At 53.1% G+C, this 57,671-nt stretch carries 50 protein-coding genes and 1 tRNA gene (2 of these 51 running past the window's edge); 24 read left to right on the top strand and 27 right to left on the bottom strand.

Annotated elements, in window-relative coordinates:
• A protein-coding gene (locus tag J4377_RS13760; RefSeq protein ID WP_253485983.1) for a site-specific integrase crosses the window boundary here: on the top strand, window positions 1-216 show its final stretch. 816 nt of this gene lie to the left of the window's left edge; the window shows 216 of its 1,032 coding nt (coding positions 817-1,032); its start codon lies beyond the left edge, outside the window; its stop codon occupies window positions 214-216.
• Window positions 217-232: 16 nt separating this feature from the next.
• Here the strand turns inward: J4377_RS13760 and J4377_RS13765 are convergent.
• Window positions 233-309 (bottom strand) — tRNA-Ile (locus J4377_RS13765).
• 142 nt (window positions 310-451) lie between these two features.
• On the opposite strand from J4377_RS13765, the gene J4377_RS13770 reads away from it, so the two are divergent.
• A complete protein-coding gene (locus J4377_RS13770) occupies window positions 452-1,027 on the top strand; it encodes a hypothetical protein (RefSeq protein WP_232471388.1) in 576 nt (191 codons plus the stop codon).
• Between the two features lie 17 nt (window positions 1,028-1,044).
• Here J4377_RS13770 and J4377_RS13775 read toward each other — a convergent pair whose 3' ends face one another.
• The 6 genes from J4377_RS13775 to J4377_RS13795 all read right to left on the bottom strand — a co-directional run bounded on the left by J4377_RS13775 (window position 1,045) and on the right by J4377_RS13795 (window position 7,000).
• Window positions 1,045-2,880 (bottom strand): ABC transporter ATP-binding protein, encoded by a 1,836-nt coding sequence (locus J4377_RS13775; RefSeq protein ID WP_253485984.1) that lies wholly within the window; start codon window positions 2,878-2,880, stop codon window positions 1,045-1,047.
• A gap of 72 nt (window positions 2,881-2,952) precedes the next feature.
• Complete coding sequence (locus tag J4377_RS13780) at window positions 2,953-3,714, bottom strand: ABC transporter ATP-binding protein (protein ID WP_084183754.1); 762 nt, start codon at window positions 3,712-3,714, stop codon at window positions 2,953-2,955.
• Complete coding sequence (locus J4377_RS18910) at window positions 3,686-3,811, bottom strand: pentapeptide repeat-containing protein (protein ID WP_141239983.1); 126 nt, start codon at window positions 3,809-3,811, stop codon at window positions 3,686-3,688. Before J4377_RS18910 ends, J4377_RS13780 begins: the two co-directional genes overlap by 29 nt.
• A gap of 7 nt (window positions 3,812-3,818) precedes the next feature.
• Complete coding sequence (locus tag J4377_RS13785) at window positions 3,819-4,961, bottom strand: iron chelate uptake ABC transporter family permease subunit (RefSeq protein WP_253485985.1); 1,143 nt, start codon at window positions 4,959-4,961, stop codon at window positions 3,819-3,821.
• Between the two features lie 60 nt (window positions 4,962-5,021).
• On the bottom strand, window positions 5,022-5,990 hold the full coding sequence (locus J4377_RS13790; protein ID WP_038486194.1) for an iron ABC transporter permease: 969 nt from the start codon (window positions 5,988-5,990) through the stop codon (window positions 5,022-5,024).
• A gap of 68 nt (window positions 5,991-6,058) precedes the next feature.
• Window positions 6,059-7,000 carry an iron-siderophore ABC transporter substrate-binding protein gene (locus J4377_RS13795; protein WP_253485986.1) on the bottom strand — a complete coding sequence of 314 codons (942 nt, stop codon included), beginning with the start codon at window positions 6,998-7,000 and terminating at the stop codon, window positions 6,059-6,061.
• Window positions 7,001-7,280: 280 nt separating this feature from the next.
• On the opposite strand from J4377_RS13795, the gene J4377_RS13800 reads away from it, so the two are divergent.
• From J4377_RS13800 to J4377_RS13810, 3 genes are all read left to right on the top strand, one after another.
• Entirely contained in the window at window positions 7,281-9,413 is a 2,133-nt protein-coding gene (locus tag J4377_RS13800) for a TonB-dependent receptor domain-containing protein (protein WP_253485987.1), read from the top strand.
• Between the two features lie 122 nt (window positions 9,414-9,535).
• A complete protein-coding gene (locus J4377_RS13805) occupies window positions 9,536-10,621 on the top strand; it encodes an efflux RND transporter periplasmic adaptor subunit (protein WP_253485988.1) in 1,086 nt (361 codons plus the stop codon).
• On the top strand, window positions 10,621-13,776 hold the full coding sequence (locus tag J4377_RS13810; RefSeq protein WP_253485989.1) for an efflux RND transporter permease subunit: 3,156 nt from the start codon (window positions 10,621-10,623) through the stop codon (window positions 13,774-13,776). Before J4377_RS13805 ends, J4377_RS13810 begins: the two co-directional genes overlap by 1 nt.
• An 81-nt stretch (window positions 13,777-13,857) precedes the next feature.
• Here J4377_RS13810 and J4377_RS13815 read toward each other — a convergent pair whose 3' ends face one another.
• Window positions 13,858-15,816 carry a ligand-gated channel protein gene (locus J4377_RS13815; protein ID WP_253485990.1) on the bottom strand — a complete coding sequence of 653 codons (1,959 nt, stop codon included), beginning with the start codon at window positions 15,814-15,816 and terminating at the stop codon, window positions 13,858-13,860.
• Window positions 15,817-16,006: 190 nt separating this feature from the next.
• On the opposite strand from J4377_RS13815, the gene J4377_RS13820 reads away from it, so the two are divergent.
• The 5 genes from J4377_RS13820 to J4377_RS13840 all read left to right on the top strand — a co-directional run bounded on the left by J4377_RS13820 (window position 16,007) and on the right by J4377_RS13840 (window position 22,178).
• Entirely contained in the window at window positions 16,007-16,930 is a 924-nt protein-coding gene (locus J4377_RS13820) for a LysR family transcriptional regulator (RefSeq protein ID WP_038477529.1), read from the top strand.
• 69 nt (window positions 16,931-16,999) lie between these two features.
• Window positions 17,000-17,875 (top strand): AEC family transporter, encoded by an 876-nt coding sequence (locus J4377_RS13825; RefSeq protein WP_038477532.1) that lies wholly within the window; start codon window positions 17,000-17,002, stop codon window positions 17,873-17,875.
• A 128-nt stretch (window positions 17,876-18,003) separates the two neighbouring features.
• On the top strand, window positions 18,004-19,191 hold the full coding sequence (locus J4377_RS13830; protein ID WP_370687188.1) for a PQQ-dependent sugar dehydrogenase: 1,188 nt from the start codon (window positions 18,004-18,006) through the stop codon (window positions 19,189-19,191).
• Between the two features lie 129 nt (window positions 19,192-19,320).
• The gene (locus J4377_RS13835) at window positions 19,321-20,766 is read left to right on the top strand and encodes a HAMP domain-containing sensor histidine kinase (RefSeq protein ID WP_253485991.1); all 1,446 of its coding nucleotides are present in this window, start codon (window positions 19,321-19,323) and stop codon (window positions 20,764-20,766) included.
• Between the two features lie 11 nt (window positions 20,767-20,777).
• Window positions 20,778-22,178: a sigma-54 dependent transcriptional regulator gene (locus J4377_RS13840; RefSeq protein WP_038477537.1), complete on the top strand. Its 1,401-nt coding sequence runs from the start codon at window positions 20,778-20,780 to the stop codon at window positions 22,176-22,178.
• 236 nt (window positions 22,179-22,414) lie between these two features.
• On the opposite strand, the gene J4377_RS13845 is transcribed toward J4377_RS13840, so the two are convergent.
• Window positions 22,415-22,861, bottom strand: a complete 447-nt coding sequence (locus J4377_RS13845) for a lipoprotein (RefSeq protein ID WP_120386459.1) — start codon at window positions 22,859-22,861, stop codon at window positions 22,415-22,417.
• A gap of 376 nt (window positions 22,862-23,237) precedes the next feature.
• Between J4377_RS13845 and J4377_RS13850 the strand changes: the two genes are divergently transcribed.
• The 5 genes from J4377_RS13850 (at window position 23,238) to J4377_RS13870 (ending at window position 28,649) form a co-directional block, all read left to right on the top strand.
• Window positions 23,238-24,440: a glycine betaine/L-proline ABC transporter ATP-binding protein gene (locus tag J4377_RS13850; RefSeq protein WP_038477543.1), complete on the top strand. Its 1,203-nt coding sequence runs from the start codon at window positions 23,238-23,240 to the stop codon at window positions 24,438-24,440.
• Entirely contained in the window at window positions 24,440-25,276 is an 837-nt protein-coding gene (locus J4377_RS13855; RefSeq protein WP_038477546.1) for a proline/glycine betaine ABC transporter permease, read from the top strand. The genes J4377_RS13850 and J4377_RS13855 overlap by 1 nt, the downstream gene beginning before the upstream one ends.
• Before the next feature lie 193 nt (window positions 25,277-25,469).
• The gene (locus tag J4377_RS13860) at window positions 25,470-26,342 is read left to right on the top strand and encodes a glycine betaine ABC transporter substrate-binding protein (RefSeq protein ID WP_038477549.1); all 873 of its coding nucleotides are present in this window, start codon (window positions 25,470-25,472) and stop codon (window positions 26,340-26,342) included.
• Window positions 26,343-26,503: 161 nt separating this feature from the next.
• The gene (locus tag J4377_RS13865; RefSeq protein WP_038477552.1) at window positions 26,504-26,926 is read left to right on the top strand and encodes a universal stress protein; all 423 of its coding nucleotides are present in this window, start codon (window positions 26,504-26,506) and stop codon (window positions 26,924-26,926) included.
• Window positions 26,927-27,008: 82 nt separating this feature from the next.
• Window positions 27,009-28,649 carry a BCCT family transporter gene (locus J4377_RS13870; RefSeq protein ID WP_038477555.1) on the top strand — a complete coding sequence of 547 codons (1,641 nt, stop codon included), beginning with the start codon at window positions 27,009-27,011 and terminating at the stop codon, window positions 28,647-28,649.
• Between the two features lie 95 nt (window positions 28,650-28,744).
• Here the strand turns inward: J4377_RS13870 and J4377_RS13875 are convergent, their stop codons facing one another.
• The 3 genes from J4377_RS13875 to J4377_RS13885 all read right to left on the bottom strand — a co-directional run bounded on the left by J4377_RS13875 (window position 28,745) and on the right by J4377_RS13885 (window position 31,996).
• Window positions 28,745-29,470 carry a 3'-5' exonuclease gene (locus J4377_RS13875; RefSeq protein ID WP_038477558.1) on the bottom strand — a complete coding sequence of 242 codons (726 nt, stop codon included), beginning with the start codon at window positions 29,468-29,470 and terminating at the stop codon, window positions 28,745-28,747.
• Window position 29,471: 1 nt separating this feature from the next.
• Window positions 29,472-31,382: a DUF294 nucleotidyltransferase-like domain-containing protein gene (locus tag J4377_RS13880; RefSeq protein ID WP_038477561.1), complete on the bottom strand. Its 1,911-nt coding sequence runs from the start codon at window positions 31,380-31,382 to the stop codon at window positions 29,472-29,474.
• Between the two features lie 224 nt (window positions 31,383-31,606).
• A complete protein-coding gene (locus J4377_RS13885) occupies window positions 31,607-31,996 on the bottom strand; it encodes a DUF4168 domain-containing protein (protein WP_120386457.1) in 390 nt (129 codons plus the stop codon).
• A 145-nt stretch (window positions 31,997-32,141) separates the two neighbouring features.
• Between J4377_RS13885 and J4377_RS13890 the strand changes: the two genes are divergently transcribed.
• Window positions 32,142-33,077, top strand: a complete 936-nt coding sequence (locus tag J4377_RS13890; protein WP_038477567.1) for a DMT family transporter — start codon at window positions 32,142-32,144, stop codon at window positions 33,075-33,077.
• A gap of 4 nt (window positions 33,078-33,081) precedes the next feature.
• Here the strand turns inward: J4377_RS13890 and mtgA are convergent, their stop codons facing one another.
• The 3 genes from mtgA to J4377_RS13905 form a co-directional block, all read right to left on the bottom strand.
• Window positions 33,082-33,798, bottom strand: coding sequence for a monofunctional biosynthetic peptidoglycan transglycosylase (mtgA, locus tag J4377_RS13895; RefSeq protein WP_253485992.1), 717 nt, complete (start codon window positions 33,796-33,798; stop codon window positions 33,082-33,084).
• Window positions 33,799-33,808: 10 nt separating this feature from the next.
• On the bottom strand, window positions 33,809-34,663 hold the full coding sequence (fghA, locus tag J4377_RS13900; protein ID WP_253485993.1) for an S-formylglutathione hydrolase: 855 nt from the start codon (window positions 34,661-34,663) through the stop codon (window positions 33,809-33,811).
• Between the two features lie 75 nt (window positions 34,664-34,738).
• Complete coding sequence (locus tag J4377_RS13905) at window positions 34,739-35,848, bottom strand: S-(hydroxymethyl)glutathione dehydrogenase/class III alcohol dehydrogenase (RefSeq protein WP_038477575.1); 1,110 nt, start codon at window positions 35,846-35,848, stop codon at window positions 34,739-34,741.
• Window positions 35,849-36,022: 174 nt separating this feature from the next.
• On the opposite strand from J4377_RS13905, the gene J4377_RS13910 reads away from it, so the two are divergent.
• On the top strand, window positions 36,023-36,919 hold the full coding sequence (locus J4377_RS13910; protein ID WP_038477578.1) for a LysR family transcriptional regulator: 897 nt from the start codon (window positions 36,023-36,025) through the stop codon (window positions 36,917-36,919).
• Here J4377_RS13910 and J4377_RS13915 read toward each other — a convergent pair.
• Entirely contained in the window at window positions 36,916-38,283 is a 1,368-nt protein-coding gene (locus J4377_RS13915; protein ID WP_253485994.1) for an L-serine ammonia-lyase, read from the bottom strand. The genes J4377_RS13910 and J4377_RS13915 overlap by 4 nt on opposite strands.
• A gap of 196 nt (window positions 38,284-38,479) precedes the next feature.
• Here J4377_RS13915 and J4377_RS13920 point away from each other — a divergent pair, with 196 nt between their 5' ends.
• Window positions 38,480-39,130, top strand: a complete 651-nt coding sequence (locus J4377_RS13920) for a hypothetical protein (protein WP_038477584.1) — start codon at window positions 38,480-38,482, stop codon at window positions 39,128-39,130.
• A gap of 184 nt (window positions 39,131-39,314) precedes the next feature.
• Window positions 39,315-40,886: an AbgT family transporter gene (locus J4377_RS13925; RefSeq protein WP_120386453.1), complete on the top strand. Its 1,572-nt coding sequence runs from the start codon at window positions 39,315-39,317 to the stop codon at window positions 40,884-40,886.
• 150 nt (window positions 40,887-41,036) lie between these two features.
• On the opposite strand, the gene rpoD is transcribed toward J4377_RS13925, so the two are convergent.
• The 3 genes from rpoD to rpsU form a co-directional block, all read right to left on the bottom strand.
• A complete protein-coding gene (rpoD, locus tag J4377_RS13930; RefSeq protein ID WP_038477590.1) occupies window positions 41,037-42,893 on the bottom strand; it encodes an RNA polymerase sigma factor RpoD in 1,857 nt (618 codons plus the stop codon).
• Window positions 42,894-43,163: 270 nt separating this feature from the next.
• Window positions 43,164-45,068, bottom strand: a complete 1,905-nt coding sequence (gene dnaG, locus J4377_RS13935; protein WP_120386452.1) for a DNA primase — start codon at window positions 45,066-45,068, stop codon at window positions 43,164-43,166.
• A gap of 176 nt (window positions 45,069-45,244) precedes the next feature.
• The gene (rpsU, locus tag J4377_RS13940) at window positions 45,245-45,460 is read right to left on the bottom strand and encodes a 30S ribosomal protein S21 (protein WP_007113641.1); all 216 of its coding nucleotides are present in this window, start codon (window positions 45,458-45,460) and stop codon (window positions 45,245-45,247) included.
• 220 nt (window positions 45,461-45,680) lie between these two features.
• Between rpsU and tsaD the strand changes: the two genes are divergently transcribed.
• Entirely contained in the window at window positions 45,681-46,730 is a 1,050-nt protein-coding gene (tsaD, locus tag J4377_RS13945) for a tRNA (adenosine(37)-N6)-threonylcarbamoyltransferase complex transferase subunit TsaD (protein WP_120386451.1), read from the top strand.
• A gap of 22 nt (window positions 46,731-46,752) precedes the next feature.
• Here tsaD and plsY read toward each other — a convergent pair whose 3' ends face one another.
• Window positions 46,753-47,334: a glycerol-3-phosphate 1-O-acyltransferase PlsY gene (plsY, locus tag J4377_RS13950; RefSeq protein ID WP_232482795.1), complete on the bottom strand. Its 582-nt coding sequence runs from the start codon at window positions 47,332-47,334 to the stop codon at window positions 46,753-46,755.
• Window positions 47,335-47,427: 93 nt separating this feature from the next.
• On the opposite strand from plsY, the gene folB reads away from it, so the two are divergent.
• Both folB and folK read left to right on the top strand, forming a co-directional pair.
• The gene (gene folB, locus J4377_RS13955; RefSeq protein ID WP_095603986.1) at window positions 47,428-47,784 is read left to right on the top strand and encodes a dihydroneopterin aldolase; all 357 of its coding nucleotides are present in this window, start codon (window positions 47,428-47,430) and stop codon (window positions 47,782-47,784) included.
• A complete protein-coding gene (gene folK / locus J4377_RS13960) occupies window positions 47,781-48,326 on the top strand; it encodes a 2-amino-4-hydroxy-6-hydroxymethyldihydropteridine diphosphokinase (protein ID WP_253485995.1) in 546 nt (181 codons plus the stop codon). Before folB ends, folK begins: the two co-directional genes overlap by 4 nt.
• A 20-nt stretch (window positions 48,327-48,346) precedes the next feature.
• Here folK and J4377_RS13965 read toward each other — a convergent pair whose 3' ends face one another.
• From J4377_RS13965 to J4377_RS13995, 7 genes are read right to left on the bottom strand one after another with little or no spacing between them, the layout of a single operon-like run.
• Window positions 48,347-49,492 (bottom strand): polynucleotide adenylyltransferase, encoded by a 1,146-nt coding sequence (locus tag J4377_RS13965; protein ID WP_253485996.1) that lies wholly within the window; start codon window positions 49,490-49,492, stop codon window positions 48,347-48,349.
• A 46-nt stretch (window positions 49,493-49,538) separates the two neighbouring features.
• On the bottom strand, window positions 49,539-50,354 hold the full coding sequence (locus J4377_RS13970; protein WP_253485997.1) for a symmetrical bis(5'-nucleosyl)-tetraphosphatase: 816 nt from the start codon (window positions 50,352-50,354) through the stop codon (window positions 49,539-49,541).
• 22 nt (window positions 50,355-50,376) lie between these two features.
• Complete coding sequence (gene apaG / locus J4377_RS13975; protein ID WP_253485998.1) at window positions 50,377-50,754, bottom strand: Co2+/Mg2+ efflux protein ApaG; 378 nt, start codon at window positions 50,752-50,754, stop codon at window positions 50,377-50,379.
• Entirely contained in the window at window positions 50,751-51,581 is an 831-nt protein-coding gene (rsmA, locus tag J4377_RS13980; RefSeq protein ID WP_253485999.1) for a 16S rRNA (adenine(1518)-N(6)/adenine(1519)-N(6))-dimethyltransferase RsmA, read from the bottom strand. Before rsmA ends, apaG begins: the two co-directional genes overlap by 4 nt.
• Before the next feature lie 26 nt (window positions 51,582-51,607).
• Window positions 51,608-52,657, bottom strand: coding sequence for a 4-hydroxythreonine-4-phosphate dehydrogenase PdxA (gene pdxA / locus J4377_RS13985; protein WP_253486000.1), 1,050 nt, complete (start codon window positions 52,655-52,657; stop codon window positions 51,608-51,610).
• Between the two features lie 12 nt (window positions 52,658-52,669).
• On the bottom strand, window positions 52,670-53,707 hold the full coding sequence (locus tag J4377_RS13990) for a peptidylprolyl isomerase (RefSeq protein ID WP_038477622.1): 1,038 nt from the start codon (window positions 53,705-53,707) through the stop codon (window positions 52,670-52,672).
• A 39-nt stretch (window positions 53,708-53,746) separates the two neighbouring features.
• On the bottom strand, window positions 53,747-56,194 hold the full coding sequence (locus J4377_RS13995; protein ID WP_198348953.1) for an LPS-assembly protein LptD: 2,448 nt from the start codon (window positions 56,192-56,194) through the stop codon (window positions 53,747-53,749).
• Between the two features lie 70 nt (window positions 56,195-56,264).
• On the opposite strand from J4377_RS13995, the gene J4377_RS14000 reads away from it, so the two are divergent.
• Both J4377_RS14000 and murU read left to right on the top strand, forming a co-directional pair.
• Complete coding sequence (locus J4377_RS14000; protein ID WP_253486001.1) at window positions 56,265-57,275, top strand: aminoglycoside phosphotransferase family protein; 1,011 nt, start codon at window positions 56,265-56,267, stop codon at window positions 57,273-57,275.
• Window positions 57,272-57,671 carry the 5' portion of an N-acetylmuramate alpha-1-phosphate uridylyltransferase MurU gene (murU, locus tag J4377_RS14005; RefSeq protein ID WP_253486002.1) on the top strand. The gene runs 278 nt beyond the window's last position, so the window shows 400 of its 678 coding nt (coding positions 1-400); the start codon lies at window positions 57,272-57,274; its stop codon lies beyond the right edge, outside the window. The genes J4377_RS14000 and murU overlap by 4 nt, the downstream gene beginning before the upstream one ends.

A 57,671-nucleotide genomic window follows, 5' to 3' on the forward strand; every position in this document is an offset into this window, starting at 1 on the left:
TTACGCCACACCTATGCGTCACTGTTAGCCAATGCTGGGGAGACGATGACAACCGTGCAGGCATTGCTAGGACATAGCAGCCTGGTGGTCACTAGCCGATACGCGCATTTTTTTGACGGCAAATTGGATGGCATACAAGATAAGCTGCCGCGAATATGCGACCAAAACGCGACCAAGGAGGCAACAAGCAAGGGATTGAAACTGGTAAAGCACTGACAGGAAAGGGAAAAGATGGTGGGCCCAGTAGGACTTGAACCTACGACCAAGGGATTATGAGTCCCCTGCTCTAACCAACTGAGCTATAGGCCCGTGAAGCGTGCATATAATAGCGAATGTGTTCGGGCGAGGCTACCCCTTACGGTGCTATCTTGTGGTGATAGCAGCAATTTTTTAGGGGCACTTATTGAAAAGCGTGGGGTCTGGTAGTGAGTTCCTAATGCGGAGACGTGCTGTGAAAGCTTTGATTGCTCTTATCCCGCTATTGTTGGCGGTGCCGGTTCATGCGGATTGGCAGCTAGATCCTGGTCAGTCGCAGGTGCAGGCGTCTATTACTCAATTAGATGGCAATGCCCCGCAAACCCATCACCATCAGGTGAATAATTTGCAGGGTGATATCTCTGCCGATGGCACCCTGCGCCTGCCGTTGCGTTTGAGCCAAACGGATTTGCTGACTCGCTTTGGTGATTTGCCGCCTTGGGTGGGCTTGCTGGCCAATACCACGCTAGTCACACTGGTCGCGCAAATGCCGCCAGAGCGGTTAGATGGCTTGGATATTGGTGAATCCATGGTAGAAACGCTTACCTTTCGGGTACAAACCGACCTGATTAATCAGGAAGAGTCGGTGCCGCTGCGCTTTACCCGCGAAGGACTGAACGAGGTGCGCGTTACCCATGCTGAACCGATGGCGATGGATGGCCGCGCGCTGATGGCCAACAGCACGGTGCGAACCGTGCTGTCGTTGCTGGGCTATCAGGAGATTGACGAGCATGTACCGGTCACCTTGAATGCCCTGCTGGTGAACCGCTAACGCGCCGTAAGGCGCGTTCAGTGGCTGAGTGTTTCCACATCGCCTGCCTGGGCGGCGCCAGTTTGTACTCGCCACTGGGCAGCATAGTGGCCATCAGCCACCAACAAGCTTGAGTGGTTACCGCGTTCAGCAACGCGTCCTTTTTCGATCACCACGATTTCATCGGCATGCACAATGGTCGAAAGCCGGTGGGCAATCATAATCACCGTGCGGCCATGGGCGATGCGCTTTAGTGAACGCTGAATGGCAGCTTCAGTTTCGTTATCCACCGCGCTAGTGGCTTCATCCAGCACCAGAATCGGCGGATCTTTAAGCAGCGCCCTGGCCAGCGAAAGCCGCTGACGTTGGCCGCCAGAGAGTAATACTCCTCGCTCGCCAACCGGGGTTTCCAACCCTTGGGGCAGCGTTTCAATAAAACTCCAGGCTTCGGCGGTTTTCGCGGCGTCAATAATCGCGGCCTCCGAGGCATCGGGTTTGCCGTAAGCAATATTGTCGCGAATGCTGCCTTCAAACAGGTACACATCCTGACTCACCAACCCTATCGCTTGGCGCAGCGAGTGCATGCTGACCTCTGTGATCGGCTGACCGTCGACCAGTACGCGGCCGCTGGCTGGGTCGTAAAAACGCAGCAGCAATTTGATCAGGGTCGATTTACCGGAACCGGTAGCGCCTACCAGCGCCAGGGTGTTGCCTGCAGGCACGTGGAGATCAACGCCACTCACCCCCACTTGGCTAGAGGCATAGTGGAAGCTCACTGCTTCGAACCGCACCTCGCCTTTCACGGGCGCAGCGAGAGGCGTCGTACTTTCATCTTTGACCGTAATCGGCACTTCCAGCAGGTCGAGAATCCGCTTGGTGCTGGCCATCGCGCGCTCGAACAGGTCGATCACTTGGGCAAGGCCAGTGAGCGGCCACAGCAAGCGCTGGGTAAGGAAAACCAGGACGCCATAAGCACCTACATTCAGACTGCCGTTCAGCGCCATCATGCCGCCGACGGTAAAGGTGGCGAGAAAGCCCGCCAGAATTGCCATACGGATGACGGGTATAAACGCGGAGCTGACCTTTATCGCCCGGCGGTTGGCTTCCAAATAGGCTTCGCTGGCATCACGGAGGCGCTCGGCTTCCCGTGCTTCACTGGTAAAGCTTTTGATGGTGGCAATGCCACTTAGGTTGTTGGAAAGGCGGCTGGCAAGATCACCCACCTTTTCACGCACATCGCTATACAGCGGCCCGGCTTTGCGTTGGAAGAAGAAGGCGCCCCAGATAATCAGCGGAATCGGCGTGAACGCCAGTAGCGCAATCAACGGTGACAGTACAAAGAACACGGCGCCTACCGCTATTACCGTCACACCAACTTGAATCAGCGCGTTGGCTCCGCCGTCCAGGAAGCGCTCCAGCTGGTTCACGTCGTCATTCATGGTGGCGACGAGCTGGCCGGAGCTTTTAGATTCGAAAAACGCCATATCCAAGCGCTGGGCGTGCTCGTAGGTGTCCTGGCGCATATCCGCCTGTAGCCGCTGGGCAAGGTTGCGCCAGAGAATTTGGAACAGGTACTCGAACAGCGACTCCCCTGCCCAGATAAAGAACGTCAGCACCGCCAAAATGGTGATTTGTTGATGAGGCGTTTCAAACCCCAGCCGCGCGACAAAGCTGTTTTCCTGATTCACCACCACATCAATCGCCACACCGATCAGAATTTCCGGAGCGATATCAAATAGTTTATTAATAATGGAACAGGCGGTGGCCGCGGCAATCCGCCGCCGATAACCTTTGGCATAGCGCAGCAGTCGCACGAGCGCTTGAAAGCTTTGGTTTGAAGACGTCGCTTGAGCGCGAGGTGGTGAAGAAGCCACATCGGTTCCTTTTGGAAGTTATAGAGAGAATGTAGAGAACGAGAACTATGGGCTGAAGTTACTGAGTGGCACTTATGCTGGCTGAGCCACGCGACGCACGTTAGCCAGCAAGGGGCTGCCGGTATCCGGATCAAGCAGCAGCGTACAGTCTACCTGGTAAAGCTCGCGCACTAGCTCGGGCGTCACCACCTCAGCGGGCGCTCCCTGAGCAATAATCTGGCCATCGCGCATCGCAATCAGGTTGTCTGAATAACGACAAGCACTGGCGAGGTCATGCAATACCATCACCACCGTGCGGCCATGGCAAGCCAAGTGGCGCACTAACTCAAACACTTCAATCTGATGGCCTAAGTCTAGCGCAGAGGTGGGTTCATCTAAAAGCAGAAGCGGCGTTTGCTGAGCAATGGTCATAGCGATCCAGGCACGCTGGCGTTGGCCGCCGGAAAGCGCTTCTAACGGCCGGTCGGCGAGGTCTTCCAAACCAGCAGCGTCGAGCGCGTACTGCACCACGCGCTGGTCTTCCGCCGACCATTGACGTAACCAGCCTTGGTGGGGCTGGCGGCCAAAGCGAATCAATTCAGTGACGGTTAAGCCTTCTGGAGCCACCGCTTCTTGGGGCAGCAACGCTAACTGAGTGGCTAACTGACGCGCCGGCAGGCGTTGAATATCCTGGCTATCCAGCAGTACCGCGCCGCTATCTGGTTTGTGCAAACGAGCAAGGCCGGAAAGTAGCGTTGACTTACCGCAGCCGTTAGGGCCAACAATGGCGGTGACCTGCCCGCTTGGCAGGCTAATGTCCAGGTTTTCAATCACTCGGCGCTGGCCGTAGCTCATGCACAACGCATCGGTGGCCAGCGTTGGTGAAACAGGCGTTGCTGATACTTGTCCTGGTGAAACTTGCTCTGGTGAAACAAGTTCTGGTGAAAGAGATGAGTTGTTCATGGGCGGCTCCGTTGTGGGCGCATTAATATCCATAGCAGCCAGGGCCCGCCAACCACCGCGGTGACAATGCCAACGGGAATTTCAATCGGCGCCAAGAGGGTGCGCCCGGCAAGGTCGGCCAACAGCATCACTAAAGCACCGGCTAAGGTGGCGGCCAGAATCGGCACATGTCGAGCACTGGAGAGTGAGCGGGCAATCTCTGGGCCAATCAGTGCAACCATGCCCACAGGCCCCGCCACAGCAACCGCAAAGGCGGTAAGCACAACGGAAAGCATCAGGATCTGTAGCCTGCGGGCTTTAACACGAAGTCCTAGGCCGCTGGCGGTGGCATCTTTAAAGCGCAGCAGCGTCAGTGAACGCGCCAGCGCCAAGGCGGCAATAATCCCCAATGCCAAGCCAATTCCCAACAGTTGTACTGCGCCGCCGGGGCGGGCATTGAGTGATCCTACTGTCCATGGGTAGGCGGCATTGGCGGTGTCAATCGCTACCCGCGCCAGCATTAATTGAGTGACAGCACCAAACACCGCTCCCACGCCAATACCCGCGACAATAAACCGATAACCCTGAGTGCCACTGCCTGCCGCGAGGCCAAAGGTCAGCACGGCGGCGGTCGTTGCCCCAGCCAGAGCCATCGCGGGCGGCGCAATAGACACGCTCATGCCTACAATAGAGGCCACCGCAAACGCCGTTGCGCCATTATCAATACCGATAATGCCGGGCGTGGCTAAGCGATTGCGTGCCAGGGTTTGCATCAAAATACCTGAAAGTGCGAACGCCGCTCCGGTAAAACAAGCAGCGGCCAAACGAGGCAAACGCAGCTCCTGAACCATAAAGGCCGTCATCATGTCGCCCTTACCTAATACGGCAGGAATAACCGCACTGGGCGCCAGCGGAACGCTACCTAAGCTTAGATAGAGCAGGCAAGATGCCAGCAACGCAATCAACAAACCAATATTGACGGCTAGCGCGCGCTTTTCGAGCAGGAAACTATAGCCCCAACGGGGTAGCGCGATATGCCAGTAGCCTTCCGGCGCTGGCACGCTATCGGCATGCTCTGCGGCATGGATTGGAACATTGTTTAAAACATGGCTGGGAGTGACAACATCCGTTAAAGGCGGATGATTCGCCATTACTTTCATATCAACACATCACCAAGATGACACCAAGACGCCCGGGCGGCAGGGTGTTAAAAAAAAGCGTTACAGCATGGGTAACCGTTTAGCACGCACCACTGCAATCAATACCGGCGCGCCACATAGCGCGGTGAGTACACCCAAGGGCAGCTCGGAAGGTGCCACGGCAACACGCGAGATAATATCCGCTATGAGCACAATCAATGGGCCTATCGGCAGGCAAAACCACAGCGTGCGGCGAATATCGGGCCCGGCAAACGCACGCGCTACAAATGGCACCACCAGCCCTACAAAGGCGATCGGCCCGGCAATCGCAGTTGCCGCACCAACCAGCAGTGCCACGCAACCTACGGCTACCCAGCGGATCAGTGTGGGGTGATGCCCCAAGCCACTCGCCGCTCGCTCGCCTAACGCCAGCGCTGCCAGTGGCCGCGCCATGATAACCACCGCGATGGCAGCAACTAGTAAGCTCGGCAGCACCGCCACAAGATCATCCAGCCGTCTTCCCGCCAGGCTGCCTACCACCCAAAAACGAATCTCATCCGCGGCGCGCTGGTCGTACAGCAGCATTAATGAGGTGAGCGAGCCTAACAGTCCAGAAAATGCCGCCCCCGCCAACACTAAACGCACGGGGTCATTTCCCACTCCGCGAAAACGCGCCACGCTGAGGACACACACACAGCCGATCAGTGCTCCTAACTGGGCAACCGAAATGCGTAGCGTGGCAGCGCTAGCTCCTAGCACCAGTGCCAGTGCTACCGCAAAGGCCGCTCCTGCGCTTACCCCCAGCAGTCCCGGCTCGGCGAGCGGGTTACGGGAAATGGCTTGTAGCAGTGCCCCGGCAACGCCCAATGCAATTCCCACCACAATGCCAATTAAGGTACGCGGAGCGCGGAGCTCCCAGACGATAAACTGCGCTTCGCTGTCGCTGGCGCCCTGCAGCAATCCCAGCACTCGGCGTGGCCCAACCTCACCTGCCCCAATCAGTAAACTAACGACGCTCACCGCCACAAGAGCGGTGAGCAGAATAAGCATCCATGTACGGGGGGCATAGCGCCGACTGGCGCTGCCCATTGCGCTAGATAGTGATGTCACGGCATCTTTCACGGCAACAATGCGTTCTCAATATCGTCCAGAATGGCTTGGGCGGCCAGCGGGCCGTTGGCACTGCTCCACAGTTGGCCATTCACCGGCACGACCTGATCTTGTTTAACTACGTCCAAACGTGTGAAGGCGGAGCTTTGCTTGGCGGCATCTAACGCCGCTTGGCCATCGGCGTTAAGCGTAGCCAGGAACAGCCAATCGCCGTCCACTTGGGAAAGATTTTCAAGACTGAGTATATCGCTATGGGGGTGACCTTCAGCAACCAGACCCGCATCCTGAACCTCTACCCCCACTTCCGCCAATAGGCCAGTGGCGATCAGCTCTTTGGACATCACCATTGGGCCATTAGGCATCCAGCGAGCCAGCACAGCAGTGCCACCTGCGTTCGCATCATCAATCGCAGCGGCCAATTCGCTAATACGCTGATCGACGGTCGCAATCGCATCGTCAATTTCCGCTTCACGGTTAAGCGCCTGTCCATAAAGCCGCGCTTCCGCTTTCCAATTATCAAACGCTAATGGTTGAGCATGTGGCACCACAGTAGGCGCGATGCGCGATAGCAACTGGTACTGCTCTTCCGATAGCTGAGCAGCGGCCAGAATTAAATCGGGCTGTTGGGCCAGAACCGCTTCAATATTGATTTCACGTGCAACGCCGACAATCTCAGGACGCTCGCCATTTAGGTGGGCTTCCACGTACTCAGCAACGTTATCACCACCGCGGGTAGTGACCGCGCCAACGGGGGTCACGCCGGCAGCTAAGGCGGCATCTAAAGCACCTTCATACAGGGTGACAATACGCTCTGGCGCATCGCTAACTTCAACGTCTCCGTAAGCGGTATCCAGCGTGCGCGCCTGAGCAACGCTTGCCAACGATCCACCTACCAATAACCCGCCTACCACAATACCTACAAGTCCGTTGCGCAGCGATGAGTAACCCATAAGTAACGCTCCTGAGTGTCTGTGGCAATGATAATAACGATTCTCAAAAGCACTTGCATCATTATTCCAACGAATCGAACGTTCCAGTTACTGCAACACCCGCTTAATTAGCCGCCTAACAACCTTGATAGAGGTGTATTTTGTTCATAGCATTGTTCGATATTAAGCAACACAATGTTCGATGAAACAAACTCGCATATGGGAACTTTTCTTCTTAGAATCACCACCTCGATTGATAACAGTTTTCATTAGCAAATAAGTTTCATCTCAGGGGATCACCATGCCACGCTTCACTCGCACCGCGTTAGCCAGCGCCGTCGCTCTTAGCGTCACCACCACTGCGGCCTTAGCTCAAGAATCAGAACAACTAGACAATATCGTTGTATCTGCAAGTGGTTTTGAGCAGGCACTGGTGGATGCCCCTGCCAGCATTTCCGTTGTTTCTCGTGAGGAACTGGAGCGCAAGCGCATTACCAGCGTGGCTGATGCGTTACGTGATGTAGAAGGTGTTGATGTTGGTGGGGCTGTCGGCAAAACCGGTGGCCGCAATATCAGCATTCGTGGGATGCCTAGCGACTATACATTGATTCTTATTGACGGCCGTCGGCAGAACGCGGCTGGCAGCGTCACGCCTAACGGGTTTGGCGAAACGTCTACTAGCTTCTTCCCGCCTGTCTCCAGTATTGAACGTATAGAAGTCATTCGTGGCCCAATGTCGACGCTATATGGCTCTGACGCCATGGGCGGGGTAATCAACATCATCACTCGTCGAGTAGACCGCGAGTGGGTTGGTTCCGTAGGCGTTGAAAACACATTTAATGAAGATCGTGATTTCGGTGATCGCCGCGAAATCAACCTGTACACCAGCGGCCCGCTTATTCAAGACACGCTAGGCATTCAGGTGCGTGGTCGCTTATACGAGCGGGACGCATCAGAGCTTACTTACACTGACGGCAACGGCAACGCCATTGACGTTAGCCAGCGCGGCCCCAGCCCCGTTGAAGGCGATACCTATAACCTGGGCGGCAAGTTAACCTGGACACCCAATGCCGATCACGACCTTTGGGTGGATGGTGAAGTTAATCGACAGCGTTATAACAATGACGAATGCCAGCTCGGCACTTTAGATGGCCGCACCCGTAGCTGCGCGCCAGATCCTGGCGCCGCCAATGGCTACGCCGACGAGTTGCGTTTTGAGCGTCAGCAGGTTGCTATTGGTCACACTGGGCGCTTTGCATCAGGCACGCTCGAATCCAGCTTGATGCGCAACACCACAGAAACTAAAGGCCGTACGATTCCTGGTGAAAATGGCGTTGCCTATGACGGCTTCCCTGGCATCGTGGGCGGCGCGCCTCGCGAGCTAGAAACCACCAATACAGTGTTAGACAGCAAATATGTCATGCCGCTAGGCGACCACATGACCACAGTGGGCTTGCAGTGGTGGGATGCTAAGCTCGATGATGGGTTAGCAAATGAGACCTTTGAGCAAACCACATGGTCGCTCTTTGCAGAAGATGAGTGGATGCTACGTGACGATTTGGCGCTAACGCTTGGCGGCCGCTACGATCATCATGATGCCTTTGGCAGCCAGTTCAGTCCACGTAGCTATTTGGTGTGGAACACGACGCCAAACTGGACACTGAAAGGCGGCGTCAGCCGAGGCTACAAAACGCCCTCGCTGAATGACCTGCATGCGGGAATCAACGGCGTCACCGGTCAGGGCACCATACTCACTATCGGCAACCCGAACCTTAAGCCGGAAACCAGCACCAGTAGTGAAATTAGTGCACATTACGATAGCCTGGCAGGTTTCACCGCTAGCGCCACGCTGTTCTATAACGAGTTTGACGACAAAATAGCCAGCGGCAACGACATTGTTATTGAGAACAACCCGCTTGTACCCGACGGTGTCTATAGCCAAGACGTCAATATCGATGAAGCCGTTACCCAGGGTGTCGAGCTTTCTACCAGCTATCAGTTCACGCCAGATTGGCGCTTATCGGCCAACTACACTTACACCGATAGCGAACAGAAGAGCGGTAACAACCGTGGCGAACCGCTGACCGATACCCCGGAGCATGCATTCAATGCCACGCTGCGCTGGCAAGCCACGCCTCAGTTGGACACGTGGCTTTCCGCCGAGTACCGCAGCGAACGTTACCGTAACCGTGAAAGCGTTAGGGGCGCGCCCTCTTTCGATGACCTAGGTGACTTCAAAGCCTATTCACTGTTCCACTTAGGCGGCAGCTACGCATTTACCGAGCAATTTAACGTGAGTGCCACCATCTACAACTTGTTCGATAAAGACTTCGTCGATTACCGCGCTTATGGTGACGGCACTAGCTTTGGCAATGTGTATGCCAATAGCGAAGAGGGACGTCGACTGTGGCTCTCTGCACGCTACGAGTTCTAAACGCTACTAGCTAAAAGGTTCTATTTACTGTTTCAATGCTGACTTACTGCCCTGGCCATGCGCCAGGGCTTTTTTACGCCCGCTTAACAGCGAATTCGATGTTTATTAGGGAACTGTCTGTCATGACCGCGCACCCGCTCGTCCGCTATCTTGCCTTGGTTCTACTGTTGCTCTGCGGCCTAATGCTCTCTAGCGCTTCCTTCGCGCAATCAGCCCCCAGGGTTGAGCTGGCGCCCGTAAACCGCGAGCCAATTTATACCGAAACAAACCTGGTCGGCACCGTAAACTCCCTGGAAGATGCCCTCCTCTCAGCATCAGTAGCAGGGCTTATTACTCAGGTAGCGGTTAATCCTGGCGACCACGTCGCCAAGGGAGACACGTTAATCGCGCTGGATGACGATCTGGCTCGTTTTGACGTAGCAGCGGCGGTTGCTGCAGAACAGGAGGCCCAGGCCACACTAGCGGAAGCAGAACGACTACTGCGAGAAGCGGAATCGGTGGGCGTGGGGCGTAACATCGCAGCGACTGAAGCGAGCGCTCGTCGTAGTGCCGTTAACGTGGCCCGCGCCGCACGCTCGCGTTTAACGGCGGAGCAAGCACGTTTAAACGCCCTACTGGCTCGCCATGCAATTAACGCCCCTTTTGATGGTGTCGTCAGCGCTCGCAGCGTCAATCTCGGTGAGTGGGTCACGCCAGGAGATAGCGTTGCGCGCCTCGTTAATCTTGATGAGCTGCGCGCTGATTTTCAGGTGCCCGAAACCTTTTATGCCGCCGTTCAAGACGAAGCGTTGATCAGCCTGCGCGTGGGCCAACAAACCTACGAGACCACTATCGCCACCATGGTGCCGATCAGTGACCCCAGTGCTCGCACATTTCTATTACGCGCCCATGTTCCCGATGCAGCTTCACTATACCCAGGTAATGCAGTGGATGCCGTGCTGCGGGCGTCGACCGGCAGCGATGGGCTGACGGTTCCCCGCGATGCGTTAAGCCGCTACCCAGACGGGCGAGTCACCGTGTGGGTCGCCACACCTAACGAAAACAACACGTATCAGGTTACTGAGCAACGCGTGCAGTTGGGTATTAACTTTGCCGACCGTGTGGAAATTGTCGAGGGCCTCTCTGGTGATGAGCAGGTGGTCATTCGTGGCAATGAATCGCTGGTCGAAGGTGTCAGCGTTGAGGCTGTCGCGGCGGGGAGCGAGTAATGTTTGCAGCCCTACTGCGCCAGCAAACGCTGGTCACTGTTATCGCGCTAATCTTCCTGCTGCTGGGCATTGCCGCCACGCTGCGCATCCCCGTTCAGATGATTCCCGACATTGAAGCCCGCACAATAACGGTCGAAACGCGCTGGGCGGGAGCGACACCCCAGGATATCGAAAAAGAGATCCTCATTGAGCAAGAGCAGTACTTGCGCAATGTGCCGAACCTTACCCGCATGACGGCCATCGCCGAAAGTGGCAGCGCTGAAATTGAACTTGAATTCCCGTTTAGCGTGGATATGACCGCAGCGCTGATTCAAGTCAATAACGCGCTCAGCCAAGTATCGTCATATCCCACCAATGTGGACCAGCCACGGATTGTTTCTGCCGCCTTTTCGACAGACGCGTTTTTGCGCTTTCACGTGGGTACGCTACCCGGCAACCCTAAAGCGTTAGATATCCAACTGATGAGCGACTTTATCGACGACCGTGTGCGGCCTCGCATGGAAGGCGTAAAAGGGGTATCGGAAGTCGGCGTCAATGGCGGCGCTCAGCGGCAGCTACAAATTTTGGTCGATCCTGGCGCGCTAGCCCAGCGCGGGGTCTCACTTGCCGAGTTACGCGACGCCATCACCCAGCGTAACCGGGATATCTCCGGTGGTGAATTAGAAGCCGGTAAACGCCGCTATTTGATACGCACGCTGGGCCGTTTTGATGATGCTGAAGCCTTGGCGCAGCTGGTTGTCGCTCGCCAGGGCGATAGCATCGTGCGGCTTGCCGACGTTGCCGAGGTCCGCCAGGGGCAGTCGCGCTTAAGCCAACTATCGTTTTATAACGGCCAGCCGGGCATTGGTATGGACCTTCGGCGGGAAAGTGGTGCCAACGTCATCGATATCAAATACGCCATCGAACAAGAAATGGCGGCCATTAACGACAGCATTCTACGCCCGGCGGGTATGAAAATGGTGCTGACTGCCGATGATGTGCGCTATGTGGAAGCCTCGGTCAGTAACGTATGGAGCAATCTGCTACTCGGGGCGGCCTTTGCAACCTTGGTGATGTACCTGTTTTTGCGCTCCGCTCGCGCCACCTTTATTGGCGTTATTGGCATCCCCTTCTGCACCATTGCGGCTTTTTTAGGGCTGATGCTCACGGGGCGTACGATTAACGTGATTTCCATGGCAGGCATTGCCTTTGCCATAGGCATGAGCGTCGATAACAGTATTGTGGTGTTGGAAAATATTGAGCGGTACCGCCGTTTAGGGCTCGACCGCATTGAGTCGGCGCTACGCGGCGTGCAGGAAGTATGGCCCGCAACGCTGGCATCGACGGCCACCACCATTTTGGTGTTCTTACCGATTCTATTTATCGAAGAAGAGGCTGGACAACTGTACTCTGACGTAGCCATTGCGGTTTCTGCCGCTATTTTTGCCTCAATGCTGGTGGCAGTTACCCTAGTGCCGTCACTCTGTTCGCGCTTCAATTTTTCGATGCGCAACGAGCATGAGGATAGCCCCGCGGCCTCACGCCCTTCGTGGGCTGGGAAGCAGCTTGATCGATTGATCGCCACCCCTTTTCGGCGCGGAGTGATTCTAGTCACTACAGTAGTGATCAGCGGCTGGACTATCGTTGTACTCACTCCGCCTGCCGAGTACTTGCCCGAAGGCGAGGAACCTAAAACCTTTGCAGTGATGAGCCCACCGCCTGGCTATAGCCTGCAGGAGATGGCGGGAATCGCCGCGCAAGTAGAGGATTACTTTTTACCCCATGTAGACGCTGACCCAGCGGCTTTTTTAGCGGGCGACACCGAGGTGCCGCCGCTGGCTTATATGAACATGCGGGTTGCCCCTACGCGGCTGTTTATCGTCGCGGAAGCAGCTGACCCTGGTGATATCGAAGCGTTAATGGACGCACTTACCAGCTACTACGAGCGCTTTCCAGGAATGCGCGCATTTGCCTCGAAAGGCTCGATCATTTCCAGTAACGATGGCGGCACGCGGAGTATCAACCTGGATATCGCCGGCCCGGATTTGGCGACCGTTTATGAAGCCGCCAATAACCTCTACCGAGAAGCCCGCAATGAGTTTGGCAATCCGCGCATTCAGAGCCAACCCTCTTCGCTGTCGTTGGATCAGCCGCTGATTCAAATTCGCCCAGATTGGGCGCAGGCGTCAGCACTTGGCTTAGCGGCAGAAGATGTCGGCTTTTCAGTCGCCGCACTCACCGAAGGTGCCTATGTGGATGACTTCTTTCTCGATGACGAGAAGATCGATATTTATCTTTATGGCCCTCAGCTGTCGCTACCTCTGGACCAACTACCCAACCTTCTGTTGCATACCCCCAGCGGCGCGACGCTGCCGCTCTCTGCCGTCGCCAGCATTGATGAAACTATGGACACCAGCGTTATTCGCCGGGTCGATAGTAGCCGCACGGTGACCCTCAATGTCATCCCACCACCCAGCATTGCCCTGGAAGCAGGAGTTGAACAGGCAGAGAGGATGCTGGAGCGACTTCGCCATGAAGGGCTACTACCATCGGCGGTGGATATTTCGATTTCTGGGGCTAGTGATCAGTTAAATGCCACGCGAGACGCGCTAATGAGCAACTTCTTGATTGCCATTGTAATTGTCTATTTGCTACTGGTAGCAATTTTCTCTCACTGGGGCTACCCGCTGCTGATCCTTACCTCAATTCCGTTGGGCGTGGTGGGTGGCATCATGGGTCTGGCAGCCATGAACGCAGTGGGCAGCCTACTGCCACTCATAGGCATCGCTCCACTAAGTCAGCCCTTCGATATGATTACGATGCTGGGCTTTTTGATATTAATGGGAACCGTGGTTAACAACCCCATCCTGGTGGTCGACCAGGCTCGGCGGCGCTTACACGATAAGCAGCTATCCGTTCAGGAAGCCGTATCTCAAGCGGTACAAACCCGTCTGCGTCCCATTGCGATTACCACGCTGACAACCCTGTGCGGGCTTTCGCCGCTGGTATTTTTACCCGGCGAAGGCACCGAACTTTACCGTGGTGTAGGGGCGATTGTCTTATTTGGCTTGCTGGGAGCTTCCATCGTGACGGTGACGTTCCTGCCAGCATTGATGATAAGCGTACTGCAGCTTAGCAAACGACATACGCAGCCTGCCCAAGCCCAACATCCGTAAATAACTACGTGGTTCACTCAAAAACACGGCCACCTAATAAGGTGGCCGCAACGTTTAATAGCAAACAGGTACTAACAGGTACTAGAACGCGACATTCAGTCCCAACCAAACACGGCGACCATCGTCCACGTAACCGTACTCTTCGTAAGTAATGCGCTCATCAAATAGGTTGTAGATACCCGCGTTCACCGTAGTGCTATCGTTGAGTTTGTAACCTATTCCTGCATCAACAAAGGTGTAGGAAGGTGCCACCACAGAGCGGCTGGAGGGACCGGTAGTGGGCTGGCTCTCCTCGCCACGGTAGCTCACTTTTGTCCACTGGCTGAGTCGCGAGTTGACCTGCCAGTCAAGTGTAGCCGAGACCTGATGGCGCGGTAGCTGCGTCAAAGGCTCACCAGCATATTGGCCGCTTTTCTGTTCGGAGTCAGTGAAGGTATAGCTAGCCGTTAACGACACTGCATCTGTCAACGGCGCTGCCAGGCTGGCTTCTACCCCTTGCGTAATCGCCTCATCCACGTTGACGCGATAAGTAGGATCACTGCCAAAATCATTAGGGCCATCGGTACAGATATCAACAGGGCAAGCAATACGCGTAATTTTATCGTCAAAGTCGTTGTGGAACAGCGTCAAACTGCCGCTCAGGCCTGCATCATTGGCGTAGAGCAGTGCAATCTCTTTGTTAAGCGACGTTTCAGGTTTAAGGTCCGGGTTACCGTAAATATTGCCACCGCGGCTGACCTGCCCCCAATCGGGAGTGATTTCACGCAGACTTGGCGAGCGATAACCAGTTGAAACGCCCCCTTTAAGCGTCCAGTCAGGTGTCACATTCCAAACGCTGTAAAGGCGCGGGCTGACGTGGCTGCCGAAGTTATCGTCGTCATCGACGCGTAAGCCACCGGTCAACGCCCAGGTGTCAGTCAGCATCCACTCATCTTCTACAAACAGCGCCCGCTGGCTATTTTCGATTTCGGTCCGGTCAGATATTCGGTTGGTGGTGGTATCGCTCAGCGACTCCTCTTCGTAGCTCGCGCCAACAGTCACTAAGTGCATGCCTAGTGGGATCACCGCGCTGGTTTTAGCGATGGTGTTGGTAATTTCGATATCGCGGGATTTGTTGTCGCTACGCTCACGCTGTACAAAGGTCTCGCTGGTACCCCAGTCAAAGCGGCCACTGTGGGTAACAGCAACGTGAGTGTTGGTGTATTCGCCGATACTGTCGGTGCAACCACCTCGGCAACCCTCAGCAGCGCCAGAACGCCCCACCCTCGAGTGGCGATCCTGTTCGGTAACGCCGGCTTCGGCGGTGAAGTCATGATTATCGTTCGCCGCGAAGTTCAGCCGTGCGGTTAGACTTTGCAGGCTTTTCTCTTCGTAGCCGTTCAAAATATCATCTTCATCCCGCTCTGAGGCACGCCCATAAAGTTGCAGACCTAACCGGTCACCCACTAACGGCCCGCTTAGGTAAAAATTCGCTTGGCGGCTGTCTCCAGAATTGCTGTTCTCTTGTAGCACCGTGTCGAGCTGCACATTGCCGTGCCATTCATCAGCCACCTTGCGGGTAATTACGTTGATTACCCCACCGATAGCGTCTGAACCGTAAAGTGTCGACATTGGCCCACGCACCACCTCAATGCGCTCAATCGCTTGGAGTGGCGGTAGCCAGTCCTGTTCGAACCCAGCGCTACCATTCGGGCGTGATTCCCGAGAATTTTGCGGACGTCCATCCACCAAAATCAAGGTGTACTGGGAGGGCATGCCACGAATTGAAATATCATTGCCACGGTCACCTGCGCCGCCACCGGTAACAATCACACCCGGCACGTCGCGCAGCGCATCGGTGACATTTTGATAGTGTCCACGCTCAAGCTCTTCCCGAGAAATAACACTAATAGAAGCAGGCGCACTGGAAATTTGCTGTTCAAACCCCGATGCGGTAACCACAACATCATCTAGCCGAGGTGTTTCTTGTGCCAACACGGCACTACTGGCCAATGAAGAGATGGCACCGGCCAATAGCGTGCGACGCAAACGAGAAGACATAGCAGGGTTCCTTTAATATGAAAGAGCACTTGCAATCAAATACGAATCATTAACATTCGTATTTTTGCATAATTCTTACACAAAGAGGTCGCACAGTACGTTCAGTCATCCGGAACACAAATGCCAATTATTTTCATTAACATCATTAAATGGCACAATAGCGCTTCAACTGTTGCCTAATGGCCCGACCATGTACGATTTTGATGAACTCGCCGCCTTTGCCGATGTGATGACTACCGGTAGCCTAACGCGCAGCGCACAAAAGCTAGGACTTGCTAAATCGACACTGAGCCGCCGTATTAGCCAGTTAGAAGCAAGATTGGGTCAGCCGCTGCTCAGGCGGCAAGCCAATCGGCTGATTCCTACGGAAGCGGGTCTGCTATTTCATAACTACTGCACAGAACTGCTAGCGATGGCGGCACATAGCCAAGAAGCGCTGGCAGAACTGCGTGAGGAAATCAGCGGAAAAGTAACACTGGAAGTTCACGGGGCATTAGCACGAGGTTGGATGGCAGGCGTCGTTGATGCGTTTTTAACCCGCTATCCCAAGGTGGAATTAACCCTCCACACTCGAGAATCTCCGCCCACTAAAATGCACAGTAACAGTGTGCACATCTGGCTAGGGGCAACGCACGAATGCGGTCTCAACCAGGAGCGCTTAGGGCACTTGACTCGCGGCCTTTATGCCAACCCGAGCTATCTTGCCAACGCTGGCTACCCTCAGCACCCAAGCGAGCTAGAATCACACGCGTGGATTGATTTACTCGATAGCGCTTCTAGCGGCCTGCTGTTCCACCATGCTCATCACGACGACTTTCTGTTTAATGCGCCCCGCTCGCGGCTGCGCGTCGATCTAACGGTGCTTCAAATTGATGCCATTGCTTATGGCCAAGGCATCGGGCTGCTGCCCCACTGGGTGGTTGAAAAACGCGAGCAGCATCATCCTGGTGATTTAGTCAGTTGCTTGCCCGGCTGGGAACCTGCCCCACTGCCCATCACCATGTTGTACGCTTACGGCCACCATTCGCGTCGGGTTAACGCACTGCTCGAGTTTTTACGCGAGCAAGTTCCGGCTGCTTGGCAATCCAATCACTCCACCACTAACGCTGAATAACCAATTCACCTTGCCAGTTAGCGGCCTAATTAACGACAATGAGTCGCTAATCATCGTCAAGGAATGGTAATGCTCGCCGAACTTTTTGCCGTGATGGCTCCGGTACTCGCCGGTGCTGGGCTAGGATATTTATGGGTACGCTTAGGGCATCCCTACCCCGTCGATTTCATTACTCGTTTGGTGTTTAACATCGGTACCCCCGCACTGGTGCTTGCCTCACTATCTGGGGCTAATATTGATGCCAATAGCTTCGGGCAGATGATGTTTGCCACGGCCATCGTGATACTCACCATGGGCGCGGCTAGCTTTGTGGTCGCCAAACTGTTGCGCCGCAGTTGGCGCGTATTACTTGCCCCGATGATGTATCCCAACACCGGCAATATGGGACTACCCGTCGTTCTGTATGCCTTTGGCAGCGCAGGGTTTGCCTACGGTATTACGGTGATGGTGACGGTCTCGCTCTTTCAGTTCACCTTAGGGGCCGTTCTCAATAGCAACGGAAGCCCGACTAAAACGCTGCTGAAAACGCCCACCGTCTATGCCATTTTAATCTCAATGGCGCTGCTGTTAACCGACACATCACTGCCCCCTTGGCTAGCCAATACGGTCGACTTAATGTCTGGTTTCACCGTACCGCTTATGTTGATCACGCTCGGTGTTTCCCTAGCCAGCATCCAGGTAAAAAGCCTGCGTTCCGGCATCGGTTTTAGCCTAGTACGTATTCCCCTTGCCGCTGGGGCAGCGTGGCTAATTGCGGGTTGGGTTGGCCTTCCCCCACTGGCGCAAAGCATTCTGGTGCTACAAATGTGCATGCCTGTGGCAGTGTTTAACTACTTGTTTGCCCAGCGTGCCCAGCGCGAACCGGCGTATGTTGCCAGCCTCGTTTTTTGCTCTACGCTGCTTGCCCTGGTGTATTTACCGATACTGCTGGCATTTCTGATGTAGCGTTTTTGCTATAGCCCGTCTGATTTAGCCCGCCGGATATATAGCAGCACAGGGAACCCCGCTCGCTTTAAGCAGTCACTGCTAGGCATGGAACATGATCATCGAAGGCCCCGACGACAGGAGTGACCATGATGCGCCAACCTCAGTCACAAGCACGCCAAGCAGTGTTAACGACGCCTTCTCATCGTTGGTTTCTAACAGCTATTGGCGGGTTAATGTTGGCGGGCACTGTTAGCAATGCCCAAGCAGAAATGGTTTACGACGCGATCGAAACCGATCAAATGACCTTGTCACTTGAACGTGTGGCGAGTGGGTTGAACAGCCCCTGGGCAGTGGCTTTTTTGCCTGACGGGCGTTTTTTAGTCAGCGAACGCCGTGGTCAACTCACCCTGGTAGATCAAGAAGGTAACCAGCAAACGCTCGAAGGAATGCCCACGGTCAGCCACCAGGGGCAAGGTGGGCTTCTCGATATCACCTTGCACCCTTCCTTTGGTGACGGTGAACATGACTGGATTTATTTCACCTGGAGCAAACCAGATGGCAATAACAGTCGCTCAGCACTGTCACGGGTTAAGTGGCAAGGGAATTCACTCGGTGAGGTCGAGCACCTTTTTGAACAGGACCGCGCCTCGTCACCCGGCCGTCATTACGGCTCGCGTTTGGCGTGGCTAGCAGACGGCACACTACTAATGAGTATTGGTGACCGCGGCGTTAACCCATCCCGTGCCCAGGCAAGCGACGACCACGCGGGGTCAACGCTGCGCCTAACGGATACAGGCGGTATTCCTGACGATAACCCTTTCGTGGGCGCTGATAGCACCTTGGATGAAATTTACTCCACGGGCAATCGTAATATTCAAGGCCTGATCGTACGCAGCAATGGTGAACCTTGGGCGACCGAACATGGCCCGCGCACAGGCGATGAACTTAATCACATCAAAGCAGGCAGTAATTATGGCTGGCCAGAGGTTAGCCTGGGAAATGATTATCGGACTAATGAGCCGATTGGAGTCGAATCGAAGCTCGGCATGGTCGACTCGGTTTACCGCTTTGAAGGTCGATTTGCGCCTTCAGGCCTTACCGAAGTCACCAGCGACGCGTTTGGAGACTGGCAGGGGCAGCTATTAGCTGGTGGTTTAGCCAGCGAGACACTGCTGCGTCTGCAGTTGGAAAACGGCAACGTGGTGGATGAAGAGGTTATTCTTGACGGCCACATTGGCCGCATTCGCGATGTGCGCCAAGGCCCTAACGACGCCATTTATTTGCTAACCGATGGCGATCAGGGCAGCCTTTATCGTTTGCAGGTGGTTAATTAACCCACACTAACGTTATCTGAACCGCTACTCTTTATACTGCCTATTGATACTGTCTATTTATTTATACTGCCTATGCACGCTGCCAATGCTGTTCACTGCTGAACAGCCAGTATTCATCACGGATGCCTGATGCGACTACGTAATTTAATTATTTTGACGGTCATCGTGCCACTGTTTGTCATTCTAGTGGTTTTTAGCCTAGTGGCTATCAAGTCGCTAGAAGATAACGTGCGTTCCAAGCTGCAAACCGAAGTTGAGATTATCACCCGTGCACTGGGCACATCACTGAGTTACGCCGTCACTCGCGATAGCGACACCCCGCTAGAAGAAGCACTGCAATCCGCTTTTTCATTCCATCGTATCTATGGCGCTTATGTATTCGACACCCAAGGCCGAGAAGTTTATGGGCTGGGGTTGGGCAAAGACCTGTTTACGCCGGATGAAATTCAGCAGGTTATCGAACAAGATGACCTGTATAGCAATTACCGCCAACAGGAAGGCTGGACGTACTACTCAGCATTGATTCCGCTGCGGGCGCAAGATGGTACGGTACGAGGTGTTCTGCAGGTAAATCGACTTAATACCGGCATCGAAAACTATACGGGCTTTATCAGTATTGTGGCAGTTCTGGTGTTTGTAATCGGAGCGGCCGGTATTGTTTTTAGCATCTGGTGGGGCTTTAGGCACTATATAGAACGACCGCTCAATCGTCTTTTGCACGTGATGTTACTTGTGGAAGATGGCGACCGCAGCCAACGGGCTACGGTCGATGGCCCGACGGAATATCGCCGCTTAGCATCAGGCTTGAACGGCATGCTAGATGCCATGGCAGAAAAAGATCGCGATATTGATGCCCGTCGGCAGCGCGAAATCGAATTAGAAAAGCGCCTGCGCAAATCTAAAAAGCTGGCGGAGTTAGGCGTTTTGGCGGCCGGTGTCGCCCATGAAATTGGCGCACCATTAACCGTCATCAATGGCCAAGCCCAGCGCTTAGCCCGCAGGGACACCATTGGCGATGACGAACGTGCACGATTAGGCCGTATCCGAGGCGAAGTCGAAAGAATTGTTCAAATTGTCCGCCAATTAATGGAACTAGGCAGACAACATAACGTAGAGAAAGACACGCAAGCGTTGGATCAGCTTATTCTGAGTGCCAGTGAGTTAGTGGAAGAGGAGCTGGAGCCACGAAATATTCACTTGGATATTGATCTTCCCTCCCCTACCCCCCATTTATTGGTCAATGGGCAGCAAATTGTGCAGGTACTCACCAATCTATTACGCAACGCAGCGCAAGCACCAGATGTTAGCTGTATACGCCTTAGTGCCAAGCAATACAGTGAAGAGCTAACACTCTGGGTGGAAGATGACGGGCCTGGCATTCCAGCGTCGCATCATCAGCAAGTATTTGATCCGTTCTTTACGACCAAACCGGTGGGCCAAGGCAGTGGCTTAGGGCTCTCCATGGTGCATCGCATTATTAACGACCACGGCGGGACGATTGGCGTATTTGATAGCGGCCTTGGCGGCGCTGGATTCGAGATTACGCTCCCCGTTAGTGAAACCGCATCCGCTTGAGGAAAACGTTTGTGACCCATCAGGAACACCTTTTACCTTTATTGGTAGTGGAAGATGACGCCGCTATACGTGAGTTATTAGAAGAAGAGCTCAACGACGCGGGCTATGACACGCTAGGCGTTCCCAGTGCCGAAGACGCCTTGGCGCTACTAAGCCATACAGCTGTGGCAATGATGATTACGGATGTACGTCTTCCTGGAATGACCGGCATTCAGTTACTTCAGCAACTGCGTCAAAGCGGCAGCGAGCTGGGCATTATTGTCATCACTGCCTTTGGCACCATTGACCAAGCCGTCGAGGCGCTAAAGCTGGGAGCCGATGACTTTTTAACTAAACCATTGGATTTAGATGCCATTCGCGAGGCAGTCTTTCGCGTCTTAGAGCGCCAGCGTTTGTCTCTCTCCCACGATACTGAGTTGAGCCAGTTTCACGGTATTGTCGGAAAAAGCTCAGGAATGCAGTCTCTGTTTCATGATGCATCTCGGCTGGCTAAAAGCGATGCGCCTATTTTGATTCTGGGCGAAAGCGGTACCGGTAAAGAGCTATTGGCTCGCGCTATCCACCAAGAAAGCAAACGTCACGAAGCACCCTTTGTGCCTGTTAACTGTGCCAGCATTCCTGCCGATCTAATGGAAAGTGAGTTTTTTGGTCATGTAAAAGGGGCATTCACCGGGGCTAACGAAGCGCGCCGCGGTCTGTTTCATAGCGCTCAAGGCGGTAGCCTGTTTTTGGATGAGATTGGCGAAATGCCGGTTAATCTCCAAGCAAAACTGCTGCGTGCGCTGCAAGAAAAGACGGTACGACCCGTTGGCGGCGAGCGTGAGGAGCCGGTAGATGTCCGCATCATTGCCGCGACCCATCGCAATCTTGAAAAAGAGATCGAACAAGAGAACTTTCGCAGTGACTTGTTCTATCGCCTTGAGACGTTCTCTCTGCGCATTCCTCCACTGCGTGAGCGTGGTACCGATATAGAGCATCTTGTATTTGCATTAATCGACAAACACGCCGAAGCGCAAAGTAAGCAGATTGAACAAATCGAGCCCGAAGCGCTAAATAGCCTGTTGAACTACACCTATCCCGGCAACGTACGCGAGCTGGAAAACGCCATTATGCGAGCCGTAACACTGAGCGAAGAAGGCATATTGCAACACCAAGATTTGCCAGAGCGTTTACGCGAACAGGCTAGCCAACATAACGGCTCGGAAATAACGCCGACACTTACTGGTGAAGTGTTACCTGGCACTCAGGTTCCAGCACCTGCACCTACCCGCTGGCCCAGCCTGGAAGAAGTAGAAAAGCGCTACATACGCAAAGTGTTAGAGGCCACCGGCGGCAATAAACGGCGTACGGCTGAAGTGCTGGGTATTGCTCGACGAACGCTTTATCGTCGTTTGGAAGATAACGAGGAATAAATTAACGCAAATAGTCGGCCACTCACCGGTGTAACCGACTATTCGTCTATGTGACGACAAGCTATGCACTACCTTGCCAAAATGGCGTACGTGTGGGGAATTTTCTTATCAAAGAGGGTTCACGGATCACATAAAAAACCCCCGCGGGCGCGGGGGGAAAAGGATGATAAACCGTGTGGAGCAGCCGCAGGGAACAGACAGCTGGGTCGGCTTATCATCGTAGGGAGCGTTAACGATTACTGGCCGCTATTCATCGCATCATCATTCTCATCAGCACCTGGCATCGGGTCAGTACCTTCACCAAATCCTGGGTTTTCTTCAGGATCTTCTGGGTTGCTAGCCTCTTCATCTGGCATAGGCTCTTCATCTGGCATAGGTTCTTGTGATGCCGCGGCATCATCGCTTAGCCCAGGATCGCCCATGTCAGAGTCATCAGCCACTGCAGGCTCATCGTTCATCATGGGGTCAGAAGTATTATCCGATGCGGTAGCATCGCTTGCGGTAGTTGCCTGTCCAGTAGAGGAAGTCGCATCTTGTTCCATCGTTTCTGGCTGTTCGGCAGGCGGCATTGGCTCATCACCGTTACCACAACCAGCAAGAGCTAATGTGCTAACGGTAGCTGCTAACATGCATAATGTAAGCACGCGGGGGCGTTTGGTAACTTGATTAACTGGTTTATCCATTAGGCTTACCTCCCTTCTAACCAAAATATCGATTAACTACCTAATTCAACGCATAGTTCATACCAAAAACCAAAAAATATAAATTTATATATAAAAATCAAAAATTTATAAAAAGAACCAGATTAATTCTATGCCCAGAAAATTGTTACTGCGGGTTAAAACTGACACATGTGACACCTTTTGACGCTTAGCGCAGGAGGCGTTGTGACACACCCTGCCCACTTATGTATAATAAATATTAATAAATAACCAAGCTAAAACTTAAATTCTAATTATGAACCGTTTTGTGTCGCTGTTTGCAGGGAAAGCCATTTGGCATCGGAAAGCTAGCTGAGCAACGACACAAGGCTGCTCATTCACGCAAAAGGCATCGCTGATGGACGAGACACGCCCTGTCAAAATTCAGGTTCGCGGCTTAAGCAAGGTATTTGGCAAGCAGCCGAAAAAAGCCCTTGAGCTTCGTGACCAGGGTTTAAAACGCCCTGAAATTCTTGAGAAAACTGGCCAAACGTTAGGCCTTTCAAACATCTCATTCGATGTCTATGAAGGCGAACTGCTCGTCATTATGGGGCTTTCTGGTTCTGGCAAGTCAACGTTAATTCGGTGTTTGAACCGCCTGATTGATACCACCGAAGGCGAAATAATCATTGATGGCGAGAATATTCCCACGTTAAGCGAAAAGGCGCTGTTGGAGTGTCGCCGCCGCCATTTTTCTATGGTTTTTCAAAATTTTGCGCTATTCCCACACCGCACTGTACGCCAAAACGCCGAGTTCGGGCTTGAAATCCGCGGTGTCGATAAAGCTGAGCGTAAGCAAATTGCCCAAAACGCGCTAACCCAAGTGGGGCTAGATGGCTGGGAAGAGGCTTATCCGAATCAGCTTTCCGGTGGTATGCAACAGCGTGTCGGCCTAGCCCGCGCCCTGGCGAATGACTCCACCGTGCTATTAATGGATGAAGCCTTTTCAGCGCTGGATCCTTTAATCCGCAAGGATATGCAGCAAGAGCTGTTGCAACTGCAATCTAAAATGCAGAAAACAACCGTCTTCATCACCCATGATTTAGATGAAGCGCTCAATATTGGTGATCGCATAGTGCTGCTTAAAGATGGCGAAGTCGTACAGATTGGTACACCGGAAGAAATATTAACCCAACCTGCTGATGACTATGTGCGCCGCTTTATCGAAGGTGTCGATCGTTCGCGTGTATTAACCGCCGAGAGCGCCATGCGCCCCGTGCGCTCTACCGCCCGCGAAAGCGACGGCCCACGCACTGCACTACATCGTATGCGTGACCACAGTATTGATTCAATTTATGTCACTGATCGTGACCGCCGCCTAATCGGCCTGCTAGAGGCCGAGTCGGCGAGCAAGGCGATTGATGCCAAGTCAGATACTATTATTGATCACCTGACTCAAGACTTCCGCAAAGTCCCCCCTGAAGAACCCCTGCAAAACCTGTTCGCTATGTTTAGCGATAAAAGCTTTCCCATCGCCGTCATTGACGAGCAGCAGCGGTTGCTAGGTGTCGTTGTGAAGGGCGCGGTACTGGATGAATTAGCACGAGCAGGAGAACAGTAATGGATATTCCAAGCATCCCCCTTGGCGATTGGATCGAAAGTGGCCTGACCTGGTTGACCAGCGAATATTCAGCCGTCACTCGGGCAATTTCCCGTTTTACTCAAACCGGCATTGATGTTTTGAACGATAGCTTGATGTGGCTACCTGAATGGGCGCTACTTGGGTTAATCACCCTACTCTGCTGGAGGCTAGCGGGTGCTCGCTTAGCGATTGGTTCAGTAGCCGGGCTAGCCTTAATTTGGAACTTGGGTCTCTGGAACCCAATGATTGAGACGCTCACGCTGGTGGTCTTCGCCACCCTGGTTGCCGTGATTATCGCATTGCCTGTCGGCATTGCGGCAGCATTATCTAATCGACTGTACCGATTGATCATGCCGATATTGGACTTTATGCAGACCATGCCCGCCTTTGTTTACCTGATACCAGCAATTCCGTTTTTCGGCATTGGTTCTGTATCCGCCATTTTTGCAACGGTAATTTTCTCGATGCCGCCTGCGATTCGCTTCACAACGTTAGGTATCCGCCAGGTGCCGGTTGAGCTTATTGAAGCCGCCGATGCCTATGGCGCAACGCGCAGCCAAAAACTTTTCAAGGTTCAGCTTCCGCTCTCGCTACCCACAGTGATGGCGGGTATTAACCAGACCATTATGCTGGCACTTTCGATGGTGGTTATCGCCGCCATGATTGGTGCAGATGGCCTAGGTAGCGAAGTGTGGCGTGCTATTCAGCGGCTACGCCCCGGTGATGGCTTTGAAGCTGGTATCGCCGTGGTCATTCTAGCCATGTTACTTGACCGTTTAACTCAATCACTACGGAAAACGCGCCGCTCACAGTGAATCAAGGAAAATCGCGCGGCCACCATCGTGCTGCGTTGACTGATCTTCTTGATGCACTCTTTTTGGATGTGCATGCTGATAGCGCGCCTATAAATTTTTAGTTAAGCAACGTTGGAAAGCATGCTTACTACAGTTGTGGCGCTTAACCACTATATTGATAGACGCCAGGACTATTTTCCCAAGGAGCAAGTGAATGAAAAGTCGTACGTTGAATCACCGCATCCGCCTCGCCTCATTAGCCCTCATTACCGGTGCAGGTGTGACCGCCGGAAGTCTGGCCCACGCCCAAGATCAGGGCACTATCAACCTTGCCTATGTTGAGTGGTCGTCTGAAGTAGCATCTACCAACGTCGTCGCTGCTGTATTAGAACAAGCGGGTTTCGATGTTGAACTAACGTCGCTTTCTGCCGCCGCTATGTTCCAGGCGCTTTCCACTGGCGACGCCGATGCCATCGTCGCCGCTTGGCTACCCACGACTCACGCAGACTACATGGAGCGTGTAGGTGACAATATTGAAGATCTCGGCATGAACTTGGATGGCACCAAGCTGGGATTGGTAGTACCGGCTTACACAGATGTTGATTCTATTGCCGACCTAAACGACAACGCCGACAGCTTTAACGGCGAGATCATCGGTATTGACCCCGGTGCGGGCCTGATGGCTCTTACTGAAGAGGTCGTGGATACCTATGACCTTGGGCTGCGCCTGCGTAGCGGTAGCGGTGCCACCATGACCGCAGCGCTTTCAAGCGCGATTAACAATGAAGAAGATGTTGTGGTAACTGGCTGGACGCCACACTGGATGTTTGCCCGCTTCGATCTGAAATACCTTGAAGATCCGGAAAATGTTTATGGCGGTGCTGAGCAGATTCACACCGTGGTACGCCAAGGTCTAAAAGATGACTTGCCGGAAGCCTACGCCATCCTTGACTCTTTTGAGTGGACGCCCGAGCAGATGGGTGAGGTCATGCTGATGAATCAGGAAGATGGCAGCGACCCCTACGAAAATGCCAAGCAATGGGTTGAAGATAATCAAGATGTCGTCGAACAGTGGCTAAGCAACTAATATTGTCTTGGCTAAATACAGTTTATTAGTAGAATGATTAATGAGCTGAAGCCGCACTTCGCTTCAGCTCATTTGTTGCAACCCACTGTTTTCAAAAAAACGATATAGCTTTAATTAGTACGGTAAACCCATGCTAAATGGAGCTATATGAGGAGCGTACTGTGTTTAAGAACATTATGGTGCCAGTCGATCTTGCTCATCTAGAGCTACTGGAGCCTGCCTTAAGCGTAGTGGCAGACCTTGCTAAGCGATATGATGCTCATATCATCTACGTTGGCGTTACTGCTAATACACCTACAAGCGTTGCCCGCACTCCCCAAGAGTACGAGCAAAAACTTGAAGCTTTTGCCCACGAGCGGCATAAAGTGCACGGTCAACCGGTAAGTATTAGGGTTTACAGCTCGACGGATCCCGTTGCTAATGTGGATAAGCAGCTTGTCGATGCAGTGGAGGAAACGGGGGCTGATTTGGTGGTAATGGCAACACATTTACCCCGCCACCTGGACATTATTATGCCGTCCCATGGCAGCAAAGTAGCCACCCACACAGACGTCTCCGTTTTCCTGATTCGAGTGGCCCAATAAACGCGCTCTTGCGTTGTAGAAGCAATCCGTTGACAACTCGCGCTTAACAGCACGCACTTTTAATAATGATGGGAGCAAATTTGTGGATAAAAAGCCGCAAAATCGACCACCTGAAGAGCCTGTCTCGGAAGGCATTCCTGCCCCGGAGGGGCCGGCAAACCTGATCGATACCGATTACGTTATTGGTCAAGACAATATAACCACCAGCACCATGGGCGTTAACCTCGACCTACACGGTAAGGTTTTCACCATTTCGTCGATTGTGGTTCTACTGTTTGTCGTTTTAACACTCGCCCTACAAGACACTATTGCACCGGTTTATGACGCTATTTTTAGTTTCTTGACCGGTAATTTGGCGTGGTTCTTTATATTTGCCGCCAATATTTTCGTTATTCTGTGTCTTGGGTTAATTATCTCCCCACTAGGTAAAATCCGCATTGGCGGCGCTGATGCAAAGCCCGACTTTACCTATGTGGGTTGGTTTTCAATGCTATTTGCCGCAGGCATGGGCATTGGCTTGATGTTCTTTGGTGTTAACGAGCCGCTGACCCACTTTGGTACATCCTTTGATGGTGGAAGCTGGGCACCATTAGCAGGCGCTGAGGGTGATGCTGCTGGCGCAGCGGCGCTAGGTATGGCAGCCACTATCTTTCACTGGGGCCTACATCCCTGGGCGATTTACGCAGTAGTAGCGCTGTCACTTGCCTTGTTTTCGTTTAACAAAGGGCTACCACTGTCTATGCGCTCGGTGTTCTACCCCATACTGGGTGAGCGCGTCTGGGGCTGGCCAGGGCATCTAATCGACATTTTGGCCGTATTTGCCACGCTTTTTGGTTTGGCAACTTCGCTGGGCTTAGGTGCAACCCAAGCAGCCGCAGGGCTAAGCTACTTGTTTGGCGCGCCAGAAAGCGATATCACGATGATTCTACTCATCATAGGCATCACTATTATCGCCATTGGTTCAATTCTGGCCGGTGTCGATAAAGGCGTTCAGTTGCTTTCAAAAATCAACATCGCCATGGCGGCTTTGCTGCTTTTCTTCGTTATTGCCGTTGGCCCAACACTGCTTATCGCGACAGGTTTCTTTGAAAACCTTCTTAATTATGTTGTTCATCTGCCAGCACTGTCGAATCCGTTTGGCCGTGAAGACGCGAACTTTAGCCAAGGCTGGACTGCCTTCTACTGGGCTTGGTGGATCTCCTGGTCTCCGTACGTTGGTATGTTTATCGCACGGGTTTCACGTGGCCGCACTGTTCGCGAATTTCTAATTTCAGTATTGTTGGTACCTTCTATTGTATCGGTACTCTGGATGACTACCTTTGGCGGCACCGCCATTGATCAGTACGTTAACCAAGGCATTGAAGCTGTGCGCGACGCAGGCGTGGATTTACAGCTGTTTATCATGCTTGAACAGCTACCGCTGTCACAAATCACCTCGTTTATTGCGATTCTACTGGTCATTATTTTCTTTGTGACCTCTTCTGACTCAGGCTCACTGGTTATCGACTCCATTACTGCAGGCGGCAAGGTGGATGCACCGAAGCCTCAGCGCGTGTTCTGGGCGATTATCGAAGGGGCTATCGCAATTGCTTTGCTGCTTGGCGGTGGTCTGACCGCACTGCAAACTATGGCGGTTTCTACCGGTTTCCCGTTCACCATCATCTTGCTAGTGGCATGTTATGCCATTATCAAAGGTCTGATGAGCGAACCCAAAGCGGTATGATGTGAATCACTAACCATTAAACTAAATGCACTTGCACTAAACCACAAACGGGCAGCCATTTGGCTGCCCGTTTGCGTTAAGTAACGCTGCGCTGCTCAAACCCAAATATCTTTCAACTGCGTCTCAGGCGTGTAGTGATGACTGATCTGCGCTTGCAACAGTTCTGCTGTCGCCAGTGCATCGACCAGCGCGTGATGCCCTTGATAGACAGGCAGGCCATAGCGTTCACGACTGGCATTTAAACGAATCGAAACAGGCGGACGCCCTAACCAACGGCGAAACCGTGCCCATAACGTTTGTCGATGCATGCGCGCTTCAAGCGACATCGTATCGATCATCGGGAACATCACCCCTTCTCCCCGTCGTGCTTTTACGGCAGCATCAAGAAACGGGCGTTCGATGTTGCGAAAATGCACCACCACAAGCCGCCCTGCCAGCACAGCTAATAGCTCATCCAACACGGCATCAAAGTCAGGCGCAGTGGCGATTTCAGAATGCGTGATGTGATGGTAAGCAATGGACGCCTCATCTAAGGGTCGCGAGGGCTTCACTACCCAGTAGCGACGCTGAGCAAGCGGAATGCGATCCAGTGTGAAAGGCACTACCCCAATGCTGACAATCGCGTGACGCCGCTCGTCCAATCCCGTTGTTTCCATATCTAACGCTACCATCGGCACTTGCGCGATAGGTGTATCCGGGCTGGGTAGCGGCGTTGCAAAGAATTGTCTAAGCGCACTATCATGAGCCTTTTCGGCTCGCTCAGCCATATAGCCTATCCAGTTAGCTTGAACTACTTTTTGGCGGGGCCGGATTCCATGCATCTTATCGCCCCTGCCGCTGAGCGGGAACGGGATAGCGGAACTTCAAGAATTTTTGCGCGTTGTTGAGTACTTGGAAAGCATCTTTAAGCGTGTGGCGCTCGCTATCCTCAACATTCTCCGGTTCGATATTATTATCGGGGAAACGGTCTTCTTGCAGATCTATCACTTGATGGCGAATCCGCGACATACATAAAAACTCAAATGCGTAACTGAGCTTATCGCTTACACCCGTCGCCAGCAGTTGGGTATTGCTTATATCATTTAAGCGCTGGAACGAGTTTTGCGCTTTAGACCCACAGGCCAACGCATGTACCCGAATAAGGTCAACCATCGGGGCGGTACCACGCCGTTTTAGGTTGATTGAGTTGTTATGTTTGCCATCCTTTTCCATCACAAACGTACGGAAGAACCCAAGCGGCGGTGTTCGATTCAGCGCATTACGGGCCATGGCCGCCAAAAACAGTGGCGACTGGGGCGCCGTTTGGGCAATCAAATCCTGAAGCGCTTCAACAAAATGGTCTTCGCCGTAAATGCTGTCTAAATCGAAGAAAATCGAACTATGGAGTAGTCGTTCAGGGGTTGGGTTCGCCATCCAGTCTTGGAAATAACGCTTCCAAACATGCAACGGCTGACGCCACTGGCGGTTAGTCGCCATCACATCGCCTTTACAGTAGGTATAACCGCAGGCGTCTAAGCCATCACTTACAAAGGCCGCTAACGCGTGAAAGTAGTCGTCGTGTTCGTCGGGGTTAAAGTCGTCTGACAAGATCAGTGCATTATCCTGATCGGTGACGATACTTTGCTCATTCCTCGCCATGGAGCCGTTAACCATAAAACAGTAAGGCACCGGCGGTGGCCCTAGCGCTTCTTCGGCAAGCTCTAGCAGTCGCCGCGTAAAACTACGCCCAATGGTCGACAGGGCACTCCCTACCATCTGCGAATTAGCACCTTCTTGCACCATTCTTACAAAAGCAGCGCGCACATCTGGAGCAAGTTTTGCTAACCCTTGGGCGCTGGACTGGTTGAAAATATTGCTTACTAGGTACAGCCCACTTTGCGTCTCGTAACGAATAATATCGGAGAGGTGAACAACCCCAACCGGACGCTGTCGGTAAAGCACCGGTAAGTGGTGAACATTGTTACGCAGCATCGTCAGCATGGCTTCGTAAACCGACGCATCCGACTGAATGGTAATTAACCGTTCGGAAACAACCTCACCAATGGCCGTTTGCGCTGACAGCCCTTCAGCTACAATGCGGGTACGGAAGTCACTATCCGTCAGAATACCGCACATTTGCCACGTTTTGCCTTCGCTGTCCTGAAAGCTGTAACGCGGATTATCACTGCCTTCATTAATTACCAGCACCGCCGACGCTTGAGCATCGTTCACTTGCTTAGCGGCTTGCTGGACGGTAGTCGTGGACTCAACCATGACGGGATAACGCGTTACCAATTTGCGTATCCGCGTAACCATCATATCGTTAGATTTCTTCTGCTGTTCTGCTGCAGTTTCTAAACGAGGGCGTTCGAGCTCAACAAAGTCAGCAAAATCATCGTCTTCTTCACAAAGTCGCTGAAAGACGACGTTGGGTATAAAGTAGATTAGCGTATCTTCTATCGCTTTAGCGGGTAACCGAACTTTATGGTTTCTCAGCAGGCTAAAATGCCCAAAGATATCCCCTTCGCCCAAGCGGTTATAAAGCTCACCTTGACGACGATATACCTCAACGGCTCCGCTACGGATATAGCACAATTCCGTGAGTATATCGTCAAACTTTAATATATCGCTCCCAGTTTTGTAGTAGCGTACTTGAACCTGCTCGGCAATGGCGTCTAGCAATACATCCGATAAGCCATCAAACGGGGGAAACTGCCCCATATGCTGACGTATTTCTAACAGTTCAACATCCATGCGATCTCCTGCACTTGGCGCGGCAGCATCATCAATAGATGAAGTTTGTCTTGGATAGCGTGTACCGTAAACCCTTCAGTCACAAATGAGAGTGAACAAAAGCAAAAAAACCCAGCGAAAAACGCTGGGTTTTGTGCAGTAACAGACTGGCAGTAGGAGGACAGAATACTTCGCAGGTTAAGGAAAATCTGTCACTATCCACAACACTAGCTGACTGGAGCTAATTATGACTGGTTAGCCATTTCCTGAACACGCTGCATCATTTCAGGGTCTTGCTGGATTGACTGACCAATGGCGTTAAAGGTATCAACATCTAGACCGCTATCTTCAACGACTTCGATCATGCGGTCGTTGGCTTCAGCGCGAACTTCCTGTTGGGTGTTTTCATCTTCTGCTTCCTGCAGACGCTGTGTGTACTCTTGAGAGATCACGGCGATTTCTTGAGAAGCATCGGCAAACTGCTGTAGCTGCTCATCAGAGAAATCCTGAGTGGGCGCTTGCTGGGTAGCCATCGTATCCTGAGCGGATTCTTCGGATTGCTGTGCATGAGCGGTGCCAGCCAGAAGACCAGTAGCGAGAAGAGCAGCAGAGAACAGAGCAGTCATACGTTGCATAGTAAGAAACCTCATTGACGCATTATGAATGTGCAGCGTGTGACGCGCTGTTCAGGAACAGGTTCAACTTTTTATGTAAAAGTTAGTAACAGAAAGAACGCAACGTAACAGACAAGCATGCAGTGAATTCTCACACCGAGGAATTATGACCAATAATATTAGTTACTTAAAAAATATAAATACGGTTTCTTTAGGCCTTGCCGCTATGCCTGGATTATTTGTTTTACTCTGGAGCACGGGGTTCATTGGCGCAAAATTTGGCCTGCCCTACGCAGAACCTTTCACGTTTTTGTTTATTCGTTTCGTGCTCACCCTGATGCTGCTTATTCCACTGACGTGGTTAATGCGCATTGCCTGGCCTTCTTCGCCAGTACTCTGGCTGCATATAGGCGTTTCAGGACTTTTGGTACACGGCACTTATTTAGGTGGAGTTTTTTACGGTATTTATTTGGGCATGCCTGCCGGGCTGGCAGCGTTATTGGTTGGCCTTCAACCACTATTAACAGCAGCCTGTGCCGGCCCGTTGTTGGGTGAGCGCCTAACCACCCGCCAATGGCTAGGGCTACTGCTTGGCCTTGTGGGCATCTGTCTGGTATTGGGCAGCAAGCTAGAGTTCGGCACCTCACTTTTTGCTGGCTTTGGCCTTGGCGCCTTGGTTAGCGTGATGGCTGCGTTGGTGGGAATTTCATTGGGGACGCTTTATCAGAAACGCTACTGCACCAGCATGCCACTTCTTTCCGGGGCGGTCATTCAATACATAGCGGCTGGCATGCTATTGGGCATTGGTGCACTGCTGTTTGAAACCCGCCAGGTCGAATGGAGCTTAACGTTTGTGCTCACTCTTGGCTGGCTAGTACTTATTCTGTCTATCGCCGCCATTTTGCTATTAATGGCGTTGATTAAAAAGGGGGAAGCCTCCCGCGTTGCCAGTCTGTTTTATCTAGTACCTCCGGTCACTGCGCTACAAGCGTGGTGGCTGTTCGACGAGCGCCTGCCCCTGCTCGGACTGGCTGGTATGGTCATTGCCATTGCTGGGGTGGTCATGGTGGTACGTAAACCTAGCAACAAAGGAGAAGCTTAAAGCGCTACAAGCGCTCCAAGTAACGGACACCGCCTAGATTACGCATTTGCTGAAGAATCCACTGGCTGCGGCGCTCTACCTGAGCGTCTGGCCGTGACGCGCTGCGGGTACGCGGGCTAGGAAGAATAGCCGCTAGCAGGCTTGCTTGCCGTTCGGTCAATGCACTGCCAGAAGCGCCAAAATAGTGCCCCGCCGCCGCTTCTAGCCCAAATACTCCCGTATCCCACTCAGCGACGTTTAAATACACTTCCAGTATGCGTTGCTTGCTCCACAGCATTTCGATCAGCAACGTAAACCATACTTCTAGCCCCTTACGGGCCCAGCTACGGCCGCTCCATAAAAAAACATTCTTAGCTGTTTGCTGACTGAGCGTGCTGGCACCCCGCAATCGTTCGCCATCGAGACTGGCCTTCAGGGCACGCTTCAACTCAACTAAATCAAAACCACGATGCTGAGGAAAGCGCTGGTCTTCAGCAGCGATCACCGCCAACTTGGCATTGCTGGATAGATTGTCCCAGCTTCTCCATTGGCGTTGTATATCGATAGGTTCGCTGTTTACCCAGCTTTGTATTTTGCGCTCTACCATCACCATTGAGCCAGGAGGTGGCACAAAACGGAATAGTAAAACCAGCGCAATTGAGAGAACAATAAAAGCCAGCGCGCCACGCCAAATAAGACGCCATATCAAACCAAGAAAACGGCGCAACGCGCGATTAAGCATTTCGATATCCTTAGCGCTTCATGAGGTGTTCTGCATGATAGCGCAAATGCTCCTCAATGAACGAGGCGATAAAGAAGTAGCTATGATCGTAACCTGGCTGGCGGCGCAGTGTTAGCGGATGATCATGCGCTTCACACACGGCCTCTAAACGCTCGGGCATTAATTGCTCTTCCAGAAACTGATCAGCTTCACCCTGGTCAATGAACAGTCGTTGACGAGAGGCACCATTAGCGACCAGCTCGCAGGCATCGTACTGGCGCCAACGCGACTGGTCGTCGCCCAAATAGCTGGTAAACGCGTTTTGCCCCCAAGGACAGTTCATTGGGTTAACAATAGGTGCAAAAGCGGAAACCGAACGGAACCGGCCTGGGTGACGCAATGCCAGGATTAATGCGCCGTGACCGCCCATGGAGTGACCACTGATCGACTCACGCCCGTTCACTGGGAAGTGCTGACGCACCACCGAAGGCAGCTCTTCAATCACGTAGTCATACATGCGGTAATTCGATTTCCAGGGGGCTTGAGTGGCGTTCACATAAAAACCAGCGCCCGATCCTAGATCGTAACTTTCATGCTCACTGGGCAGATCGGTGCCGCGTGGGCTGGTATCGGGGCAAACAATCGCCACCCCTAGCTCAGCAGCAATACGGTGTGCGCCCGCCTTCTGCATAAAGTTTTCATCGTTACAGGTTAGACCTGACAACCACCAAAGCAGAGGCACGCGCTCGCTCTCTGCTTGAGGAGGCAGGTAAACCGCGAACACCATGTCGCAATCCAGCGCCCGGGAGTAGTGGCGGTAGCGCTTGTGCCAGCCACCAAAACTGCGATTGGCAGACACTAGTTCTAAAGTTTCACTCATGCTCATGGGCTGGCTCCTTAAAAAGATGAAAACGCGGAGGGTTTCCCCTACCGCGCTCATTTACCCTATTACCAATGATACTCAGTAATGCAGCACGGTACGAATGCTCTTACCTGCATGGAGCAATTCGAAGGCTTCATTAATTTGCTCAAACGGCATGTCGTGGGTAATAAAGTCGTCGATATTCAGCTCACCATTCATATAGCGCTCGACGTAACCCGGTAACTCACTGCGTCCTTTGACACCGCCAAATGCAGAGCCTTTCCAAACCCGCCCAGTGACCAGTTGGAAAGGACGCGTGGAGATCTCTTCGCCCGCACCCGCGACACCGATGACAATCGACTCCCCCCAGCCTTTATGGCAGCACTCAAGGGCCGAACGCATCACGTTAACATTGCCGATACACTCAAAGGAATAATCAACACCACCGTCGGTCATATCGACGATTACCTGCTGAATCGGGTCGCTGTAGTCTTTCGGATTAACGAAATCAGTCGCGCCAAACTGCTTGGCCAATGCAAATTTATCGGGGTTCACATCGATGGCAATAATCTTCGAGGCTTTTGCCATTACCGCCCCTTGGATGACCGCCAAACCAATCGCGCCCAAACCAAAAACGGCGATGGTGGAGCCTGGCTCTACTTTTGCCGTATTCAGTACCGCACCAATACCGGTAGTAACGCCACAGCCCAACAGGCAAATTTTATCCATGGGTGCTTCTTTGGAGACCACCGCAAGCGACACTTCCGGCAGCACGGTGTACTCGCTGAAAGTCGAAGTGCCCATGTAGTGATGCAGCATTTTGCCATCTAGTGAAAAGCGCGAGGTGCCATCAGGCATCACACCTTTACCTTGAGTAGCGCGCACGCTGCCACACAGGTTTGTTTTACCAGATAGGCAGAATTTACATTTGCCGCACTCGGCGGTGTACAGCGGAATAACATGGTCACCCGGCTTAACACTGGTCACACCCTCGCCAACTTCTTGCACCACACCAGCACCTTCGTGGCCCAATACCGCTGGGAAATTACCTTCTGGGTCAGCGCCAGAAAGGGTATAAGCATCGGTATGGCATACGCTAGTCGCTGCCATCTTCACCAGCACCTCGCCCTCTTTTGGACCTTCCACATCGATCTCAACTAATTCAAGCGGCTTACCCGCTTCGAGTGCTACGGCGGCACGTGATTTCATCTATGCATCTCCTTAACGGTCACATAAGACTGAAGACTGTTTTATCGGACTCGTTTTAATCGAATCAGATTTAATGACTGCAGTGTAGGCCAGCTAGGCGAGTGGGATAAAGCGGGATACACTCACAAGATTATTGCCACTGAGCAACAATCAAAAATTAATTAAGGATAGTTCGTGCAACGCTGGGACCGTATTGAGGCATTCGTCGAGGTGGTAAGACTGGGAACATTCTCAGCGGCCGCACGCCATTTAAAGGTATCGACATCGCATATTAGCCGCTTGGTGAGCCAGCTGGAAAATCAGTTGGGTGTTCAGCTTTTGTACCGCACAACACGGCAAATTCGTTTAACCGATGCTGGGGCAATCTACGTTGAGCACTGCCGCCATCTTTTTGATGGCCTGCGCGATGCAGAGCAAGCGATCAGCGAGCTTCAGGCAAATCCACGTGGGCTGCTGAAGCTGACCTCAGCGACGACGTTCGGCGAGCGCTATGTCGCGCCACTGGTGAATGACTTTCAGTGTCTGCACCCGCAGCTTGAAGTACATATGCACTTTACCAACCGCCCCGTAGAAATTATTGAAGAGGGCTACGATATTGCCATTCGTATGGGGGTACTCAAAGACTCTAGCTTGATTGCTCGGCGGCTATGCGAACGGCAGGAGTATGTCGTGGGCTCCCGGTCTTACTTCCGTCAAGCTCCCAGGCCACATACGCTGTCGGAACTTAGCCAACACCGTTGTCTGATGGGTTCACGTCCTAACTGGTTGTTTGAAGTCAACGGTCAGCGCCGCGAAGTTAAAGTGGAGGGCTGCTGGAGCGGAAACTCCGGCCCCGCGCTGCTTGACGCCGCGCTTAAAGGGCTAGGGCTTGCTCAACTACCGGATTACTACGTAGCCCCCTATCTTGCCAGTGGCGAACTGGTATCCGTTCTGGAACCTTTCCAACACAACGATACGGCGGTATGGGCGGTATATCCTCGTCACCGCCATCTATCACCTAAAATCCGTCAGCTCGTCGATTACTTGGTGGCCAATATTGATGCAACGCTGCCCCCCCGCCTTACTCACTAACACTCAATGGCGTTAACAGCCAAACCGCCTTTTGACGTTTCTTTGTATTTATCTTGCATATCTCGGCCAGTGTCACGCATGGTGCGAATCACTTTATCCAACGATACAAAATGCTCACCATCACCATTCATCGCCATACGCGCAGCATTGATCGCCTTCACCGAGGCAATGGCGTTTCGCTCAATACACGGCACTTGAACCAACCCCGCCACGGGGTCGCAAGTAAGGCCAAGATTATGCTCTAGACCAATCTCAGCAGCGTTCTCTACCTGTTTTGGCGAGCCACCCAGCACTTCTGCAAGCCCCGCTGCGGCCATCGCACAAGCAGAGCCGACCTCCCCCTGGCAGCCAACTTCCGCGCCGGAAATAGACGCGTTCTTTTTACATAATATGCCCATCGCGCCCGCTGCCAACAAAAAGGCCACTATGTCGTCGTCACAGGCATCTGGCTCAAATTTCAAATAGTACGCCAGCACAGCAGGCACAATACCGGCAGCACCGTTCGTCGGTGCAGTGACCATCCGTTTACCGGCGGCGTTCTCTTCATTCACTGCCAGTGCAAACAAATTGACCCAATCCATCACAGTAAAGCTCGATACAATTAAGCGTTGATTCTGCGGTGGTGAAAGCAGCTGTTGGTGCAAGCCATGGGCGCGTCGCCGAACATTTAATCCACCGGGTAAGTGTCCCGTCGCTTTTAAGCCATTTTCAATGCTGCTGCGCATGGCTTGCCAAATCGTCAGCAGCTCTGTGCGAATCACCTCTTCACTGCGCCATGCTTTTTCGTTTTCAAACATGAGCTCACTGATACGCAAACCATTTGTTTGGCAAAGCGCTAACAACTCATTAGCCGTTTCAAATGGGTAAGGTAGCGCGGTTTTGTCTTCGTCTAACCCACCCTGATCGGCGCAGGCTTGATCGACATAAAAGCCACCACCAAGGGAATAGTAAGTATTTGTCGCAATAACCGTATCGTACTGATAAGCCGTCAACACCATAGCGTTGGGGTGAAATGGCAGACAATCGTCGTCCCATTCAATATCCTGACTGCGATCAAACGATAGCGCTTGCCCATTGGGCAGCGTTATTAAAGCGCCTTCATCCAGCGCATGTAGCCGCTCAGTAATGGTGTCAGGATCGATTGACTCTGGCGTTTCGCCCATCAAGCCCATGATGACCGCACTATCAGTACCATGCCCGATGCCAGTAGAAGCTAACGAACCGTGGAGCCTAGCCACAATGCGCGTCAGCGAGGGTGAGATAACAGCTTGACTAAAATCGCGCGCCGCACGCATCGGCCCAACCGTATGAGAGCTTGATGGGCCAATCCCAATTCTAAAGAGATCAAAAACGCTTATTGCCATTGTGTGTCTGCCCTTCAGCGGTAATTGTTGATTACCTAATAACTAGTTACTTTGCAGCCTTAATCCACCATTAGTCGAGCAGCTCACATTAAGTTCGACGTGCGAGCATAGAAGTGTGTCGATATAATGAACATTCTTCTATGCATGTTTTTAAGCCCCTCTCTTACAACGTCATCTCTCTGATAAGGATGTTGGTATGCCATCTTCCCCACCGCAGTGGCCACTCAGTTTTGGATATACGCTTCTGCGCGCAACACTTTATATGTTTTTTGTCGCTGGTATCGCCCAAGGTGGATATTTTGAAGCTCTCTACCTACCCGATGTGCGCTATACCGAATTAGGCTTTACAGAGTTCACTCAAACCCTAGTACTGGCTAGCTGTTGTGGCTTACTCATCTACGTGCGCCAAGTACTCAAGGTATGGCCTACTGTTACGCTTCTATTGCTGGCGTTTGTGGCTGCGTCGCTGGTACGCGAACAGGATTACTTTTTAGATTACTACGTCGCAGACAACTCTTGGAAAGTGCTGGTATCGTTAATTGTCATCCCTAGCCTTGCCTGGGTAGTCGTCCAGCGTCGTCGATTTATTGAAGAATTTTCACATTATAGCAATACGTTCGCGTTTGGACTTTTCACTGGCGGTGTGCTCGTTACCTATATTTTCTCCCGCCTTTATGGTCGCCAAGACTTCTGGCGAGCCGTCATGCAGGATAACTATATTCGCGAATTTAAAGATGTCGCTGAGGAAGCCATCGAGCTTTTAGGCTACAGCCTGATTCTATTTGCCATGATTGAGCTTCTGCTGATTGCTCGGCGTATTTACAAAGCGCGACAAGTCGCACGCTAGTCCTCTCATCTCCCGCTAGCAGCCCTTTTTTATCGCCGCCTTACACCTTGCGCAGGCGGCATTCATTTTTTACATCTCGCTATACATAAAGCCATTTGCGACCCCGATGGCTTCAACGTAGTGTCGTCCCCCAGACTCATGGGCATTTTTTGCTGTAAAACAACCTACTGACGACAAAAACCTTATGACAAACTCACAAAATCGCCAAGAAACCCTAAAGCGAGGTGCATTTACTCGTTTTCTTGATAGCGTTGAGTGGCTGGGTAATCTACTCCCACATCCTGTTACTCTCTTCGCTATTTTATGTGTTCTGGTAGTAATCGCCAGCGGCATCGCCGGTGCATTAGGAGTATCTGTTGCTGACCCTCGCCCTGCTAACGAAGGTGAATGGATAGCGGTTAATTCGCTGCTCAATGCCGAAGGCCTGCGCCGTTTAGTCACTGAAATGGTGACTAACTTCACTAGCTTTGCACCGCTGGGTACAGTACTGGTAGCCATGCTGGGGGTCGGCGTTGCTGAGCACTCAGGACTGCTTTCAGCCAGCATGCGTGCGCTGGTTCTCAATCGCTCGCCGCGCATTGTCACCTATGCAGTGGTGTTTGCCGGCATCATGTCGAACATGGCGGCTGAGCTTGGCTATGTCGTATTAATTCCTTTAGCGGCCATGATTTTCCACTCATTAGGGCGTCATCCATTGGCGGGCCTAGCGGCTGCGTTCTGCGGTGTTTCTGGAGGCTACAGCGCTAACTTACTGATTGGTACTGTTGACCCGCTACTATCGGGCATCACCCAGGAAGCAGCGCGTCTTCTTGACCCTGCTTACATTGTGGGCGCAGAAGCCAACTGGTTCTTTATGTTCGCCAGTACGTTCTTTGTCACGCTTATTGGTGGCTTTGTTACTGAGCGAATCGTAGAACCCAAGCTAGGTAAATTCGATTCTGCCTATGCTGATAGCGGCATTGAAAACCAGCGCATGGAAGGGCTATCCGACTCAGAGAAGCGCGCCTTAAAAGGGACTGGACTTGCGACATTAGCATTAGCCGCTCTGGTCGCGGTCATGGTTGTGCCCGAAAGCGGCATATTGCGTAACCCCGAAACAGGGCTAATTAGCGGCTCGCCCTTTTTGCGTGGCATTGTGGTAATTGTCGCGGTGTCCTTCACCGTATTGGGGTTTGTCTATGGCCGCCTAGCAGGCACCATGCAAAACGATCGCGATATTGTCGATGCTATGGCGAAAAGTATGAGTAGCCTCGGCCTTTATATCGTTCTGGTCTTTTTTGCGGCACAGTTTGTAGCGCTGTTTAACTGGAGTAACTTTGGCACTGTCACAGCCGTTGCCGGTGCCGATCTGCTGCAGTCTTTGGGGCTACGCGGCCCTGGTCTGTTCGCGCTGTTTATTATTATGTGTGCGTTCGTCAACCTATCACTAGGCAGCGCCTCTGCACAGTGGGCAGTAACAGCTCCCATCTTTGTGCCGATGCTGATGCTAATGGGCTATGCCCCTGAAGTAATTCAGGCGGCGTATCGAATCGGCGATTCGGTTACTAACTTAATTACCCCCATGATGAGCTACTTTGGTTTAATTCTTGCCGTAGCAACTCGCTATCGTAAAGATATGGGCATTGGTACGTTGGTAGCGATTATGCTGCCCTACACGCTATTTATGCTGATTGGCTGGAGCCTGCTGTTCTTTATTTGGGTATTTGTTTTTGGCTTGCCTGTCGGCCCAGGATCAGCCACGCATTACACGCTTTAAGCCATATCATCATATAACGCTTATGGCATAACGCAAAAAGCCCGCCGTTCATAGAATGGCGGGCTTTTTGTTCATGGTGACGACTATCAGTTCACCACTTTCTATTTACTACTTACTAGCCACTACTTACCAAGTACGAGAACTAACTGATCACTCGTCGAGGAATGAGCGCAGCGGCTCAGAGCGACTCGGATGGCGTAGCTTGCGCAGCGCCTTAGCTTCGATCTGACGAATCCGCTCGCGAGTAACGTCAAACTGCTTACCCACTTCTTCTAGCGTGTGGTCGGTATTCATATCGATACCGAAACGCATGCGCAGCACTTTCGCTTCACGTGCGGTTAAGCCGCCAAGGACGTTACGCGTTGCTTCGATCAAGCCTTCGCCGGTGGCCATATCAATCGGCAACAGCATAGTGCCGTCTTCGATAAAGTCACCTAAGTGCGAATCGTCGTCATCACCAATCGGCGTCTCCATAGAGATCGGCTCTTTGGCAATTTTTAGCACTTTGCGTACTTTGTCTTCCGGCATTTCCAGGCGTTCGCCCAGCTCTTCCGGCGTTGGCTCGCGGCCCATTTCCTGCAGCATCTGACGAGAAACACGATTGAGCTTATTGATCGTCTCAATCATGTGCACCGGAATACGGATGGTGCGTGCCTGGTCAGCGATAGAGCGCGTAATCGCCTGACGAATCCACCATGTGGCATAGGTCGAGAACTTGTAACCACGGCGATATTCGAACTTATCAACCGCTTTCATCAAGCCAATGTTGCCTTCTTGGATTAGATCCAGGAACTGCAGGCCACGGTTGGTGTATTTCTTCGCAATCGAAATTACCAAACGCAGGTTAGCCTCAACCATCTCTTTCTTAGCACGACGTGCTTTCGCCTCGCCAATAGAGAGCTTGCGGTTAACTTCCTTGAGGTCGGCCACGGTGAGCTGCACCATGTCTTCCTCAAAGGCAATTTTGCGCTGCGAACGAGCAATATCGGCGCGCAGTGGCTCAAGACGGTCAGCATACTTGGGCTGCGCCTCCTGGAAGGTGTCTAACCATTTTGGATTAGACTCGTACCCAGGGAACGACTTAATGAAGGTTTTGCGCGGTACTTTAGCTTTCTTCACGCACAGCTGCATAACCGCTTTTTCTTGGGCACGCACCTGCTCAACACTAATACGTACTTGGCCGACCAGACGCTCAAAATGCTTCGGCACCAGCTTAATAGGCGAAAACAGCTCGGCTAAACGCGACTGCTCACTTTTAAGCTCCGCGCTACCACGACCATATTTCGCCAACGCAGCTTCAACAGCGGCATTCTGCTCACGGATTTGTTCGAAACGAGCTTTCGCTTCTTCCGGATCAGGGCCGCCTTCGCTGGCCGTGCTGTCGTCATCTTCGTCGTCACCGTCGCTGTCGAGATCATCATCATCGCTCAACTCGGCTTCCGGCTCAGGCTCGGGCACTTCGGCTTCTGCAACGCCTGGAATCCCCTCGTCGGGGTCGATAAAGCCAGAGAACAGATCAGACAAGCGACCAGGCGCTTCTTCATCCTGCGTGGCATCGTAGGCATCCAGGATAGAAGCAACAGCGCCAGGCAAATACGCCAGCGCTGACATCACTTCCCGCGTGCCCTCTTCTATCCGCTTGGCGATTTCGATCTCACCTTCGCGGGTTAGAAGTTCAACCGTACCCATTTCGCGCATGTACATGCGCACAGGGTCGGTAGTGCGACCGACGTCGCTTTCCACGGCGGCGAGTGCCGCGACGGCCTCTTCCGCAGCGGACTCGTCCGTGGAGTGATCCGACATCATCAAAGTGTCTTCATCTGGCGCTTCTTCAACGACACTGATACCCATGTCGTTGATCATGCCAATGATGTCTTCCACTTGATCCGGGTCGGCGATATCCTCGGGTAGATGGTCGTTGACCTCGGCATAGGTCAGGTAGCCCTGTTCCTTGCCGCGCGCGATCAACTCCTTCAGACGTGACTGCTGCTGCGCATTTCCAGCCATAGAAACCCTATCTCGACGAAGAAGAATGAAACACCTGGGGCGCTGAATCGATTAAACTCAACAAGCCGAACAGTATAGCGTAAATAGCAGGAATTTTTCCAGCGAAACGTATTTGCGCGGTCATTCAGGTGTGTTAGGTTGTTCGGTTAGGCCAGCGCCTGGCGACTGACCCTTTATTTGGTGCCAACGTTAGGGAAATTCAACCCTAGCGCCTCAAACTCTACTCATTCCAAACTCTACTCATTCAAAGACAAACGCCGTAAAGCCGGCTTAATGTCGTTGAACAAGCTCCATCATTAAGCTTGCCAAACGCTGCCGCTGCGCTTTATCCAGCTTTTGCCCAGAACGCTCTAAATCCAGCAACGCCTGGTACTCTTCCTGAGGCGATCGCTTGCGCTGAACCTCTATTAGATGTTCAACCAACCCTGTCAGCTCAGTCTCTCGGGTTCCCTTGGGAATCAGCAACTCCCGTGACGCCAACTCAGCCAAGACCTGACCTTCATGGCTCCCCTGAAAGTGCGCCAACACCACTTGCGGGCTGCGATAACGCCCGGCACGTAGTAACTCAATCAAGTCACGGCATAACGGTGCTTCTTCACTCTCCGGCAACCAATCCAGGGAATCCGGCAGCGACGTCACTAAACCAGGCTCATGCAACAGTAGCTGCACAATACGCGCAACGGTTGAGAGCACTTGCGGGCGAGGCGACTGAGCGCGCCCCTTTTGTGCCTTTTTACCAGCAGGCTTTGCGCCGACCAGCTGCTCCTCATGATGCTCAAACGGCATCATGTCGGGCGACTCAAGCGGCTCCCAGTGCACGGCTTCCTGCGAAGGCGCTTTCTGTGCCTCTTTTTGCGCACTGGCGGCCGCGCGTTTATCAAGCAGCGTTTTCAGTTGCGATTGTGCCAACCCACTGCGCTTAGCTAACGCCTCCAACAGTAACGATTTGAGCATGCCTTCAGGCACTTTGTTCAATGCCTCAAGCACCTGACTTGCAAACCGCTCTCGCCCTTCCACGGTATTCAAGTCTCGCCCCTGCGCTGCCTGCTCAAAAAGAAACTCAGATAGCGGCATCGCACAGGTAACGCGATCTTGAAATGCGTCGCTACCTTCACGGCGTACTAGCGTATCCGGGTCGTCACCTTCCGGCAGAAACAGGAAGCGCGCTTCACGACCGTCAATCATCTGCGGCAAGGCGGTTTCCAACGCACGGCTGGCCGCTTGACGTCCTGCACGGTCACCGTCAAAGCAAAACACCACACGGCTAACTAAACGAAATAGTCGGCTTAGATGGTCTTCTGTTGTAGCCGTCCCTAAGGTTGCGACAGCGTTGTTGATACCGTACTGCGCCAGCGCCACGACATCCATGTAACCTTCAACGATGACGAGCTGCTCAAGCTTGCTTGACGCTTGGCGAGCCTCATACAACCCATACAGCTCACGTCCCTTGTGAAAGACAGGCGTTTCAGGCGAGTTCAGATACTTAGGCTGCTCATCGCCCATTACCCGACCGCCAAACGCGATGGTGCGCCCCCTTAAATCCCGAATGGGAAACATCACTCGATCACGAAAGCGGTCATACGTTCGCCCGGTGTCTTCACGGTGAATAAGCAAGCCATACTCTACTTGTACAGGCTCACCAATACCCCGCGCACTCAAGTGCTGCTTTAGGGCTTCCCACCCACCAGGCGCATAGCCAATACCATAAGTACTGACAACATCTGGAGATAATCCGCGCCCTTGCAGATAACGCTGCGCTCCCTGCCCTTCCTGCATTTTTAGCCGTTCTCGATAAAAACTGGCAGCAAGTTCAAGAAGATTAACGCCCTCTTTGCGCTTTTTTTCGCGCTGCTGGGCGCGCGGATCATCGGCACCCTCACGAGGAACATCCAGCCCTAAACGACTAGCCAACTGCTCAACCGCATCGGGAAAGGGTAGTTTGTCGTATTCCATTAGAAAGCGTAGCGCATTACCGTGGGCACCACACCCAAAGCAGTGATAAAACTGTTTATCAGCGCTGACCGTAAACGATGGGGTTTTCTCTTGATGGAAAGGACATAGCCCAGAATAGTTACGCCCGGCCTTTTTAAGCTGCACACGCTCACCAACCACCTCGACCACATCAACGCGGCCTAACAGGTCATCGATAAAACGTTGTGGAATTTGGCCTGCCATGAACTGCGGGCATCCTCGCGCAAAGCGCTAACTCACTTGCCTAGGGTCATCGGGCTTATTACCAAATCACCATAGACAGCGATAAATCAAAACAAAAACAAACGGCCACCTAGTGGCGGCCGCTTGACATCCCTCTTGAGATGGCCAGCTAACTGCTCCGGCCCCTCGGGTACGGATCAATAGAGCCGTTCGAAACGCTTTTGCTCACGCTGAATTTTCTTGGCGTGGCGTTTTACGGCAGCTGCCGCTTTGCGTTTACGCTCAGCAGTCGGCTTCTCATAGTGCTCGCGGCGGCGTACTTCAGAAAGAACACCGGCTTTTTCGCAAGAACGCTTGAAGCGACGCAGGGCGACGTCAAACGGCTCGTTATCACGTACTTTTACAGAAGGCATTAAGCACTCACCTACCTTAAGGAGTCTTGAGTTCGGATAGTACGTACACTTTTAGAATACAGTGTACGACCCAGTTTTACAGCGCACAGTAGTCTAGTCGTGGTTGGCGATCTTTGCAAATGCTTACGCGCCTTAAGCATGAGAATGCTAAACTAGGCGACTGATTAGCAGTACTGGTTTCTAACCTGCAACTTTTTAACTTACAACGAGTTCTTCAGCCATGCGCGTACTAGGCATTGAAACGTCTTGCGATGAAACGGGCGTCGCGATTTATGATACTTCGCACACTGGAGGCCGCGGCCTGCTCGCTGACGCGCTGTATAGTCAAATTGCCATGCATGCCGAGTATGGCGGCGTGGTGCCTGAACTCGCTTCTCGCGACCATACGCGCAAACTATTGCCACTGATCGAACAAGTATTGCACGACGCCAAGCTGACGCGTAGCGACCTAGACGGCATTGCCTACACTGCTGGCCCGGGGTTAGTCGGCGCACTCATGGTGGGCGCCAGCACAGCGCATGGTATGGCACGTGCGTTGAACATCCCCGTACTGGGCGTACACCACATGGAAGGCCACCTGCTAGCCCCTATGCTGGAAGATGATGCCCCTGACTTCCCTTTCGTCGCCTTATTGGTCTCTGGCGGACACACTCAACTTGTCGAAGTACAGGCCCTAGGACACTACCAGTTACTCGGGGAATCCGTTGATGATGCAGCGGGTGAGGCCTTTGACAAAGCGGCCAAAATGCTCGGGCTCCCCTACCCCGGTGGCCCTCACGTTGCTAAGCTTGCTGAACAGGGCAATCCAAAACGCTTCCGCTTTCCACGGCCAATGACCGACCGCCCTGGCCTGGACTTCAGTTTCTCCGGCTTGAAAACCCACACGCTGACCGCTATTCGCCAATTAGAAGCTGCTGGCGAGCTAGACACCCAGGCCAAGGCTGATGTGGCGAGGGCATTTGAAGAAGCCGTAGTGGACACCCTGGTTATCAAATGTCGCCGCGCACTGGATCAAACCGGATTGAAGCGCTTAGTGGTGGCAGGAGGCGTTAGCGCTAATCAACGCCTGCGCGAACGCCTCGCGGTTGAAACGGAGAAACGCAACGCGCGATCTTATTACCCTCGCGGGCGCTTCTGCACCGACAATGGCGCGATGATCGCTTATGTGGGCGCCCAACGACTGGCGGCGGGTGAGCATGATGACAACGGCATTATGAAGGCTACACCGCGCTGGCCGCTGGACACGTTAACGCCTACTAAACACCTATAGCTCCTACACCTCTAGCCCCTGCCTAGCCGCGTAGATGAGGCTCTTCTCCGCGGCGCAGGCGGCGAATATTTAACCCATGGCGAGCAAGCACCAGTAGGCTGAACCCACTCACGACCACAACATAGTCAGGTGCTAGCCACGCACAAGCCAGCGGTGCGACGAATGCACTAACAAGCGACGCTGCCGCTGCCATGCGTAGCCGCCAAGCCAGCAGCATCCAGCACACCGCACTAAGCAGTGCCACGCTGGGTACCAATATCAACAGCACACCAAACGCACTGGCAACCGATTTACCACCGCGAAACCTATGCCATAGTGGATAGCTGTGACCTAGCAGAACAGCAAATCCAACCGCCCCTTGCAACCAAACAGGCAGCCCTAACAATTTGGCTGCCAGCACTGCAGGTGCCCCTTTTAATGCATCTAGTAAAAGCGTGGCGACGGCTAAGCGCGGCCCGTAAAGGCGTAGCACATTCGAAAACCCAGGGTTACACGAACCGCAATATCGCGGATCAGGAACACCTGCTAGCCGGCATACGCTAAGCGCCGCCAACCAGCTTCCGCTTAAGTAGCCCACCATCATCCATATCACTCCGCCCACCATCTTGGCTCCTTCCCAGCGTTAGATCGTACCTAGCTGTCGTTTCGCGCTATCCTCAAGTACAATCCCCCGCTTGTTGACGCTAGAGGAATAGCTGTGGATCGCATTTTGATCGAAGCGCTGGCAGTAGATACCGTCATCGGTGTGTACGACTGGGAGCGCACTATTGTTCAGTCTTTGAGCTTGGACTTATCGCTCGCAACGGATATTCGTCCCGCCGCCGCTGCAGATGATTTGAGCCTAACGCTTGATTATGCAGCCATTTGCCAGCGAATTCAGCGCTTTGCCGACGAGCACCAATTTGCTCTCGTCGAGACATTTGCCGAGCGCCTAGCTGAGTGCTTACAGCAGGAGTTTTCCATTATCTGGCTGCGCCTTACCGTACGCAAACCGGGTGCCGTTCCACAAGCCGCTAGCGTCGGTCTTGAAATCACCCGCGGCACGCTTCCATGAGCTTGGTTACTCTCAGTTTAGGCAGCAATATCGATCCGGACACTCATATCCGCCTGTGCCTAGATGCGCTTGAAGACACGTTTGGCCTCCTTCAAATATCGCGCATATTTGAAAGCGAGCCGGTAGGGTTTAGCGATAATCGCAACTTTTACAACCTTGTGGTTGCCTTTGATAGCGATTGGTCGGTGGGTGAGCTGCAGGCGTGGTCTAAGCAACTCGAAATTGCCCATGGCCGCACTCCCGATATGCTTAAGTGTAGTCCTCGAGCACTGGATATTGACCTGCTCACAGTGGGCGGTATTTGCGGCACTATTGACGGTGTTACCCTGCCCCGAGGGGAAATCACGCACAATGCCTTCGTTCTACAACCGCTGGCCGAACTGCTACCCGATCAGTATCACCCTATCTATGGCTTGTCTTACGCTGCGCTATGGCAGCGCTTTGAATTGGGTAGTCAACGCTTATGGGCCATCGACTTTCATTGGCGTGGGCGCTGGATTTCCCAGGCAGACTCTGTGCCAAAGGCGGTATCCGCTCGCTGAACAAAGCCTATAACCAGCCCTTAGTGCGTATCCATCAGCGCACTTGCTACTGCCTGTTGGCGGTGCTCACGTAGCGCCTTACCTAAAGCTGCACCGCGATAACCCGCTTGCAATAGCACTTGAGGGTCAACGCTTTGTGCAGCCTGCCACGCCCGATTCAGCGGTTCGAGCGTATTCTCTGCTAAACGCTTAATGAGTTGTAACTGTGCATTAACCTGCGCGGGCTTACGCCAACCGTCCAAACGCTCCAGCCAGTGCAGAACGCGTTCGTCACTTAATGGCTCGGCCAATATATCCCTACTCAACGCCACATGGCGCGCCAGCTGCGTCACCGCATTAGGCAATCGCAATCTAATTGCCAGCGCATCACGCTGAGCATCATTCAATACCGACACCAACAACGCGTAGCGCCAGTGAGCCAGAGGAAGTGAGCTGTCGATAGCTACCTGTGCAACCGTCTCAAGCGCCATCACCTCAAGTGCGTTTGCCAGCACAACGTCATCGGTTAGCTCAGGCCACCAAGCAGCCAGCGCCTCGCAATCTTTTAAGGCGGTGAAGTAACGGTCAGGATTTGGTTCACCCAACGCTTTTTCGGTTTCGACCCACACTCGCTCCGCAGCAAGGTGGCTAAGCTCACCACTGCGGCTTACATCTCGCATTAGTTCGAGGGTTTCAGGCGCAATGGCAAACCCTAAGTGCGCATAACGGGCAAGAAAGCGTGCAGTGCGAAGCACCCGTAGGGGATCTTCACTAAATGCCGGGGACACATGGCGTAATAGCCGCTGCTCAATATCTCGCTGTCCGTTAAAGGGATCGGTCAACGCACCATCAAAGCGCTGCGCAATCGCATTGATGGTTAAATCACGTCTTGAAAGGTCTTCTTCTAAGGTCACATCAGGACTTGCGTGTACTTCAAAGCCACCATAACCGTGGCCAGATTTTCTCTCAGTGCGCGCTAGCGCATACTCTTCGGCGGTATCAGGATGCAGGAATACTGGAAAATCGCGCCCCACTGGTTTAAAGCCCCGCTGTTGCATGACTTCTGGCGTGGCACCGACGACGACCCAATCATTATCCACTACCGGCCAGCCTAACAACGTATCGCGCACTGCCCCGCCAACACGATAAACATCGAGTCCTTTGGTTTTCGCATCCACCTGAAACACGGCTACCGCCCTTTTTTCAATGTCTCGTGTTTTAATGTCTCGTATTTTAATGTCTAGGCTGACGGCTAGGTACGCTGATGCGCTCACCCGATTCCATATTGAGAGCGGTTAACGACCCACCCCACACGCAACCAGTATCCAGCGCTTCAACCTTTATCTTGGCGTTCGGGGTTTGGCCCTCTAATGCAGCCCAGTGCCCGAATAACAGTTGAAGCGCATCGGCTCTTGGGTATTGAAACCAAGGGGTGAACCCGTCAGGCGCACTTTCCAAGCCTTCTTTAGCAGCAAAGTCTAGCCGACCGTTAGCGTCGATAAAGCGCATGCGGGTAAATATATTGACGAAACAGCGCAAACGATCAATCCCTTCTAGATCATCATGGAACTGGTCAGGTTGATTACCAAATAGCTGCGTTAAAAAATCACCCGAACGCTCACTAAGCAAGGCCGTCTGCACTTCTTGGCTAAACGATACCGCTTGCTCGGCGCGCCACGTTGGCAACACACCGGCATGGGTCATCAGCGCATTGTTTTCATAAACTGCCAATGGCTGGCTTTGCAGCCAATCCAGCACCTGTTCGCGCTGTGGTGCTGCAAGAATATCGCTTAGAGTGTCGTTTTTTTTCAGTTTGCCGCCGCCACGAGCCACCACCAACAAATGAAAATCGTGATTACCCAGCACGCATCGAGCGGCGCTGCCTAACGCCTGCACTTCCTGCAAGCAAGCCAGCGAGCTAGGGCCACGATTGACCAAATCACCAACCAGCCAGAGTGTATCGTTTGCTGCATTGAAGCTTAGCTTTTCTAGCAAACTGACAAACTCGGCATGACAGCCGTGCAGATCACCAATGGCATAGGTGCTCATCGCTCCCCCTTTTAGAGAATGGTCAGTGAAGCTGACGCGGCACCGCTAGCCTGAAAGGCGCAATGGGCACTTCAAAAGCTCGCTGGGTGTAGGTGTTAAGTAACGTGTAAGCGCCTTCCATAACGCCTACCGGCGTTTGCAGAATGGCTCGACTGGTGTAGCGAAAACGCTGCCCCGGGCCAATTAACGGCTGCTGGCCCACCACCCCTTTGCCACGCACCTCTTGGCTATCACCGTTACCTTGGGTAATTTTCCAGTAGCGCGCCATAAGCTGCACGCTATGAGGGCTTTGGTTATGCACCGTCACGGTGTAACTAAACACGAAGCGCGACTCACGGTCATCTGACTCGGCTACACGGTATTCAGGCACGACGCTAACCTCAATGGCTAGGGCACTCACGCGTCAGCACTCCCATTACCACCAAGCGCTTCGTCAATAGCCACTTGGTTGGCGATAGTGACGTACTCTGCAACCGTCAAGGTTTGAGGGCGCCGTGCAGGGTCAATGCCTAGTGCTTCTAATGTTTCTGCGCTTACCCTGCCTTTCAGGTTATTGCGCAGTGTTTTGCGTCTCTGACCAAACGCCAGCTTGACCAATTCAAACAGCAGCGCTGGGTCATCTGCTGTTTGGGGCAAGCTTTCGTGAGGCGTTAGCCTAACAATGGCGGAGTCAACTTTCGGCCTGGGAACAAAGGCTTCCGGCGGTACGACAAACAGCTGATCCACGTGGCAGTAATATTGCGCCATCACCGACAGGCGCCCCCAATCAGTGCTACCTGGCTCAGCGGCCAAACGCTCAACAACCTCTTTTTGCAGCATAAAGTGCATATCGGCAATCGCATTGCCCATGGTTAACAGATGCACTATCAACGGCGTCGAGATGTTGTAAGGCAGGTTACCGACGACTCGCAGCGCAGGGCCATCCCCTTTTAGCGCGGCGAAATCAAACTTTAGCGCGTCACCCTCATGTATAACAAAGTCAGGGTAGTTAAAAAACTGCACCCTTAAGCCCGGAATAAGGTCACGGTCTAATTCAATGACTTCAAGCTTTCCTGCCGCCTCTAGCAACGGAGCAGTGAGCGCGCCTTGCCCAGGGCCAATTTCGACGAGTCGGTCGCTTTCGCGAGGCCCAATGGCACGGACAATACGCGAAATGATGCCGAGGTCACGCAGAAAGTTTTGACCAAAGCGTTTACGAGCGCGGTGCTGCTGAGGCACTTGAGACATCTAACAGTGTTCCTTGGAGGGTTGATTCATAAAGCATTTAAGCCATTGGCGCGCTGCGCGGAAAGTCGCTTTGCTAGCGCTAGGGCAACGCCTAAGCTATTGGGGTCGGCAGTGCCGCGACCGGCTAAACTGAGCGCGGTACCGTGGTCTACCGAAGTACGCACCAGCGGCAAGCCAAGTGTAATATTCGCTGCCTGACCAAAGCCTGCGTATTTTAACACTGCCAGCCCCTGGTCATGATACATCGCCAGCACCGCATCAACGCCCGCTAAATGGCGCGGGGTGAAAAGCGTATCCGCTGGCAGCGGGCCTTGAACATCAAGGCCTTCAGCGCGCAGCGCTTTCAGCGCGGGGATAATAACATCGAGCTCTTCGCGCCCTAAATGGCCATCTTCTCCGGCATGAGGGTTTAACCCACACACCGCAATGCGCGGAGCGGCAATCCCAAACTGTTTTTTCAGATCAGTCGCAAGCAAACGGCTAATACGGGTAATTTTGTCGTAGGTAACCGCATCCGCCACGTCACGCAGCGGTAGGTGTGTGGTAACAAGTGCGACGCGTAGGTCACTGTTACCCTGCCAACGGCTCGACTGGGCATGCAGCGCCTGGTCGGTAGCCAACAACATCACGACCTCATCAACCCCACAGGCATCGCGCAGCCATTCGGTGTGACCAGTGAAGTTAGGAAAACCGCCTTCGATAATCACCCCTTTATGCAGCGGTGCAGTGACCATGGCCGCTGCATGCCCCTGCTGACAGGCGTCTACAGCGATTTGCAACGTCTCTAGCACATAGCCTGCATTAGCAGGGTTGAGCACGCCTGGGAGTGCTGGTTCGCGAAGTGCCACGGGCCACACAACCAAATGCCCTGGCGAGGAAGTAACCCCGCTTCCAGGGGCTGCTTCTATCACATCAAGATGAAGCCCCAGCAGCGATGCACGCTGTTTTAGCAACTGCGTATCGCCAATAGCCACCGTATTATTCAATTGGCCATTGGCGGCCAGCATCAGCGTGATTTCTGGCCCGATGCCCGCTGGCTCTCCGGTAGTTATCAGCAGTGGCGCACTATTGCTCATTAGATTGGCTCATTAAAGGCGAATATCGACAAAAGCCTGTTCACGCATTTCACGCTGCCACGTCTGTAGCTCTTCGTTAGCACGACGCTGGAAAATGGCCTGACGAACCTGCTCACGGCGACTTTCATCCGTCACATCCTGACGGCGACGCTCTAGCACTTCAATGACGTGGTAGCCAAACTGGGAGCGCACTGGCTCAGATAGCTGGTTAGTACTCAACGACCCCATCGCTTCTTCGAAGGCTGGCACCGTTTGTCCTGGACGCACCCAACCAAGCTCGCCGCCATTCATGGCACTGCCACGGTCGTCGCTAAACTCACGAGCGACGGACGCAAAGTCTGCCCCCTGCTGTAAACGCTGGCGAGCCTGCTCAGCGCGGGCACGAGCCTGATCTTCATTGCGCGTTGGCGTTAACTCTACCAACACGTGGCGGGCACGTACTTCTTCAATGAACGCTTGCCCCTGCTGAGATGGTTGCTGGCTCAAGAAGCGTTCAACGTCACGATCAGTCACGGTGACACGTTGACTAATTTGGCGCTGCTGTACTTGGCGCATCAACATTTCGCGGCGTATTTCTTCACGTACGTCACCCAAGGTCATGCCATCCGCCTCTACGGCATCGGCAAACTGTTCTAGCGTCATGCCGTTAGACTCAGCAATGGAGCGCAACTGGCGATTTAGCTCCGTGTCGTCCACGCTAAGGTTGGCTTGGCGAGCCATTTGTAGTTGGATTTCATCCATCACCATGCGCTCTAGTACCTGCTGAGCCAGTTGGCTACGAGGCGGTAAGTTACCGTCCTGGGTTTGCGCCTGCTGCTCTACCTGGGCAATGCGGTCATCAAGCTCACTGCGCATGATGACGCCGTCATTAACGACAGCCACAACACTATCCAACATTTGCCGCTGGGTTGATTCGAAATTTTGTGCGTAAACCGATAGCGGCACAAGCGCAGCACTCGTTCCAAGACAGAGCGCCATCATACCGCCCGCAGAAAGCAGTTTTGCCCGATTTTTCAAGCCATCGGTCAGCAGGGTCATTCTGGTAGTCATAAAGAATCTCTTTCAGTCAGTCGCCATTTAACAAAATCGTTACAGCGGCGTTGGACGGTAGCCAGGAATGGCCTGTTCAAAGTAGCCGTCAGCCTCTTGACCAACGCCACCAAGACCACGGAATACAAAGCGTAAAAATAGCCCGCGATCATTAAAGTCATCACCCACGCGGGCGGTGTCGTTATCGTCTACCCACTCACGCCATACTAGCTGTAAGCCGTAGCAGCAGTCGTTCCATTGAACGCCTGCCAGCCGTTCAAGCGCGCGGTCATTGGTTTGATCGTGCAGATAGCGACCAATCAAATCAATCCTCGGGCTGGCTTTCCAAGCAAGTGACAGATCCCACTCTTCTCGGCTGTAATCTCTAAAGCCGTCATCGCCGGGTACGACGCCTGGATCGAAACCTTCGATCTCCCAACGGTAACCAAGGTTCACTACGTGGCCAGCGGGATGGCGATAACGCGCATCAACGCTAGAGCGTTCGGTCTGTTCACGCTGGTCGTCGTATAACCATTCATAACCCGCACTCCACCGATCATTTATCTGCCAATCAAGCCGCGTCACCAACGGAGAGCGATCGCGAGTGGCTTGATAGCGGCTAAGCGGATTCACACTTGGATCATCCTCTGGACGAGCAGGCAATGTGTCTGGGTCGCCTTCACTATCGATGCGGCGCTCAGATAAATAAACACTTTGCCCAACCCCAAGCGTTAACCGATCCTGCCCAGTGGCGTCTTCAATAAAGCGAGATTGTACGCCAAGCGACACGCGATTGAGATCACCTAAACGATCTGCGCCTGAGAAACGATAAGGAGACCATAGCTGATCCCACGAGAACGCTCGCTCGCGGCTGTCAAAATCAGGCAGTTGTGTTTGGTTAGTACGTGGGACGTATGCGTAGTTCAAACGTGGCTCAAGGGTTTGGCGATAGTCTCGTCCGCGCAGCTCTAATTCACGCTCAAACACCAGGCCACTATCTATCGATGTGACCGCCGCACTGCGGCTGGGAGACGTGCCACGATCAGTGACGCGATCGCCATAATCCAACTCATAAGCGGTATGCCATAATTCGGTACGCGGCTCGATATAGCCCCAAGGTTGCTCAAAACGCCAACCGATAGCCGGCGTGAGATGCAGGCGCGTGCCGATGGCGGCCTCGCGCTCAGGCACCTGTCGCTCGTCTACATCACGCCAGAAATAGGTCGCGTTAGAGCGCCATTGCGTATAGAGACCGCCGCCTAATTGCCAGTCAGAGTTCGCTGTCAAACTTGGTAGGCGATAAAATGGCTTATCGGAATCACTCAGCGGGTCTTCCAACCGCTGAAAACCCTGGGCACGGGCATCTAACTGCCAACGCTCACCGCGGTAATCTACCTGAGCCAGCCGCTCCATACTAACGCGTTCACTATTGCCAAACTCACCACCAAAATCATCGAAATAGCGACCATCACTGGCGGCACCATAGCGCAATTGGTAATCACTACGTGGCGTCAGCGTTCCTGCATGCTGTGCATCAATATACCAGCGATCATTACCTTCAAAGCGGTTATCACCATTTTCACTGCCGTCATCACTATTGATATATCCGCCTTCTATCGTCCCTCTACTCTCTTCAAGCAGATAGCGGTACTCACCATTGAGCAGCAGCCCACGGTCAGACATCCAGCGCGGTGTAATGGTGGCATCATGATTTGGCGCTATGTTCCAGTAAAAGGGCTGCGCATAGTCAAACCCCTCATTGGAAAAGCTAATAGAAGGTGACAGCAATCCTGTATGACGGCGGTCATCAATGGGGAAACGTAGCCAAGGCCAGTAAAAAATCGGCACGTCTTTTACTTCTAAACGTGCGTGCCGTGCGGTACCAAACCCTTCTGCTTGATTCAGCTTTATGTCGCTACTAACGAGTTGCCAGCTATTGGCACCTGGATCGCACGTCGTAAATGAAGCATTGCGTAGACGATATTGCTCTTCACCGGTTTGCTCTAATTGACTGGCCTGACCGCGTAAATGTTGTTCGTAGAGCACATAGTGGCTGTTACGTAACGAGGCTCGGTCATCGTTCAGCATTAACGTGGCTTGCTCGCCGCGCACCAGCGCCTGACCATCTCGTATGGCGAGATTGCCTTCTGCATCTACGCGTTGGCGGTCGGCGGGTAAATACATCTGCGCCGCCTGTAGCTCTGTGTTTCCACGACGCAGTACAACATCACCGCGCAACAACGCTTCCCCATCTGCGGCGTAATCGACTTCCTGAGTCTCCACCGACAACGTTTCGGGGTTATCCACCGCTGGCAAGCGGTAGTCAGGCATCACATATCGCCCTCGGCACAGCTGATGCGGTGCTTCATCTTGGCTCCAGGCCTGCCAGTCAAGCGCCTCGGCAGGCAGCGCCTGGCCTTGTGCCACCGCTGAAAATGAGGCGCCAGCGAGCAAACTGCCCAACAGCGTGTGCGCAACCGGTACGGTACGCGAGATTCGCTTGCCCATGTTCGTTATCCTTGGCATCCAGAATCGGTATTATACAGCCCGCATGATGCCCGACCAGCAAGGAGCTTGCATGTCCTCTTCTAGGATTGACGCCCTCACCCAGTGGGTGGCTGAACAAAATGGCCTAAACAGCGCCGCTATCCGCCTTTCCCCAGCGGGCGGTGACGCAAGTTTCCGGCGATATTTCCGGCTGACACTGCCCTGTGGCAGCACTCGCATAGTAATGGATGCCCCCCCTAACCAGGAAGACTCAACGCCGTTCGTCGCTATCGGAAAGCGCTGGTACGCGGCAAAACTGCCCGTACCGCATATTTACGCCGCCGATCTCGACGCGGGTTTTTTGCTGCTTGATGACCTTGGGGATACCCCTTTACAAGCGCTATTCACTGATGAAGCACGCATTCAACAGAGTCATTTGGATGCACTGTCGTTACTGGCCAAGTTACAAAACCACGCCAACCCTGCCGCGCTGCCGCCTTATGATGCGACGCTGCTGAACCGAGAACTCGACCTTTTTCCTGAGTGGTGTTTAAACAATTGGCTGTCGTTATCAACGCCAGCCAGTTGGGATGCGCTGCGTGGCCACCTCGTTGAGCAAGCCCTCAATCAACCCGTCGTCAGCGTACATCGTGATTACGATGCGATGAATATCATGGTGCACAACCAGCAGCTTTACATGATTGACTTTCAAGACGCAGTGGCAGGGCCAATTAGTTACGACGTTATTTCCTTACTGCGCGGTCGCTACTGCCGCTTTTCTCAGGCGCAGTTTATGCAGTTTGTCGACTCGTTCTATCGACAAGCGCGCCAAGATGGGCGTCTCCCTCGCCATGCCAGCAATGATGAATTTCTTATCCAATGCCAAGCCATGGCCGCTCAACGCTCGCTAAAAGTGCTGGGAATTTTTTGCCGCTTAACGCTTCGCGATGCCAAACAAGGCTATTTATCACGCCTACCGCATTTTTTAGCGCATTTAGAAGATAGCCTAACCGCGCTGCCCCAGCACAGCGAGTTTGCTGAATGGGTAAGTGGCACACTGCGCCCCGCCATTGCCCTACGTTTAGCAGAAAGCACATTATGAAAGCGATGATTTTAGCCGCGGGACTTGGCAAACGGATGCGGCCACTTACCGACCACTGCCCAAAACCACTGTTACCAGTAGGCGATAAGCCACTTATTGTGCACCATCTCGAACGGCTCAAGCGTGCAGGCATTGATGAAGTGGTCATCAACGTGAGCTATCGCGCAGAGCAGATCATGGCAGCGCTAGGTGATGGAAGCGACTACCAGTTACGGATTCTTTGGAGCCATGAAGAGACACCTTTAGAAACCGGCGGAGGCATTCAAAAGGCACTCCCCCTGCTTGGTGATGCCCCGTTTCTGCTGGTCAATGGGGATGTCTGGTGCGATTACATTCCCTCAGAATCACTGCTACAGGGAAGTGACGTCGCCCATCTTGTGCTAGTAGATAACCCTT

This window comes from Halomonas sp. XH26 (assembly GCF_024138895.1).
Classification (GTDB): domain Bacteria; phylum Pseudomonadota; class Gammaproteobacteria; order Pseudomonadales; family Halomonadaceae; genus Vreelandella; species Vreelandella alkaliphila.

Bases quoted from the DNA above. Each gene is read 5' to 3' on its own strand.
- J4377_RS13780 (WP_084183754.1), bottom strand. From the start codon at position 3,714: ATGAGCTACGGCCAGCGCCGAGTGATTGAAAACCTGGACATTAGCCTG.
- J4377_RS13785 (WP_253485985.1), bottom strand. From the start codon at position 4,961: ATGAAAGTAATGGCGAATCATCCGCCTTTAACGGATGTTGTCACTCCC.
- J4377_RS13790 (WP_038486194.1), bottom strand. From the start codon at position 5,990: ATGCTTATTCTGCTCACCGCTCTTGTGGCGGTGAGCGTCGTTAGTTTA.
- J4377_RS13795 (WP_253485986.1), bottom strand. From the start codon at position 7,000: ATGGGTTACTCATCGCTGCGCAACGGACTTGTAGGTATTGTGGTAGGC.
- J4377_RS13800 (WP_253485987.1), top strand. From the start codon at position 7,281: ATGCCACGCTTCACTCGCACCGCGTTAGCCAGCGCCGTCGCTCTTAGC.
- J4377_RS13805 (WP_253485988.1), top strand. From the start codon at position 9,536: ATGACCGCGCACCCGCTCGTCCGCTATCTTGCCTTGGTTCTACTGTTG.
- J4377_RS13810 (WP_253485989.1), top strand. From the start codon at position 10,621: ATGTTTGCAGCCCTACTGCGCCAGCAAACGCTGGTCACTGTTATCGCG.
- J4377_RS13815 (WP_253485990.1), bottom strand. From the start codon at position 15,816: ATGTCTTCTCGTTTGCGTCGCACGCTATTGGCCGGTGCCATCTCTTCA.
- J4377_RS13820 (WP_038477529.1), top strand. From the start codon at position 16,007: ATGTACGATTTTGATGAACTCGCCGCCTTTGCCGATGTGATGACTACC.
- J4377_RS13825 (WP_038477532.1), top strand. From the start codon at position 17,000: ATGCTCGCCGAACTTTTTGCCGTGATGGCTCCGGTACTCGCCGGTGCT.
- J4377_RS13830 (WP_370687188.1), top strand. From the start codon at position 18,004: ATGATGCGCCAACCTCAGTCACAAGCACGCCAAGCAGTGTTAACGACG.
- J4377_RS13835 (WP_253485991.1), top strand. From the start codon at position 19,321: ATGCGACTACGTAATTTAATTATTTTGACGGTCATCGTGCCACTGTTT.
- J4377_RS13845 (WP_120386459.1), bottom strand. From the start codon at position 22,861: ATGGATAAACCAGTTAATCAAGTTACCAAACGCCCCCGCGTGCTTACA.
- J4377_RS13850 (WP_038477543.1), top strand. From the start codon at position 23,238: ATGGACGAGACACGCCCTGTCAAAATTCAGGTTCGCGGCTTAAGCAAG.
- J4377_RS13855 (WP_038477546.1), top strand. From the start codon at position 24,440: ATGGATATTCCAAGCATCCCCCTTGGCGATTGGATCGAAAGTGGCCTG.
- J4377_RS13860 (WP_038477549.1), top strand. From the start codon at position 25,470: ATGAAAAGTCGTACGTTGAATCACCGCATCCGCCTCGCCTCATTAGCC.
- J4377_RS13875 (WP_038477558.1), bottom strand. From the start codon at position 29,470: ATGCATGGAATCCGGCCCCGCCAAAAAGTAGTTCAAGCTAACTGGATA.
- J4377_RS13880 (WP_038477561.1), bottom strand. From the start codon at position 31,382: ATGGATGTTGAACTGTTAGAAATACGTCAGCATATGGGGCAGTTTCCC.
- J4377_RS13885 (WP_120386457.1), bottom strand. From the start codon at position 31,996: ATGCAACGTATGACTGCTCTGTTCTCTGCTGCTCTTCTCGCTACTGGT.
- J4377_RS13890 (WP_038477567.1), top strand. From the start codon at position 32,142: ATGACCAATAATATTAGTTACTTAAAAAATATAAATACGGTTTCTTTA.
- mtgA (WP_253485992.1), bottom strand. From the start codon at position 33,798: ATGCTTAATCGCGCGTTGCGCCGTTTTCTTGGTTTGATATGGCGTCTT.
- fghA (WP_253485993.1), bottom strand. From the start codon at position 34,663: ATGAGCATGAGTGAAACTTTAGAACTAGTGTCTGCCAATCGCAGTTTT.
- J4377_RS13905 (WP_038477575.1), bottom strand. From the start codon at position 35,848: ATGAAATCACGTGCCGCCGTAGCACTCGAAGCGGGTAAGCCGCTTGAA.
- J4377_RS13915 (WP_253485994.1), bottom strand. From the start codon at position 38,283: ATGGCAATAAGCGTTTTTGATCTCTTTAGAATTGGGATTGGCCCATCA.
- J4377_RS13920 (WP_038477584.1), top strand. From the start codon at position 38,480: ATGCCATCTTCCCCACCGCAGTGGCCACTCAGTTTTGGATATACGCTT.
- J4377_RS13925 (WP_120386453.1), top strand. From the start codon at position 39,315: ATGACAAACTCACAAAATCGCCAAGAAACCCTAAAGCGAGGTGCATTT.
- rpoD (WP_038477590.1), bottom strand. From the start codon at position 42,893: ATGGCTGGAAATGCGCAGCAGCAGTCACGTCTGAAGGAGTTGATCGCG.
- dnaG (WP_120386452.1), bottom strand. From the start codon at position 45,068: ATGGCAGGCCAAATTCCACAACGTTTTATCGATGACCTGTTAGGCCGC.
- rpsU (WP_007113641.1), bottom strand. From the start codon at position 45,460: ATGCCTTCTGTAAAAGTACGTGATAACGAGCCGTTTGACGTCGCCCTG.
- tsaD (WP_120386451.1), top strand. From the start codon at position 45,681: ATGCGCGTACTAGGCATTGAAACGTCTTGCGATGAAACGGGCGTCGCG.
- plsY (WP_232482795.1), bottom strand. From the start codon at position 47,334: ATGGTGGGCGGAGTGATATGGATGATGGTGGGCTACTTAAGCGGAAGC.
- folK (WP_253485995.1), top strand. From the start codon at position 47,781: ATGAGCTTGGTTACTCTCAGTTTAGGCAGCAATATCGATCCGGACACT.
- J4377_RS13970 (WP_253485997.1), bottom strand. From the start codon at position 50,354: ATGAGCACCTATGCCATTGGTGATCTGCACGGCTGTCATGCCGAGTTT.
- rsmA (WP_253485999.1), bottom strand. From the start codon at position 51,581: ATGTCTCAAGTGCCTCAGCAGCACCGCGCTCGTAAACGCTTTGGTCAA.
- pdxA (WP_253486000.1), bottom strand. From the start codon at position 52,657: ATGAGCAATAGTGCGCCACTGCTGATAACTACCGGAGAGCCAGCGGGC.
- J4377_RS13990 (WP_038477622.1), bottom strand. From the start codon at position 53,707: ATGACTACCAGAATGACCCTGCTGACCGATGGCTTGAAAAATCGGGCA.
- J4377_RS13995 (WP_198348953.1), bottom strand. From the start codon at position 56,194: ATGGGCAAGCGAATCTCGCGTACCGTACCGGTTGCGCACACGCTGTTG.
- J4377_RS14000 (WP_253486001.1), top strand. From the start codon at position 56,265: ATGTCCTCTTCTAGGATTGACGCCCTCACCCAGTGGGTGGCTGAACAA.